At 72.8% G+C, this 52723-nt stretch carries 44 protein-coding genes; 12 read left to right on the top strand and 32 right to left on the bottom strand.

Annotated features, from left to right (window positions below; translation table 11 throughout):
• Positions 1-266: 266 nt before the first annotated feature.
• The 3 genes from ACZ6NC_RS22700 to ACZ6NC_RS22690 form a co-directional block, all read right to left on the bottom strand.
• Entirely contained in the window at positions 267-1070 is an 804-nt protein-coding gene (locus tag ACZ6NC_RS22700; protein WP_465735473.1) for a DUF3710 domain-containing protein, read from the bottom strand.
• A 69-nt stretch (positions 1071-1139) separates the two neighbouring features.
• Positions 1140-1607 (bottom strand): dUTP diphosphatase, encoded by a 468-nt coding sequence (gene dut / locus ACZ6NC_RS22695; protein WP_465735471.1) that lies wholly within the window; start codon positions 1605-1607, stop codon positions 1140-1142.
• Entirely contained in the window at positions 1604-2176 is a 573-nt protein-coding gene (locus ACZ6NC_RS22690) for a PaaI family thioesterase (protein WP_465735490.1), read from the bottom strand. The genes dut and ACZ6NC_RS22690 overlap by 4 nt, the downstream gene beginning before the upstream one ends.
• 177 nt (positions 2177-2353) lie before the next feature.
• Between ACZ6NC_RS22690 and ACZ6NC_RS22685 the strand changes: the two genes are divergently transcribed.
• Entirely contained in the window at positions 2354-2803 is a 450-nt protein-coding gene (locus tag ACZ6NC_RS22685; protein WP_465735469.1) for a DUF3093 domain-containing protein, read from the top strand.
• A gap of 280 nt (positions 2804-3083) precedes the next feature.
• On the opposite strand, the gene ACZ6NC_RS22680 is transcribed toward ACZ6NC_RS22685, so the two are convergent.
• The 4 genes from ACZ6NC_RS22680 to ACZ6NC_RS22665 form a co-directional block, all read right to left on the bottom strand.
• Positions 3084-3383 (bottom strand): DUF4193 domain-containing protein, encoded by a 300-nt coding sequence (locus tag ACZ6NC_RS22680; protein WP_148642658.1) that lies wholly within the window; start codon positions 3381-3383, stop codon positions 3084-3086.
• A 540-nt stretch (positions 3384-3923) separates the two neighbouring features.
• On the bottom strand, positions 3924-4907 hold the full coding sequence (locus ACZ6NC_RS22675) for an acyl-ACP desaturase (protein ID WP_465735467.1): 984 nt from the start codon (positions 4905-4907) through the stop codon (positions 3924-3926).
• 255 nt (positions 4908-5162) lie between these two features.
• Positions 5163-6464, bottom strand: a complete 1302-nt coding sequence (locus ACZ6NC_RS22670) for a sensor histidine kinase (RefSeq protein ID WP_465735465.1) — start codon at positions 6462-6464, stop codon at positions 5163-5165.
• 65 nt (positions 6465-6529) lie between these two features.
• Positions 6530-7183 carry a response regulator transcription factor gene (locus tag ACZ6NC_RS22665; protein WP_148642660.1) on the bottom strand — a complete coding sequence of 218 codons (654 nt, stop codon included), beginning with the start codon at positions 7181-7183 and terminating at the stop codon, positions 6530-6532.
• Positions 7184-7637: 454 nt separating this feature from the next.
• On the opposite strand from ACZ6NC_RS22665, the gene ACZ6NC_RS22660 reads away from it, so the two are divergent.
• Positions 7638-7823, top strand: coding sequence for a hypothetical protein (locus tag ACZ6NC_RS22660; protein WP_030301315.1), 186 nt, complete (start codon positions 7638-7640; stop codon positions 7821-7823).
• A gap of 185 nt (positions 7824-8008) precedes the next feature.
• On the opposite strand, the gene ACZ6NC_RS22655 is transcribed toward ACZ6NC_RS22660, so the two are convergent.
• Positions 8009-8812, bottom strand: coding sequence for an inositol monophosphatase family protein (locus ACZ6NC_RS22655; protein ID WP_465735463.1), 804 nt, complete (start codon positions 8810-8812; stop codon positions 8009-8011).
• 19 nt (positions 8813-8831) lie between these two features.
• On the bottom strand, positions 8832-9989 hold the full coding sequence (locus ACZ6NC_RS22650; RefSeq protein WP_465735461.1) for a ferrochelatase: 1158 nt from the start codon (positions 9987-9989) through the stop codon (positions 8832-8834).
• A 128-nt stretch (positions 9990-10117) separates the two neighbouring features.
• Between ACZ6NC_RS22650 and ACZ6NC_RS22645 the strand changes: the two genes are divergently transcribed.
• Positions 10118-11374: an MFS transporter gene (locus tag ACZ6NC_RS22645; protein ID WP_465735459.1), complete on the top strand. Its 1257-nt coding sequence runs from the start codon at positions 10118-10120 to the stop codon at positions 11372-11374.
• 103 nt (positions 11375-11477) lie between these two features.
• Positions 11478-12800 carry a D-arabinono-1,4-lactone oxidase gene (locus ACZ6NC_RS22640; protein ID WP_465735457.1) on the top strand — a complete coding sequence of 441 codons (1323 nt, stop codon included), beginning with the start codon at positions 11478-11480 and terminating at the stop codon, positions 12798-12800.
• 97 nt (positions 12801-12897) lie between these two features.
• Here the strand turns inward: ACZ6NC_RS22640 and ACZ6NC_RS22635 are convergent, their stop codons facing one another.
• Positions 12898-13704, bottom strand: coding sequence for a hypothetical protein (locus ACZ6NC_RS22635; RefSeq protein WP_465735455.1), 807 nt, complete (start codon positions 13702-13704; stop codon positions 12898-12900).
• Between the two features lie 517 nt (positions 13705-14221).
• Between ACZ6NC_RS22635 and sepH the strand changes: the two genes are divergently transcribed.
• Complete coding sequence (gene sepH, locus ACZ6NC_RS22630) at positions 14222-15298, top strand: septation protein SepH (protein ID WP_465735453.1); 1077 nt, start codon at positions 14222-14224, stop codon at positions 15296-15298.
• A 148-nt stretch (positions 15299-15446) separates the two neighbouring features.
• Here sepH and ACZ6NC_RS22625 read toward each other — a convergent pair whose 3' ends face one another.
• The gene (locus ACZ6NC_RS22625) at positions 15447-16307 is read right to left on the bottom strand and encodes a sulfurtransferase (protein WP_465735451.1); all 861 of its coding nucleotides are present in this window, start codon (positions 16305-16307) and stop codon (positions 15447-15449) included.
• A 155-nt stretch (positions 16308-16462) separates the two neighbouring features.
• On the opposite strand from ACZ6NC_RS22625, the gene ACZ6NC_RS22620 reads away from it, so the two are divergent.
• The gene (locus ACZ6NC_RS22620) at positions 16463-17215 is read left to right on the top strand and encodes a VOC family protein (protein ID WP_465735449.1); all 753 of its coding nucleotides are present in this window, start codon (positions 16463-16465) and stop codon (positions 17213-17215) included.
• Between the two features lie 10 nt (positions 17216-17225).
• Here the strand turns inward: ACZ6NC_RS22620 and ACZ6NC_RS22615 are convergent, their stop codons facing one another.
• The 4 genes from ACZ6NC_RS22615 to ACZ6NC_RS22600 all read right to left on the bottom strand — a co-directional run bounded on the left by ACZ6NC_RS22615 (position 17226) and on the right by ACZ6NC_RS22600 (position 22706).
• Entirely contained in the window at positions 17226-17882 is a 657-nt protein-coding gene (locus tag ACZ6NC_RS22615; protein ID WP_209415384.1) for a thymidine kinase, read from the bottom strand.
• 53 nt (positions 17883-17935) lie between these two features.
• Positions 17936-19120 carry an alkaline phosphatase family protein gene (locus ACZ6NC_RS22610; RefSeq protein WP_465735447.1) on the bottom strand — a complete coding sequence of 395 codons (1185 nt, stop codon included), beginning with the start codon at positions 19118-19120 and terminating at the stop codon, positions 17936-17938.
• A 78-nt stretch (positions 19121-19198) separates the two neighbouring features.
• Positions 19199-19798 carry a DUF5998 family protein gene (locus tag ACZ6NC_RS22605; RefSeq protein WP_396323740.1) on the bottom strand — a complete coding sequence of 200 codons (600 nt, stop codon included), beginning with the start codon at positions 19796-19798 and terminating at the stop codon, positions 19199-19201.
• Positions 19799-19892: 94 nt separating this feature from the next.
• A complete protein-coding gene (locus ACZ6NC_RS22600) occupies positions 19893-22706 on the bottom strand; it encodes a bifunctional acetate--CoA ligase family protein/GNAT family N-acetyltransferase (protein WP_465735488.1) in 2814 nt (937 codons plus the stop codon).
• 428 nt (positions 22707-23134) lie between these two features.
• Between ACZ6NC_RS22600 and ACZ6NC_RS22595 the strand changes: the two genes are divergently transcribed.
• On the top strand, positions 23135-23416 hold the full coding sequence (locus tag ACZ6NC_RS22595) for an HPr family phosphocarrier protein (RefSeq protein WP_465735445.1): 282 nt from the start codon (positions 23135-23137) through the stop codon (positions 23414-23416).
• A 99-nt stretch (positions 23417-23515) separates the two neighbouring features.
• Here the strand turns inward: ACZ6NC_RS22595 and ACZ6NC_RS22590 are convergent, their stop codons facing one another.
• The 3 genes from ACZ6NC_RS22590 to ACZ6NC_RS22580 all read right to left on the bottom strand — a co-directional run bounded on the left by ACZ6NC_RS22590 (position 23516) and on the right by ACZ6NC_RS22580 (position 27801).
• Entirely contained in the window at positions 23516-24709 is a 1194-nt protein-coding gene (locus tag ACZ6NC_RS22590) for an RtcB family protein (RefSeq protein ID WP_465735443.1), read from the bottom strand.
• A 321-nt stretch (positions 24710-25030) separates the two neighbouring features.
• Positions 25031-26422: a M16 family metallopeptidase gene (locus ACZ6NC_RS22585; RefSeq protein ID WP_465735441.1), complete on the bottom strand. Its 1392-nt coding sequence runs from the start codon at positions 26420-26422 to the stop codon at positions 25031-25033.
• Positions 26419-27801: a M16 family metallopeptidase gene (locus tag ACZ6NC_RS22580; RefSeq protein ID WP_465735439.1), complete on the bottom strand. Its 1383-nt coding sequence runs from the start codon at positions 27799-27801 to the stop codon at positions 26419-26421. The genes ACZ6NC_RS22585 and ACZ6NC_RS22580 overlap by 4 nt, the downstream gene beginning before the upstream one ends.
• 223 nt (positions 27802-28024) lie before the next feature.
• On the opposite strand from ACZ6NC_RS22580, the gene ACZ6NC_RS22575 reads away from it, so the two are divergent.
• Together ACZ6NC_RS22575 and ACZ6NC_RS22570 are read left to right on the top strand one after the other, a co-directional pair.
• Positions 28025-30475 carry a DNA gyrase/topoisomerase IV subunit A gene (locus ACZ6NC_RS22575; protein ID WP_465735437.1) on the top strand — a complete coding sequence of 817 codons (2451 nt, stop codon included), beginning with the start codon at positions 28025-28027 and terminating at the stop codon, positions 30473-30475.
• Between the two features lie 88 nt (positions 30476-30563).
• Positions 30564-31466: a sucrase ferredoxin gene (locus ACZ6NC_RS22570; RefSeq protein WP_465735435.1), complete on the top strand. Its 903-nt coding sequence runs from the start codon at positions 30564-30566 to the stop codon at positions 31464-31466.
• Between the two features lie 45 nt (positions 31467-31511).
• Here ACZ6NC_RS22570 and ACZ6NC_RS22565 read toward each other — a convergent pair whose 3' ends face one another.
• From ACZ6NC_RS22565 to ACZ6NC_RS22555, 3 genes are read right to left on the bottom strand one after another with little or no spacing between them, the layout of a single operon-like run.
• Positions 31512-32588 (bottom strand): ABC transporter substrate-binding protein, encoded by a 1077-nt coding sequence (locus ACZ6NC_RS22565; protein WP_465735433.1) that lies wholly within the window; start codon positions 32586-32588, stop codon positions 31512-31514.
• Positions 32589-32638: 50 nt separating this feature from the next.
• Positions 32639-33529, bottom strand: a complete 891-nt coding sequence (locus ACZ6NC_RS22560; protein WP_465735431.1) for an ABC transporter permease — start codon at positions 33527-33529, stop codon at positions 32639-32641.
• Positions 33519-34382, bottom strand: coding sequence for an ABC transporter ATP-binding protein (locus tag ACZ6NC_RS22555; protein ID WP_465735429.1), 864 nt, complete (start codon positions 34380-34382; stop codon positions 33519-33521). The genes ACZ6NC_RS22560 and ACZ6NC_RS22555 overlap by 11 nt, the downstream gene beginning before the upstream one ends.
• Before the next feature lie 370 nt (positions 34383-34752).
• Between ACZ6NC_RS22555 and ACZ6NC_RS22550 the strand changes: the two genes are divergently transcribed.
• The gene (locus tag ACZ6NC_RS22550; RefSeq protein WP_465735427.1) at positions 34753-36429 is read left to right on the top strand and encodes an ATP-binding protein; all 1677 of its coding nucleotides are present in this window, start codon (positions 34753-34755) and stop codon (positions 36427-36429) included.
• Entirely contained in the window at positions 36429-37118 is a 690-nt protein-coding gene (locus ACZ6NC_RS22545; protein ID WP_465735425.1) for a response regulator, read from the top strand. Before ACZ6NC_RS22550 ends, ACZ6NC_RS22545 begins: the two co-directional genes overlap by 1 nt.
• Positions 37119-37200: 82 nt before the next feature.
• On the opposite strand, the gene ACZ6NC_RS22540 is transcribed toward ACZ6NC_RS22545, so the two are convergent.
• From ACZ6NC_RS22540 to ACZ6NC_RS22515, 6 genes are all read right to left on the bottom strand, one after another.
• Positions 37201-38910 carry a solute symporter family protein gene (locus tag ACZ6NC_RS22540; protein ID WP_465735423.1) on the bottom strand — a complete coding sequence of 570 codons (1710 nt, stop codon included), beginning with the start codon at positions 38908-38910 and terminating at the stop codon, positions 37201-37203.
• Positions 38907-39269, bottom strand: a complete 363-nt coding sequence (locus ACZ6NC_RS22535; RefSeq protein WP_465735421.1) for a DUF485 domain-containing protein — start codon at positions 39267-39269, stop codon at positions 38907-38909. Before ACZ6NC_RS22535 ends, ACZ6NC_RS22540 begins: the two co-directional genes overlap by 4 nt.
• A 394-nt stretch (positions 39270-39663) precedes the next feature.
• Complete coding sequence (locus tag ACZ6NC_RS22530) at positions 39664-40395, bottom strand: response regulator (RefSeq protein WP_465735419.1); 732 nt, start codon at positions 40393-40395, stop codon at positions 39664-39666.
• Positions 40365-41525 (bottom strand): sensor histidine kinase, encoded by a 1161-nt coding sequence (locus ACZ6NC_RS22525; protein WP_465735417.1) that lies wholly within the window; start codon positions 41523-41525, stop codon positions 40365-40367. The genes ACZ6NC_RS22530 and ACZ6NC_RS22525 overlap by 31 nt, the downstream gene beginning before the upstream one ends.
• Positions 41526-41556: 31 nt before the next feature.
• Positions 41557-42042 (bottom strand): DUF1453 domain-containing protein, encoded by a 486-nt coding sequence (locus tag ACZ6NC_RS22520; protein ID WP_465735415.1) that lies wholly within the window; start codon positions 42040-42042, stop codon positions 41557-41559.
• Positions 42043-42199: 157 nt separating this feature from the next.
• A complete protein-coding gene (locus ACZ6NC_RS22515; RefSeq protein ID WP_465735413.1) occupies positions 42200-44311 on the bottom strand; it encodes a DNA gyrase/topoisomerase IV subunit B in 2112 nt (703 codons plus the stop codon).
• Positions 44312-44905: 594 nt separating this feature from the next.
• Between ACZ6NC_RS22515 and ACZ6NC_RS22510 the strand changes: the two genes are divergently transcribed.
• Positions 44906-45139 (top strand): DUF7455 domain-containing protein, encoded by a 234-nt coding sequence (locus ACZ6NC_RS22510; RefSeq protein ID WP_396323758.1) that lies wholly within the window; start codon positions 44906-44908, stop codon positions 45137-45139.
• A 229-nt stretch (positions 45140-45368) separates the two neighbouring features.
• On the opposite strand, the gene ACZ6NC_RS22505 is transcribed toward ACZ6NC_RS22510, so the two are convergent.
• The 5 genes from ACZ6NC_RS22505 to ACZ6NC_RS22485 all read right to left on the bottom strand — a co-directional run bounded on the left by ACZ6NC_RS22505 (position 45369) and on the right by ACZ6NC_RS22485 (position 52556).
• Positions 45369-46175 (bottom strand): S1 family peptidase, encoded by an 807-nt coding sequence (locus ACZ6NC_RS22505; RefSeq protein ID WP_465735486.1) that lies wholly within the window; start codon positions 46173-46175, stop codon positions 45369-45371.
• A 432-nt stretch (positions 46176-46607) separates the two neighbouring features.
• Positions 46608-48251, bottom strand: a complete 1644-nt coding sequence (locus ACZ6NC_RS22500; protein WP_465735411.1) for an RNA polymerase sigma factor — start codon at positions 48249-48251, stop codon at positions 46608-46610.
• Between the two features lie 468 nt (positions 48252-48719).
• Positions 48720-49652, bottom strand: coding sequence for a FadR/GntR family transcriptional regulator (locus ACZ6NC_RS22495; protein ID WP_465735409.1), 933 nt, complete (start codon positions 49650-49652; stop codon positions 48720-48722).
• 153 nt (positions 49653-49805) lie between these two features.
• On the bottom strand, positions 49806-50723 hold the full coding sequence (locus tag ACZ6NC_RS22490) for a hypothetical protein (RefSeq protein ID WP_465735407.1): 918 nt from the start codon (positions 50721-50723) through the stop codon (positions 49806-49808).
• A gap of 3 nt (positions 50724-50726) precedes the next feature.
• Positions 50727-52556: an ABC transporter ATP-binding protein gene (locus ACZ6NC_RS22485; protein ID WP_465735405.1), complete on the bottom strand. Its 1830-nt coding sequence runs from the start codon at positions 52554-52556 to the stop codon at positions 50727-50729.
• Positions 52557-52723: the final 167 nt, after the last annotated feature.

The raw sequence follows: 52723 nt of genomic DNA, 5'->3' as shown, positions 1-52723 counted from the left end.
TTGACTTTTGGCACGCTGTTGAGTTCTCAAGGAACGGACACTTCCTTCGGACCGCCTTCCAGCGGGCCCTCCGGGCGCTTCGTTCTTTCGTGTTTGAAGCTTATCAGATGTTTTCCGCTCCGTTTTCCGGAGTTTCATTCATCAGACTTACTTTCCGCCGCCCCTCTCGGTGCGACTCCGGAACTGTACGGGGACCGCCCCGCCATATGCAAATCGCCCCCGCCCGGGCATCCGGGCGGGGGCGATCAGGAGAGCTGTCGGCCTGCTCAGCGGACCTCGGTGATCTCCGGGCCGCGGGCGAACGGGTCGAGCGCGGTGCCGCCGAAGCGGTTCTCGCCCTCACCGGCAGTGGCGGCCGCCCCGCCACCGTCGGCGACCATCTGCGCGTCCTCGGGGAGCTTCAGCACGATCGGGTCGCGGGGAGCCATCGGGCTCTCGCCGCGGACGACGACCGTCTGCTGGAAGACCTGCTCCAGGATTCCGGCCATCTCGGGCTGCACGGCGGCCTGGCCCGAGATCACGCCGCGGAGGAACCAGCGGGGCCCGTCGCAACCGACGAAGCGCACCAGCTGGACGCCCTGCGTGCCGTCCGGCAGCTGCACGGGGACCTGGGCGCGGAGGTGCCAGCCGAGCGGGCCCTCCTCCTCGTCCACGATGCCGCCCTGCGACGTGATGCCGTTGGCGATCTCCTCGCGGACCTCGCCCCAGATGCCCTCCGACTTGGGGGCCGCGAAGGCCTGGAGCTGGATGGCGCTGTTGCCGAGGACCAGCGTCGCGGCCACGATCGCGTCGCCGGCGACCTCGACGCGCAGTTCCATGCCCTCGACACCGGGGACCAGCAGGCCCCCGAGGTCTACTCGGCCCTCTTCCGGATTCTCCAGCTCGGAGTAGTCCCACGGACCGTCCGGCCGCGGGGCCGGCGGCAGCCCGACCCGGTCCGTCGGGTCCAGGTCGGTCTCGTTCTCGCTCTCGGCGGAACCTTCGACGTCATCGGCCGTCTCGTCGGCGCTGATGGCGTCGTCGGCGAGCTGCTCGACAGCGTCCTCGCTCTTCTGGCGACGACGGAACACGGTCACTGTCCTTCCCGGTCCAAGACCGATGCGAATACCTGCTCGGCTTCCTGCGAGGCCGCGGGCAGCCTAGACCGCGGCGTGGCCGCCGGTCGACCCGAACCCGCCCTCGGCCCGCGCCGACCCGGGCAGTTCGGCCACCTCGTGGAAGCGGGCCTTCTCGACCTGCTGGATGACCAGCTGGGCGATCCGGTCCCCTCGGCGGAAGCTGACGGGCTCGCGCGGGTCCAAGTTGACGACGATCACCTTGATCTCTCCACGGTACCCGGCATCGACCGTCCCTGGGGCGTTCACCAGAGCAACTCCGCAACGAGCTGCGAGCCCGGAGCGGGGGTGGACGAAGGCCGCGTAGCCGTCGGGCAGCGCGATGGCGATCCCGGTGGGCAGGACGGCCCGCTCGCCGGGGGCCAGCTCGGCGTCGACGGTGGTCCGCAGATCGGCACCGGCGTCGCCGGGCTGCGCGTACGCGGGCAGCGGCAGCTCGGCGTCGATTCGCGTGATCAGAACGTCGACGGGCGGACGGGGGGTCGTACTCACGGGTTCACCTCAAAGGCTCGGGCGCGCTTCATCAGATCCGGGTCGTCGAGGACCTTCTCGATGTCCTCGGGACGACCGTGCTTGGTGAAGTGTTCCAGCTTCACCTGGATGAAGAGTGCCTGCGCACGCACCGCGACCGGCCCGTCCGGCCCGCCGATCCGTGCCTCGGCGGCGCTGTAGATCTTGCGGCCGTGCACGCCGGTGATCCACGCCCGCACGTGCAGCACGGAGTCGACCGGCACCGGGGAGAGGAAGTCGGTCTCCAGCCGGCCGGTGACGGCGGGGGCGTGCAGCAGCCAGTTCAGCGCGCCGAGCGTCTCGTCCATCGCCGCGGTCAGCAGGCCGCCGTGGGCCAGGCCGGGGCCGCCCTGGTGGGCCGAGCGGACGGCGAACTCGGCGGTGACGTCGAGTCCCTCGCCGGCCACCGCGTCGATCCGCAGGCCGCCGGGGTGCTGCGGGCCGCAGCCGAAACAGTGCTCGTAGTGCGAGCCGAGCCGGGTGCCCGGGGCCGGGGCCTCGGGGGCGCGCGGCGGCAGCACGGCCTCCGGAGGCGGTGTGGTCGGCGACAGCGGCCTGCCGGGCACCGGCGAGGTGGTCGGTGCCAGCGACGTACTCGGCGCCGGCTGGGCGGACGGGGAGGCGGGGGCGATGGAACCGGTCACGGCGCCCAACCCTACCGACCGGTAGGCGTGGGGGGACCGGGGGTGCCGTCCCGGGCCGCCCGTCACGGCGACCACAATGGGGGCATGTACGACGAACGCCTCACCGTGCCGCGCTCCTGGTGGTTGCTCCCGGTCGCGATCGGACTCACGCTCGCGATGATCCTGCTGCGTCTCAGCGCGGTCGGCGCGCTGGTCGGGCTGGTGGTCGGCATCGCCGCCGGCGCGGCCGCGATCAGCAGCTACGGCTCCGCCCGGATCCGCGTGGTGCAGGGCTCGCTGGTCGCGGGCCCGGCCCGGATCCCCGTCGACGCCCTCGGCGCCGCGCACCCGCTCAGCCCCGCCGAGGCGGTGGCCTGGCGCGGGTCGAAGGCGGATCCGCGCGCTTTCATGCTGCTGCGCAGCTACGTCCCGACCGCCCTGCGCGTCGAGGTGAGCGACCCGGCCGACCCGACGCCGTACCTGTACCTGTCGACCCGCTCGCCGATGAAGCTGGCCGAGGCGCTCGACGAGGCGCGCCGCGGCGCCCGCGCCTGACGCGGACGCACGAACGCGCCCGGGCGTCCCCGGGAAACGGAGAGGGACGGTTCCGCGATGCGGGACCGTCCCTGTTGTCTCCGTGCTGCACGAGGTGCCGCCCGAGGTGCGGCACCGCGCGCGGCACGAGGTACTGCGCTGGACCTATCTGACTCCGTACTGCCGGTGCGGCCGCCTCGGCGGCCGCCGGAACTGCCGTCCGGCCCCGCTGCCCGGGGCCGGAAGGGGCGGTGTGCCGGTCTCGCTGGCTGCGAGTCCCGGACCATGGCCGCCCTCGTTCTCAGGCGCCGCAGTCCCGGCAGATCGGGTTGCCGTTCTTCTCGCTGTACAGCTGGCTGCGGTGGTGCACCAGGAAGCAGCTCATGCAGGTGAACTCGTCGGCCTGGCGCGGCAGCACCCGGACGGAAAGCTCCTCGTTCGAGAGGTCGGCGCCAGGAAGCTCCAGGCCCTCGGCCGCCTCGAACTCGTCGACGTCGACCGAGCTACCGGTCTTCTCGTTCCGCCGAGCCTTCAGTTCCTCGATGCTGTCCTCGTTGAGGTCGTCATCGGTCTTGCGTGGGGTGTCGTAGTCCGTTGCCATTTTTTTCGCTCTCCCCCTCCGGGTTTGTGCGGTGTGTGCGGTATCTCCAGCGCACGTAACGCATGGGGGGTCGGTCTTGTGCCCGACCCGAGGCGGAGATTTTGCCTTACTTCAAGCCCTGTTACTCAATCGACACTCAGCCAGGGGTCCGTTGGGGTGATCCGCTCGGGGACGGGGGGCCTCACGCTGGGCCATCACCGGCCCGCGATCGGGGCCGCCCGGCGGACACGGACAGTGATCGGCGACCGCGGGGGCGTCCGCCCACTCCCTTGCCCACCAGGGGCGTCCGCCAATCCACCGGGGCGAATCCGGCCGCCGATCCCCTCACGGACGGCGACCGGGGCGCCGTTCACCATGATCACGCTCCGGGGTCGGCCCGACCCGCGGAGCGACACGGTGTGACCTTGCTCACGTTCCGAATCTTCCGGGGCAAACCACGGAAAATCCACCCAAGCGGAGCGGCCGGATCCACGACCCGCCGCGCTCGCGGTTCGTGTCCGGCCGCTACCTGACACCCGGCGGCGGCCGGGCAGCCGTCGGCTACTTGGCGGCCATCCGCGCGGCCCGGCGGGCCAGCAGTGCGGCCTGCCGCTCGTCGAACTTGGTCGCCTGCGCGTCCAGCCCGCCGAGGAAGACGCCGAGCTCGTCCTGGGCCTGCTGGCCGTCCGGACCGAGGCCGTCGATCTCCATCACCCGGAGGTGGCGCAGCACCGGCTGCAGCACGTCGTCGTGGTGGATCCGCAGGTTGTAGACGCCGCCGATGGCGATCTGGGCGGCGGCCCGCTCGAAGCCGGGGATGCCGTGGCCGGGCATCCGGAAGTCGGTGACCACGTCGGCGATGGCCCGCATGCTCTGGTCGGGGGCGATCTCCAGGGCGGCCTTCAGCAGGTTCCGGTAGAAGACCATGTGCAGGTTCTCGTCGTTGGCGATCTTCGCCAGCAGCTGGTCGCAGAGCGGGTCGCCGGCGTGGTGGCCGGTGTTGCGGTGCGAGATGCGGGTGGCGAGCTCCTGGAAGGCCACGTACGCGACCGAGTGCAGCATGCTGTGCGAGTTGTCGGACTCGAAGCCCTCCGACATGTGGCTCATCCGGGCCCGCTCCAGCTCGTTCGGGTCGACGGCCCGGGTGGCGAGCAGGAAGTCGCGGATGGCTATGCCGTGCCGGCCCTCCTCGGCCGTCCAGCGGTGCACCCAGGTGCCCCAGGCGCCCTCGCGGCCGAACATGGTGGCGATCTCGTGGTGGTAGCTGGGGAGGTTGTCCTCGGTCAGCAGGTTGACCACCAGCGAGACCCGGCCGAGCGGGGTCACCTGGGAGTGCTCCACCGACCAGGCCTCGCCGCCGAGCACGCCGTCGAAGTCGCGGCCCTGGCTCCACGGGATGAACTCGTGGGGCATCCAGTCCTTGGCGACCTTCAGGTGGCGGTTGAGCTCCTTCTCGACGACCTCTTCGAGGGCCATGATCAGCCGCGCGTCGGTCCAGGCGCTCGAACCGAGGGAGGCGGTGCGCTGCACGGGGGCGATGGTCATGGTCTTGCTCCTGAGGGGAACGGGCACGCGCGGGACGGGCGCGTTGGGCGGGCACGTCGGGGACGACGGTCGGGCTGCACCTACGGTTGCGTAGGTTACGTAACCGTAAGTTGCTCGGGCCGGAAATGACAAGCCGCCCCCGCCAGGCCTTATGTCGTCTTGACAGGCCTGACGGGGGCGGCTGGGGATGGTCGGCGCACGGAGCGCGGGGCGCCCGAACGGCGCAGCGGGCCGAGGACGGCCCTGGAAGGCGGCTCAGGCTCCCGGGATGCGCACCCGCATGGTGAGGCCACCACCGGCGCGCGGGGTGGCCTCGATGGTGCCTCCGTGCGCCCGGACCACCGAGCGGACGATGGAGAGGCCGAGTCCGACCCCCTTGTCGCTGCGGGTGCGGTCGGCGCCCTTGACCCGGCGGAACGGCTCGAAAATGTGTTCCAGCTCGTAACCGGGGACCACCGGGCCGGTGTTCGAGACCACCAGCTCGCCGCCGCCCGGCACCTCGGCGGTGGTGATCTCGACCCAGCCGCCGGCGGTGTTGTAGCGCACCGCGTTCTGCAGCAGGTTGAGCGCGAGCCGCTCCAGCAGGACACCGTTGCCGCCGACCACGGCCGGGGTGAGCGTGGCGCGCACCTCGACCTCGCGCCGGTCGGCCTCGGCCCGGGTCTGCTCCAGGGCCCGGGTCGCCACCTCGGAGAGCTCCACGCCGCGGCGGTCGGTCAGCTCGTTCTCGCTCCGGGCGAGCAGCAGCAGGCCCTCCACCAGCTGCTCGCTGCGCTCGTTGGTGGCCAGCAGGGTCTTGCCGAGCTGCTGGAGGTCGGGCGAGGCACCGGGGTCGGAGAGCTGGACCTCCAGCAGGGTGCGGTTGATCGCCAGCGGGGTGCGCAGCTCGTGCGAGGCGTTGGCGACGAAGCGGCGCTGGGAGTCGAAGGAGCGGTCGAGCCGGTCGAGCATGTCGTCGAAGGTGTCGGCGAGCTCCTTGAGCTCGTCGTCCGGGCCGTCCAGCTCGATCCGCCGGTGCAGGTCGGAGGAGGCCACCTCGCGGGCGGTGCGGGTGATCCGCCCGAGCGGGCGCAGCACCCGGCCGGCCATCGCGTAGCCGGCGACGAAGGCGATCACGGCGAGGCAGACCAGCACCGTGAGGGACTTGCGGAGCAGGGTGTTGAGGGCCGAGTTTGAAGCGACGTCGTGCCGGGCCGCGAGGTACTGGTTGAATCCCTCGGAGGTCATCAGCTGCCCGTTGACCCGGATCCCGTTCGACCCGAAGTCGAAGGTCGGCGGCTGGACGTCGTGCAGCGCCTGCCGGACGAAGAAGTACATCAGGAGCAGCAGCACCACGCCCGCCATCAGGAACATCCCGCCGTACAGCAGGGTGAGCCGCATCCGGATGGTCGGGCGGAACGGCAGCCAGGCGAGCATGCCGTCGCCGGGGACGTAGCTGTCCTGCGACGCCTGGTTCAGCCGGGGCGCGCGGGGCGGTTGCACGGGCTTGGGCGGCACGGCGCGCGGGCCGCCGGCGGGCGCGCCGGAGGGCCCGCCGGCCGGGGGCGGGGTGGTCATCGGTGTTCCTCTCGGAGCGTCCGCCGGAAGCGGGCGCGGCAGGCCGGCCGCGGGGGCCGGAGGGGTCAGATCCGGTAGCCGGAGCCGGGGACGGTGACGATCACCGGCGGGTCGCCGAGCTTGCGGCGCAGCGTCATGACGGTGACCCGCACGACGTTGGTGAACGGGTCGGTGTGCTCGTCCCAGGCCTTCTCCAGCAGCTGTTCGGCGGAGACGACGGCGCCGCCGGCCCGCATCAGCACCTCCAGGACGGCGAACTCCTTGGGGGCGAGCTGGACGGGGCGCCCGTCGCGGATCACCTCGCGGCGGCCGGGGTCGAGCGAGATGCCCGCGCGCTCCAGCACGGGCGGCAGCGGGACGGTCGCCCGGCGGCCCAGCGCCCTTACCCGGGCGACGAGTTCGCTGAAGGCGAACGGCTTCGGAAGGTAGTCGTCGGCGCCGATCTCCAGACCCTCGACCCGGTCGCTGATGTCACCGGAGGCGGTCAGCATGATCACCCTGGTGGCCAGCCCCTGGTCGACCACGCTGCGGCACACGTCGTCACCGTGGACCAGCGGCAGGTCGCGGTCGAGCACCACGACGTCGTAGTCGTTGACCGCGATGCGCTGGAGCGCGGCCTCCCCGTCGTACACCACGTCGACGGCCATCGCCTCGCGGCGCAGGCCGGTAGCGACGGCCTCGGCGAGCAGCTGCTCGTCCTCGACGACGAGAACCCGCACGGTCGTTGTCCCTTCTCCAGGCCGGCCCCGGAAGCGGACGCACGGCTCCGACGGTGCCTCCATCCTGCCTGGTCCGGCGGTAAAGCAGCGATAAGCTGCCCCGGGGGCACGGGCGCCCCGGCGGCCCGATCACGAGGGAGGGCGCGGTTCGTACCGGGAACACTCCGGTTGGACTGTGACACAGGCAACTTTCTCGCCCCGGGAGGTTTCTCCCGCCCGGGGGCGGGGAGGACAGGTGCACACCCGCGATCTGGCTGTTTGGCCGATCGCACCCACCCGCCGTGCGTTCATCCGCGCCGGCCCTGGGGCTGGGGCGTCACCGGGAGCGGCCGAGGGCCGTCTCCGCGCCCGACCGGAGATCTCGACCCGCCGGATCGGACGCTTCCGCTGGCCACCATCACCCCGGGGCGGGGGACGCACGAACGTGCACGTCCGACACAGTAAGGGGGCCCGTATGGACGCCTTCACCGCCGGAATCCTGCAGCGCATAGCCAACGCCGAGCAGGACCTGCACCGCGCGATCGAGGCCGGGGACGAATTCCTGGCCGAGGTGGAGCAGTCCGAGCTGGACGATCTCCGCCGGCTCGCCGCCGAACACGGCGTGGACACGGTGCTGGAGCGCCACCGCACCGCCGCCTGATCCACCCGACCCGACCGACCCGACGCCGGCTTCCGGCACCAGCGGCCCTGTGGGGGCCGTGCGAAACCTGCGAAACCTGCGAAACCCAAGCCCTGGCATCCCCCGTATGCCAGGGCTCTTCCTTGTCCGGTCCCCTGCCCGCCCGCGCTGCTCCCGCCCGCCGGCAGGGGCCCCTAGGGCAAGCCCTAGTCCGCCCAGGCGCGCAGCCTCGCCAGCTGCTCCTGGAGCGGCTCGTACACGCCGGGCGCGGCGGCGACGGTCAGCTCGCCGTCCGGGCCCTGGCCCGGACGGCCGCCGACCAGCGCGCCGGCCTCGGCGGCGATCAGGCAGCCCGCGGCCCGGTCCCAGGGGGCGAGCCCGCGCTCGTAGTAGCCGTCCAGCCGGCCGGCCGCGACGTCGCAGAGGTCCACCGCTGCGGCCCCGCCCCGGCGGACGTCACGGACCTCCGGCATCAGCCCGAGCAGCACCTCGGCCTGCCGGATCCGCACCTGCTGCACGTAGTTGAAGCCGGTGGCGATCAGTGCCTGCCCCCACGGCGGGGCCGGGCGGGCGGAGAGCGGCCGGCCGTCCAGGTGGGCGCCACGGCCGAGCACGGCGTGGAACAGCTCGCCGCGGGCCGGCGCGTACACCACGCCGACGACCGCCTCGCCGTCCAGCTCGGCGGCCACGCTGACGGCCCAGGAGGGCAGCCCGTACAGGTAGTTGACGGTGCCGTCGAGCGGGTCGACGACCCAGCGGACCCCGCTGGTGCCGGGCCGGTCGGCGCCCTCCTCGCCGAGGTAGCCGTCGGCCGGGCGGCGGGCGCCGATCAGCTCCAGGACCAGCTTCTCGGAGGCGAGGTCCATCTCGGTGACGACGTCGACCGGGCTGCTCTTGGTGCCCGCCACGCCCAGGTCGGCGGGCCGGCCGTCGCGCAGCAGCGCGCCCGCCCGCCGGGCGGCGTCCAGGGCGACGTCGAGCAGTTCGTCGAGCAGTTCGGGGCTGGGCACGGGCTCTCCTCGGAGGGGGTCAGCGCTCGGCGGCGGCCGGGCGCGGGGCGCGCGGGTTGGGACAGCAGGCCACCGCGCAGACGTCGTGGCCGGGGCCGAGCGCGCCCAGGGAGCAGCGGGTCACGGCCTCGCCGCGCTCGGTGGCGGCCCGCTCCAGGACGAGTTCGCGGACGGCGGCGGTGAACCGGGGGTCGGCGCCGACGGTGGCGGCGCGGGCGACCGGCAGGCCGAGTTCGGCGGCCTTGGCCACCGCCTCGGTGTCCAGGTCGTACTTGACCTCCATGTGGTCGGAGACGAAGCCGATCGGGACCATCACCACGGCCGGCGCGCCGTCGGCGTGCTGGGCCTCCAGGTGGTCGCAGACGTCGGGTTCCAGCCACGGGATGTGCGGGGCGCCGCTGCGGCTCTGGAAGACCAGCTCCCAGGGCCGGTCCGCGACGCCGGTGCGCTCGGCGACGGCGGCGACGACCAGCCGGGCCACGTCCAGGTGCTGGGCGACGTACGCGCCGCCGGGCCGGCCGCGGGCCGGGTCGTCCGGGGCACCGGAGGTCTCGGCCATGGTGTCCGGGATGGAGTGGGTGGTGAACGCCAGCCGGGCGCCGGCCCGGACGTCCTCGGGCAGCCGGTCCAGCGCGGCCACGGTGGCGTCGATCATCGGCCCGACGAAGCCGGGGTGGTTGTAGAAGTGCCGCAGCTTGTCCACCCGCAGGGCGGGCTGCCCCTCCTCGGCCAGCTGCGCGAGCGCGTCCGCGAGGTTCTCCCGGTACTGGCGGCATCCCGAGTACCCGGCGTAGGCGCTGGTGGCCAGGACGGCGACGCGGCGGTGCCCGTCGGCGGCGATCTCGCGCAGGGTGTCGACCAGGTAGGGCGCCCAGTTCCGGTTGCCCCAGTAGACCGGGAGGCCGAGGCCGTGGTCGGCGAAGTCCTTGCGCAGCGCGGCCAGCAGCTCGCGGTTCTGCTCGTTGATGGGGCTCACGCCGCCGAACATGAAGTAGTGCTTGCCCACCTCCTTGAGCCGCTCCTTCGGGATGCCCCGGCCGCGGGTGACGTTCTCCAGGAAGGGGACGACGTCCTCGGGGGCCTCGGGCCCGCCGAAGGAGAGCAGCAGCAGGGCGTCGTACGGCTGGGCCGCGATCGGAGCGGCGCCGGAGGGTGAGGGATTGCGCACGTCGGACATGCGACCGATCCTGCCATTGAGGGGCCGGACCACGTCGGCTGGGCCGCACCGGGCGTCCGGAAAATACTGTTTGCCAACGTACGTAAGCTGTCTTGGCCAGCCTCGTTCCTTACCCCTGCGGAGCCATCGTGCTGTCCAGCTACCGCCAGATCTTCGCCGCCCCCGGCAGTCTGGCCTTCTCCTCCACCGGCTTCATATCCCGGCTGCCGATCTCCATGACCGGTATCGGCATCGTGACCATGCTCTCCCAGCTGAGAGGGTCGTTCGGGGTCGCGGGCCTGGTGTCGGCGACCCTGGCGGTCTCCGCCGCGGTGCTGGGGCCGCAGGTCTCCCGGCTGGTGGACCGACACGGGCAGCGCCGCATCGTGCTGCCGGCCATGGCGATCACCGTCGTCGCCGCCGTGGGGCTGCTGCTCTGCGCCCGGTTCAAGGCCCCCGACTGGACGCTCTTCGTCTTCGCCGCCGGCATGGGCGTCATGCCGAGCACCGGCGCGATGGTCCGCGCCCGCTGGGCCCACCTCTACCGGGACGAGGCGCCCAAGCTGCACACCGCGTACTCCTTCGAGGCCGTGGTCGACGAGGTCTGCTTCATCGTCGGCCCGATCCTCTCCATCGGCCTGGCCACCTCCGTCTTCCCCGAGGCCGGGGTGCTGCTCGCCGGGCTCTTCCTCGCCGTCGGCGTGGTGCTGTTCGCCGGGCAGCGCTCCACCGAGCCCCCCGTCCACCCGGCCGCCCGGCACACCGGCAGCTCGGTGATCCTCAACCGCGGGCTGCAGGTGCTGATCCTCACCTTCGTCGCCACCGGGGCGATCTTCGGCTCGGTGGAGGTCGTCACCGTCGCCTATTCCAAGGCCCAGGGGCACGAGGCCGTCTCCAGCGTGATCCTGGCGCTCTGGGCGCTCGGCTCCTGCCTGGCCGGCGTGGTGTTCGGCACCCTGAAGCTCACCGGGTCGATGGCCGGCCGCTTCTTCGGCGGCGTCCTCTTCATGGCGCTCAGCATGGCGCCGCTGCTGCTGGTCGCCGAGTCGGTGCACGGGGTCGGCGGGCTGGTCGCGGTCGGCGCCGCGCTGCTGGTCGCCGGCATCGCCATCTCCCCCACCCTGATCACCGCGATGGCCTTGGTCGAGCGGCTCGTCCCGGCCGCCCAGCTCACCGAGGGCATGACCTGGACGACCACCGGGCTGGCCCTCGGCGTCGCGCTCGGCTCCTCCGCCGCCGGCTGGGTGGTCGACGCGGCCGGGGCCGCCGCCGGCTACTGGGTGCCGCTGACCGCCGGGGCGTTCGGCGTGGTCACCGCGCTGGCCGGACTCGGCCGTCTGAAGGCCGGGCTGGCGTCCGCCGAGGCCGCCCAGCCCGCCGGACAGACCGTAGACCTCGAACGGTGAACTGACTACTCTCCTCCCTACTCGCGGGCCTACCCGCGGGTAGGGCGGCGGCGCCGCCCCGGAGCGAGCCGACACCGTTCGGCCACGGAGCAGGAGGCACCGCATGCCCCAGGCCAGTACCGCACCCCGCACCCGCTGGACCAACTGGGCCGGCAACCAGAGCGCCCACCCGGCCAAGGTGGTCACGCCCGGCACGGTGGAGGAGCTGGCCAAGGAGATCCTGCGCGCCGCCGACCAGGGCCGCACCGTCAAGGCGGTCGGCTCCGGCCACTCCTTCACCTCGATCGCCTCCGCCGGGGACGGCGTCCTGGTCCGCCCGTACGCGTTGACGGCCGTCCGTGAGATCGACCGCGAGGCCGGCACCGTCACCGTCGAGGCCGGCCTGCCGCTGGCCCGGCTCAACCGGCTGCTCGCCGCCGCCGGACTCTCGCTCACCAACATGGGCGACATCGAGGTCCAGACCGTGGCCGGCGCCACCAGCACCGGCACCCACGGCACCGGCCGGGACTCCGGCTCGCTCGCCGCCCAGATCCGCGCCCTGGAGATCGTCCTCGCCGACGGCAGCGTCCGCCACTGCTCCCTCACCGAGAACCCCCGGCTCTTCGAGGGCGCCCGGCTCGGTCTCGGCGCCCTCGGCGTGATCACCGCGCTCACCCTCGCCGTCGAACCGGCCTTCCTGCTCACCGCGCACGAGCAGCCGATGCGCTTCGACGAGGTACTGGAGCGGCTCGACGACCTCACCGCCGTCAACGAGCACTTCGAGTTCTACTGGTTCCCGCACACCGACCGCTGCTCCACCAAGCGCAACAACCGCAGCCAGGGCCCGGCCGCCCCGCTGCCCCGGTTCAAGGAGTGGCTGGAGGACGACTTCCTCTCCAACACCGTCTGGGAGGGCGCCTGCCGGGTCGGCCGGCGGTTCCCCGGCACCGTGCCGGCCATCGCCTCGCTGGCCAGCCGCGCCTGGTCGGACCGCAGCTACACCGACACCGCGTACAAGGTGTTCACCAGCCCCCGCAAGGTCCGGTTCGTGGAGATGGAGTACGCGGTGCCGCGCGAGGAGGTCGCCGAGGTGCTGCGCGAGCTCCGGGCCATGATCGAGCGCTCCGACTGGAGGATCAGCTTCCCGGTCGAGGTGCGGTTCGCCCCCGCCGACGACCTCTGGCTCTCCACCGCCGGCGGCCGGGACACCGCCTACATCGCCGTCCACCTCTACCGGGGCACCGCCGAACAGGGCTACTTCACCGAGGTGGAGAAGCTGATGGCCGCCCACCGCGGCCGCCCGCACTGGGGCAAGCTGCACACCCGCGACGCCGGCTACCTCGCCGAGGTCTACCCGCACTTCGCCGACTTCACCGCGCTGCGGGACGAGCTCGACCCGCAGCGCCGGTTCGGCAACGACTACCTGCGGCGGGTGCTGGGGGCGTAGGGCTTGTCCGACGATTCCCGCCCAGCGCACGGAATTGTCGGAGACCCCTAAGGCTTGTCTGACAATTCGCGTCGCGGCGGGAATTGTCAGACAAGCCCTAGTTCGCCGGCTGCGCGGTGGGAGCGGCGGCCTGCGGGGAGACCGCGGCGGGGGCGCCGCTCGGAGCGGGCGGCTGCAGGGTCGGCCCGCCGGACGGGCCGGCGGCGCCGCCGCTCGGGGTCGCCGCACCGGACGCACCGGACGCACCGGCGGACGGTGTGGCGGAGGGTGTGGAGCTCTGGCCCGGCGACGGGGAGGCCGTGCCGCTGCCCCCGGCGCTCGGGCTCGCGCCCGGGGAGGCCGGCGCCGAGGCGCCGCCGTCCTTCCCGGCCGACGGGCTTGCGCCGCCCAGCGAGGTGCCACTGCCCGGCTCCCCCTTCACCGTGGCCGACACCGGCTGCCCGGTGGCCAGTTCGAAGGCGACGATCGGCGTCATCGCCAGGAGGAACACCAGCCCGGACACCGCCGCGTACGTCTTCCACGTCCACCGCCGACGCGCCCGGACCACCTGCGGCTCGTTCCACTCCGAGGAGACCGCCGGCACCGCCACCGGCGTGCCGGCGGCCGGCGCCTGGCGGAGCCCGTTCACCTCCGGCCCGGGACCGGTCCGGTCCACCGCGTCGCGCAGCTGTTCGCCGGTGCGCCGGAAGACGTGCTGGAACACCGCACCGCCGGTGGTCGCCCCGACGCTCACCACCGCCGCGCCCAGAATCGTGCCGTAGACGCCGAGTTCGGAGGCGAGCACCGCCCCCACCACGGCGGCGAGTGCACTGGCCGCGACCTGAGTCACACTCAGGTCAATTCGCCTGCGACCTTCCGCGCCGCCCTCCTCGGCGGCCTTCTCGGCGGCCTTCTGCTCCGGCATCAACATCCCTCGGTCCGTACGACTCTTCTTCGAACAAGTCACTCCATCTTGCCCAAAGAAGGACACAAGGGGCGAAAATGCGGTTCCGCGCGGGAGATATATGTGAAGATGATCACCGTCCACCGGCCGATCGTCTGCCATCGGAGGTGCGCGCTCTTGAGATTCCCGTGAATCGCGGGAGACTTGAGCGGCGAGCCGCCCCTTTGGATGCCACGAATGGAGTACTGTTCGTAAAGCCTGAGCCCTGGGTCGACTTGTCGACTGGCCATCAACTGGCAGATTGACAAAGAGCCACGGCACAGGCACGCACGGCGACGCCCGTCCCGGATCGTCGCGTTCACTGCGCGTGCGAGGACGGCCGGGACACCCAGACGCGACGTCAACAGGTGACGTGGCAAAAAGGCAACCGTGCCACAGCGGCGCGTCCGGGCCTAAGCCCGACACGCCGGGGAACTCAGCAAGGTTGTGGCCAGTCGCGAGCGGGCAGGCCACACTCAGTACGGGAGCAGCGACGCAGGTGACGTCGGCAGGCACCACCCGGGAGGTAACCGTGCCCGAACTGCGGGTTGTGGCCGTCAGCAACGACGGCACACGGCTGGTGCTCAAGGCTGCCGACAGCACGGAGTACACCCTCCCCATCGACGAGCGGCTGCGCGCCGCCATCCGGGGCGACCGTCCGCGCCTCGGCCAGATCGAGATCGAGGTGGAGAGCCACCTCCGCCCCCGCGACATCCAGGCGCGGATACGAGCCGGCGCCTCCGCCGAGGAGGTCGCGCAGGCCGCCGGTATCTCCGTCGACCGCGTCCGCCGCTTCGAGGGGCCGGTGCTCGCCGAGCGCGCCTTCATGGCCGAGCGGGCCCGCAAGACCGCCATCCGCCGGCACGGCGAGTCCACCGGACCGCAGCTGGGCGAGGCCGTCGCCGAGCGGCTCGCGCTGCGCGGCGCCGAGAAGGACACCGAGCGCTGGGACTCCTGGCGGCGCGACGACGGCACGTGGGAGGTCATCCTTTCCTACCGGGCCGAGGGCGAGGGCCGCAGCGCGGCCTGGACGTACGACCCGCCGCGGCGCCTCGTCCAGCCCAACGACGACGAGGCCCGCGCGCTGATCGGCGAGAACGTCGAGCGCGAGGAGGAGTCGGTCTTCCCGTTCATCCCGCGGATCGCCCGGCTCCCCCAGGACCGGCCGCCGCGTCCGATGATCGACCGGCCCTCGGCGGACCGCATCATGTCGGCCCGCGAGGTGCGCGAGGGCCGCGAGGCCACCGCCGAGTCGCGCGACTCGCTGACCAGCCTGCTCGATGTCGTCCCCGCCTTCCGCGGTGACCTCGCCGTCGGCGCGCCGCCGCCGATCGAGCCGGTGCCCGCCGAGGTCGCCGAGGAGAGCGAGGAGCCGGCAGCCGCCGCCCCCGCGGTCGGCGCGGGCTCGGCGTACGCGGACATCCTGATGCCGCGGGCCGTCGCCCCGCACCGCGAGCGCCTGGTCGGGACGACCGACCGGCAGGCGGAGGCGGACGGTGTCCGGCCCGGACGCCGGGCCACCGTGCCGAGCTGGGACGAGATCGTCTTCGGCAGCCGGCGCAAGAAGCAGGAGTAGCCGTCACGTTCGGCGAAGGGGTGGGAGGCCGGCCGGCCTCCCACCCCTTCGCCGTGCCGCCGGCCGTACGACCGCGGCCCCGTGCGACCGGCGTCGCGCCGACGGCCTGGTACCACCGGCGTCGCGCGGCCGGCCTCGTGCGACCGGCTCAGCCCGGCTGGTCGGTGACCGCCACCGGGCGGCTCTCGTCGCTCGACCACTCGCTCCACGACCCCGGGTACAGCGTGGCCGGAAGGCCCGCCACCGCCAGCGCCAGGATCTGGTGCGCCGCCGTCACACCCGAACCGCAGTACACCGCGGTCCCCCGCTCACCCGCGCCCAGTGCCCGGAACCGCTCGGCGAGTTCGGCGGCCGGCCGGAACCGCCCGTCCGGGCCGACGTTCTCGGTGGTCGGCGCGGAGACCGCCCCCGGGATGTGCCCGGCGCGCGGGTCGATCGGCTCGGTCTCCCCGCGGTAGCGCTCCCCGGCCCGGGCGTCCAGCAGCAGCCCGGTCCGGGCCCAGGCCGCCGCGCCGTCCCCGTCCACCGTCGGCAACCGGCCCGGCACCGGCTTGAAGTCGCCCTCCTCCGGCACCGGAACCTCGACGGTCACCGGCAGCCCGGCCGCCTGCCAGGCGGCGAACCCGCCGTCCAGCACCCGCACGTCCGGATGGCCCGCCCAGCGCAGCAGCCACCAGGCCCGGGCCGCGGCCAGCGAGGTGGCGCCGTCGTACACCACCACCGGGCGGCCGGTGGAAACCCCGAAGCGGCGCAGCACGGCGCCCAACTCCTCGACGTCGGGCAGCGGGTGGCGGCCGCCTCGCCCGGGCGGACCGGCCGGGGCGGCGAGGTCGGTGTCCAGCTCGACGAAATGGGCGCCCGGCAGGTGGCCGGCCGTGTAGTCCTCGATCCCGGGCGGACCGCCGAGCTGCCAGCGCACGTCGAGCAGGACCGGCGGGAGCTCCGAGGCGAGCGCCTCCCGCAGGCCGGCCACCGAGACCAGCGGGGAGTCATCGTGAGAAGTCGTCATGGCGGTCATTCTTGCGCAGGGCCGCCAACTCGACGCTCTTTGTGCGGTCTTTGCCGGACTTTCCGCGCGGCCCGAGGGTTCGGCGCGCGCCAGGGTGGAACCATCACCCTCACGTGCGCAGCTCCGTGCGCCGTCCGCCCCGTGAGGAGGCCCGCATGCCCGCGGTGAAACTCCGGCTGGCCCAGGGCACGCCGTGCTGGGTCAGCCTGATGACCGACGACCTGGCCGGCGCCCGCGCCTTCTACGGCGAGCTGCTCGGCTGGACGTACACGCCGGGCCCCACCCAGCTCGGTGCCTACGTGCGGGCCGAGTCGGGGGGCGCCCCGGTCGCCGGTCTCGGCGTCTCCGTGGCGACGGGCTTCCCGGTCCAGTGGACGACCTACTTCGCGGTGGACAGCGCCGACCGGACGGCCCAGCTGGTGCGCGAGTGCGGCGGCACGGTGGCGGTCGGTCCGCTGCAGGCCGAGCGGGCCGGCCGGCTGGCAATCGCGGCGGACGTGTCCGGTGCGGTCTTCGGACTCTGGCAGGGCGAGGAGCACACCGGCCGGGAGGCGGGACCCGAGCCAGGGGGGCCGGCCTGGGCCGAGCTGCTCACCCCCGACGAGGAGGGTGCGGCGGTCTTCTACGGCGCAGTGCTGGGGCGACCGGTGGCCCCGGCCGACGGCGGGTCCGCGCTGCTGGTGGACGGCCGGCCGGTGGCCGGCATCCGGTCCGGAGCCGAGCTGCGCGGGCACGCGCCGCGCTGGCGGGTCCATTTCGCCGTCCGGGACGCGGTGTTGACGGCCCGTCGGGCGGTGGAGCTCGGCGGCCGGGTGCTGGTGGAGCCGCACGTGACCGGGCGCGGCCGGCTGGCGCGGCTGGCCGACCCGCAGGGCGGGCACTTCTCCGTACTGGAAACGGGCCTCTGACCGAGGCCCCTCAGGCCTGCTGTTCTTCGAAGGGCAGCACGTCCGGGGAGAGCACCGAGGCGCGGGCGGTCGCGGCGGTCAGCCGGCGGCGGTGGTGACGGCGGCAGAGCACCTCGTAGCCGACCTCGTCCTCGCGCACCGTGATGTCGCCGATCACGACCTGGGCGCCCTCGACCACCATCACGCCGCCCACCGTCCGGGCGTTGTGGGTGGCGCGCGCACCACACCAGCAGAGCGCCTCGACCTGGAGCACCTCGACCCGGTCTGCCAGCTCGATCAGCCGCTGGGAGCCGGGGAAGAGCCTGGTCCGGAAGTCGGTGGTGATGCCGAAGGTGAAGACGTCGATACCGAGTTCGTCGACCACCCGGGCCAGCTGGTCGACCTGCTCGGCGGCGAAGAACTGGGCCTCGTCGCAGATCAGATAGTCCACCCGGCCGCCGGCCGAGAGCCGGTGCACGACGTGGGCGTGGAAGTCGAAGTCGTCCGTGACCTCGACCGCCTCGGCCTGCAGGCCGAGCCGGCTGGAGATGGTGGCCGCGCCGGCACGGTCGTTGCGGGTGAGGATGATCCCCTGCCGGCCGCGGGCGGCGTGGTTGTGGTCCATCTGGAGCGCGAGCGTCGACTTCCCGCAGTCCATCGTGCCCGAGAAGAACACCAGTTCAGCCATGGGTGGAGCAGAGGCCTTTCAGAGAGGGGGAGTTCACGCGGAGCGGGGGGGGTTCACGCGCGGACTTCGAGCAGGGGCACGAACTGCTCGACCGGGGTCATCGAGCCATGCAGGCCGATCATCGCGGACTCGCCGGGCTCGTTGCGGGACGCGATCACGGCGATGTCGTCGCGGGCCGCGGCCACCACGTCGCCGATCCGGTGGTAGACCCGGTCGTCCACCGAGGGGCCGAACCAGCCGGCGGCGATCGCCTCGTCCCGGGTCGCCACCCACATCCGGTCGCCGAGCACCTCGCTCCAGACCGTGTACACGTCGGCGGCGGCCCCCGGCACGGCGTACACGTGCCGGGCCCGGCCCTCGCCGCCGAGCAGCGCGACGCCGGCGCCGAGCTCCCAGTCCTCGTCGAAGTCGACCCGGTCCTCGGGAGCGATGTCGATCATGCCGTGGTCGGCGGTGACGTACATCGCCGAACGCGGCGGCAGCTGCTGGGCCAGCCGCCGGGCCAGCCGGTCCACCGCGTCCAGCGTCATCCGCCACTCGTCGGAGTCCACCCCGAACCGGTGCCCGGCGCCGTCCAGCTCGCTGACGTAGGTGTAGACGAGGGCGCGGTCGTGCTCGGCCAGCCAGGCGGCGGCCTGGTCCATCCGCTCCTCGCCGGTGGTGCGGCCGAGGAAGGTGCCGCCGGAGAGCGCCACCCGGGTCAGCGGGGTCTGGGCGAACAGCGGCGAGGAGACCTGCGCGGTCGCCACCCCCGCGGCGTCGACCTGCTCGAACACCGTCGGGTACGGCTGCCAGAGCGCCGGATCGGTGTGCGGCTGCCAGCGCAACTGGTTCATCAGGTAGCCGGCGCCCGGCACCGCCACCGTGTAGCCGGCCAGGCCGTGCAGGCCCGGCGGGGTCCCGGTGCCCACCGAGGCCAGCGAGGTGGCGGTGGTGGACGGGAAGCCCGCGGTCAGCGGACGGCCGGTGCCGCCCAGCGAGCTGCCGGCCAGCGAGGACAGGAACGGCGCGTACTCGGGGTGGCGCAGCAGCAGCTCCCAGCCGAGGCCGTCGACCAGGAACACCACCACCCGGTCGGCGGGCGCGATCGGCAGCGTCGCGGTGAAACCGGGCACACCGAGGCCGGCCGCCACCGAGGGCAGCAGGTCGCAGAGCGAGCCGCTGCCGTACGGGGGCGCCGGGGCGGTGGCGGGGTCGAGGATCTCGAAGGCGTCGTGGCCGTCGGGGGCGAAGGACATGGCTGAGGGGCTGGCTTCCTGGCTTCGGTGGCGTCGTCGTGCGTCAGGTCTCGGCGCACGTCGTCGTGCGTCGCCGGCTCAGACCCGCGGGCTGTTGCTGATCGTCGCGTCGGAGAGCGCCCGGGCGAACACCAGCGCCTGGGCCACCGTCTCCGGACCGTCGCCGGCCTCGCTGACCCGCAGTGACAGATCGTCAGCGGTGGCGGAACCGGTGTAACCGTGATCCGCCTCGCAATTCGGGTCCGAGCAGCCGGCCGGCTCCAGGTCCAGCCGCTGCACCGCACCCCAGCCGATGGTCAGCACGACCTCGCGCGGCAGCGTGCCCGGGGTGTACGTCTCCGGGTTGGCGACCATCCGGCTCACCACGACCGAACCGATCCGGTCCAGCCGGACACTCTCGGTCGAGGTCGTCGCGTACGGCACCGCCGGGCCGGCGCCGTCGCCGGACTGCTCGTCGGTGTGGCTCACCACGAACCGGGTCGGGGTCAGCACCAGCACGGTCACATGCCGGCGGACCTCGTTGGCGTCGAAGGTGGTCTCCTGGTGGACCAGGTAGGAGCTGATCGGCTCGGGACCCACCGCGGACTCGACCGCCTCGGACACCAGGGCCGGGTAGTAGCCGCTGCGCTCGATCGCCGAGCGCAGGTCCTGAGTGGTGGTGGTACCGGTCTTCGCCATAACTCCATCCTGGCATGGTCCGCCGACGAAGCGGGCGGCGCGGCGCCGAGCTTCCGGACAACAGCGCCCCCGGACAGGGCGCAACCAAGGAAGGTTACAGCGTGCTCATGGCGCGCGGGCCCAGATCGCTGCGGACTGGCAGGGGTGCGATCCGCACTCGCGCCCCCAGGATCGCCAGCCCGTGCGGGGCGACGACCACGGGTTCGAGATCCACCGAGGCGACCTCCGGGAGGTCGTCCACCAGGCGGGAGACCCGCAGCAGCACCTCCTCCAGCGCGTCGGTGTCCACCGCCTCGGCACCGCGCCAGCCGAACAGCAGCGGCGCCGCCCGGACCTCCCGGATCAGCCCGGCCACGTCCTGGTCGGTGGCCGGGACCAGCCGGTGGGCAACATCACCGAGCAGTTCGGCGGGGGCGCCGGCCAGGCCGAAGGAGAGGATCGCGCCGACCGCCGGGTCCACGGCGGCGCCGATCACGGTGTCCACCCCGCGCGGAGCCAGCCGCTGGACCACCAGCTCGGCCTGGGCAGCCCCGCCGAGCAGCGCGTCCAGCTCGCGGTGGGCCCGGCGCAGCCCCGGCTCGCCGGTGAGGTCCAGCCGGACGCTGCCGAGGTCGGGACGGTGGCGCAGGTGCGGGGCGGTGGCCTTCAGCGCGACCGGGTAGCCGAGCGTCGCCGCCGCGCGGACTGCGCCCTCCTCGTCGTGCGCGGGCAGCGTCGGCGAGACGTCGATGCCGTAGCGGGCGAGCAGCGCCGTCGCGTCCGCGTCCGGCAGCGTGATCCGCGCGCCGCCCGGCTGGGTGCGGGCAGAGAAGGTGCGGCGCGTAGCGCCACGAACAAGGGTGGTGGTGGGCGCCGGGCGGGCAGTCCGGGTGTTGAGCGCCGCCTCGACCAGAGCCCGGGCGCCCGACTCGTCGATCCGGTCCAGTTCCGGGACGCGGGCCGTCTCCTCCGCCTCGGCCATCCGGTGCCGCCACTGCGCATAGTGGACGGCGTGCGCGAGGGCGCGGACGGCCCGCTCGGGCGCCGGGTAGGCGGGGATACCGCCCGGCCGCAGCCGGTTCGGCAGATCGGTCAGCGCCAGATGGGCGAGCACCAGCGGCTTGCCCAACTCCCGCGCCCGCTCACCCGCTTCGAGCAGCGCCGCGGCGATCTCCGGATCGTCGGAGCCCATCTCCGGATCGTCCGGGCCGGTCAGTCTGCCCCCCATGAACGCATGCGCCGAGGTGCCGATCGGCGGAATGGCGACGGCGATCACCGCGTCCACCGCCGGGTCGCCCAGCGCCACGTCCAGCGCGATCCGGAAGTTCTCGCCGGTGGCGGCGGTCGTCAGGTCCACCGGGGTCCGGGGGCGCAGCCCGGCACTCAGACAGGCGTCATGGGTGAGCAGGCCGAGCGAATCCGAATTGCCGACCACCGCCACCCGGTCCCCGGACGGCAGCGGCTGCAGGGCGAGCAGCTCCCCCGTGTCGTACAGCTCGGTGATCGTCTCCACCCGGGTGACGCCGGCCTGCTCGAACAGCGCGTCCACGGTGGCGTCGCGCAGCCCGGTCGCGGTCGCCGGGACGGCATGGCCCGGCGGCAGGCTGCCGGTGTGGCGGGCGCCCTTCACCACCACGATCGGCTTGGCGGCGGCCAGCCGGCGGGCGATCCGGGTGAACTTGCGGGGGTTGCCGAAGGACTCCAGGTAGAGCAGCACCACCTCGGTGGCCGGATCCTCCTCCCAGTACTGGAGGAAGTCGTTGCCGGAGACGTCCGAGCGGTTGCCGACCGAGGCGAAGGAGGAGACGCCCAGCCCCCGGCGGTGGGCCGCCTCCAGCAGGGCCACGCCGATCGCGCCGGACTGGCAGAAGATGCCGAAGCCGCCGCGCCTCGGCAGGACCGGCGCGAGCGAGGCGTTCAACGGGCGGTCGGCGTCGGTGTTGATCAGACCGAAGGCGTTCGGGCCGATCACCCGCATACCGGCCGCCCGAGCCTGGCGGACCAGGGCACGCTGACGGTCGCGACCCTCCGGCCCGGTCTCCGCATAACCGGCGGTGACCACCACCAGGCCCTGCACCCCGTGCGCACCGCACTCGGCGACGGCCGCGGGGACGGCGGCGGCCGGCACGGCGATCACCGCCAGATCCACCGGGCCCGGGATCTCCAGGATCGAACGGTGCACCGGGACACCGTCCAGCTCGCTGCCGGGCGGGGCGTTGCGGTTCACGGCGTAGACGCGGCGGTCGTCGTCCTCGTCCTTGCTGTCGAAGCCGCCGAGCAGATCGCGCAGGATCGCCCGGCCGACGGTCTGCGGGTTGCGCGAGACCCCGAGCACCGCGACCGAACGCGGAGTGAGCAGCCGTTGCACCGACCTCGCCTCCGCGCGGTGCTCGCGCGCCCGCATCACCGCGAGCGAGGCCGCGGTCGGCTCCAGATCGAACTCCAGGTGGACCACGCCGTCGGCGAAACTGCGGTGCTGGGTGTAGCCGGCGTCGGTGAAGACCTTCACCATCTTGCGGTTCTCCGGCAGCACCTCCGCCTGGAAACGGCGGATACCACGCTCCTGCGCCACCGCCGCGATGTGCTCCAGCAGCGCGGAGGCCACCCCGCGGCCCTGGTGCGCGTCCTGCACCAGGAACGCCACCTCCGCATCCGTACCGGTGTCCGACGGACGGCCGTCGGCGTCGATCCGGTCGTAGCGGACGGTGGCGATGAAACGGTCCCGGATCACCACGGCCAGGCCCACCCGGTTGACGAAGTCATGGTGGGTGAAGCGCCGGACGTCCTTGTCGGAGAGCCGCGGATAGGGCGCGAAGAAGCGGAAGTACTTGGACTGGTCCGACACCTGCTCGTAGAACTCCACCAACCGCCCGGCGTCCGCGGGCGTGATCGGCCGGATCCGGGCCGTGCCGCCGTCACGCAGCAGGATGTCGGCCTCCCAGTGCTGCGGGTAGTCCGGCCCGGCGTGCTCGGGGTGGTGCGCCGATGCCTGCTTGGGGCCCTGTTTCGGGCCCTGCTGCGCACCGTGCGTCGTGCCCTGCTTGGCGCCGTGCGTCGCGCCGTGCTGCGGGCTCAGCTCGGGGTGCGGTACCGCGGAGTCGTCCACATTCGTCAGGTTATCCGGCGGCGAGCCGAATGGCGCCGGGCGTGCGGCCACGGCAGGGTGAGCAGGACCGGAGAGAAGCCGGACAGGGCCGCTGGCCGGGGCTTATGCCCTCACTTATGCCCCCGAAAGAAACAATCACAACTCCTGAACGCGGCGGCTCGAAGGGGTCGCCTGCGTGCAACACTGGTCTAGACAACATGGCCGCCACCCCTAGCACGGCCGTGACCAGCTTCACCGGAAAGGCACGTCTCATGGCTGAGCGCCGCGTCACCATCGGTTGGGCCGAGGGCCTGCACGCCCGTCCCGCCGCCGTCTTCGTCAAGGCCGTCGCGGCCACCGGCGTGCCGATCACCATCGCCAAGCCCGACGGCAAGCCGGTCAACGCCGCTTCCCTGCTCGGCCTGCTCGGCCTCGGCGCCCAGGGCGGCGAAGAGGTCATCCTCGCCTCCGACGCCGAGGGCGCCGACGAGGCCCTCGACCGCCTCGCCAAGCTGGTCCAGGAGGGCCTCGACGAGCTGCCGGCCGCCGCCTGAGCACCGTCGCGAGAGGGGGCGCCGGTTCTCCGGCACCCCCTCTTCTGCATGATCGGCACACCGAGACGGCCCCGGACTCGTCCGGGGCCGTCCTCCGCGTCAGCCCTTGACGCAGACGACCTGCTTCAGGTGCGCCACGATCTCGACGAGGTCCTTCTGCTGCTCGATGACCTTCTCGATCGACTTGTACGCACCGGGAATCTCGTCCACGACTCCGCTGTCCTTGCGGCACTCCACGCCCTTGGTCTGCTCGACCAGATCACGCGTGGTGAACCGCTTCTTCGCGGCGTTCCGGCTCATCTTGCGGCCGGCGCCGTGCGAGGCCGAGTTGAACGCCGCCTCGTTGCCGAGGCCGCGGACGATGTACGAACCGGTGCCCATCGAGCCGGGGATGATCCCGTAGTCTCCGGAACCGGCCCTGATCGCACCCTTGCGGGTCACCAGTAGGTCGACACCGTCGTACTTCTCCTCCGCCACGTAGTTGTGGTGGCAACTGATCACCTCATCGAAGGCGACCTTCGCCTTGGCGAACTCACGGCGGACGACGTCCTGGAACAGTGCCATCATCACCGCACGGTTCTTCTTGGCGTACTCCTGTGCCCAGAAGAGGTCCTGACGGTAGGCACCCATCTGCGGGGTGTCCGCGATGAACACCGCCAGGTCGTGGTCGACCAGCCCCTGGTTGTGCGGCAGCGAGCGGGCGACACCCATGTGATGCTCCGCCAGCTCCTTGCCGATGTTCCGCGAGCCGGAGTGCAGCATCAGCCAGACAGTTCCAGTGTCATCAACGCACAGTTCGATAAAATGATTACCTCCACCGAGCGTTGCCATCTGCTGCATGGCCCGCTCGCGCCGCCACTTCACCTCCGGCGCCACTCCGTCGAAGCGCTCCCAGAAGTCGTCCCAGCCCGCCGTCGCGAAGCCGTGGAGCTTGCGCGGGTCGACCGGGTCGGTGTGGAGGCCGCGGCCGACCGGGATGGCCTGCTCGATCTTGGAGCGGAGGCGGGAGAGGTCGTCGGGGAGGTCCTTGGCGGTGAGGGACGTCTTCACGGCGCTCATTCCGCAGCCGATGTCCACACCGACCGCCGCCGGACAGACGGCGCCGCGCATCGCGATCACGGAGCCGACCGTCGCGCCCTTGCCCAGGTGGACGTCGGGCATCACGGCGAGGCCGTGCAACCAGGGCAGCGAGCTGATGTTGCGCAGCTGCTGCATGGCCTGGCCCTCGACGGTGGCCGGGTCGGTCCACATCCGGATCGGGACCCGGATACCGGGTACCTCGGTGTACGACATGGTTGAACGACCTCCAAAGGTCGGTTGGTTCAAGCCTAGGTGTGGTGCCGCGCGAAGAGTCCCGGTGCGGCTCGGGGAAGATCTGGGGTGCCGGCGCTCAGGCGGCCGGGGGGCGGGCCGGGGTACACGGGAGGGACGGTCGTGGGGAGCGCACTGTGGTCGGCTCGACCCGCATGGTGACCGCCTCCTTTCCGTATCCGTATCGGCTGCCGTGGGATATCTACCCACAGCGCGATCACGCCCTGCAAGGGATTTAACGACGGAGGGCCCGGCGGAGCTGAGTGCTCCACCAGGCCCTGCCCGTACGGGGGTTCAGTCGGTTCAGGAGCTGATCACGGTGACCTCGCCGATGCCGAGCTTGCGCACCGGTTCGGCGATCTCGGCGGCGTCGCCGACGAGGACGGTGACCAGGCGGTCCGGCGGGAAGGCGGCGACCACGGCCTCGGTGGCGGCGGCCGTCGGGAGCTCGGCGAGCTGCCGGTAGACCTCGGCCTGGTAGTCGTCGGGCAGGTGCTGCTCGACCTGGTCGGCCAGGGTGCCGGCGACCGAACCGGCGGTCTCGTACTTCAGCGGGGCGACGCCGACCAGGAATTGCACGGCCTCGTCGCGCTCGGCGTCGGTGAGGCCCTCGGCGGCGAGGGTGCGCAGGATGGTCCAGGTGTCGGCGAGCGCGGGGGCGGTGGAGGCGGTGTCCACCGAGCCGCTGATGGCGAGCAGCGCGCGCCCGCTGCCGTCGGCGGTGGAGCGCAGCGGCTGGGCGAAGGCCCGGACGCCGTAGGTGTAGCCCTTCTCCTCGCGCAGGACGCGGTCGAGGCGGGAGGTGAGGGTGCCGCCGAGGCAGTAGGTGCCGAGGATCTGGGCGGCCCAGGCGGGGTCGTGCCGGTCGGGCCCGATGCGGCCGATGAGCAGCTGGGTCTGGACGGAGCCGGGGCGGTCGACGATGACGACGCGGCCGGTGTCGTCGGCGGTGACCGGGGCGTGGGCGCTGGGGGCGGTGGTGTCGGCCGTCCAGGTGCCGAGGGTGGCTTCGAGCAGGGCGGGCAGGTCGGTGCCGGTGAGGTCGCCGACCACGACGACGGTGGTGGTGGCGGGCCGGACGTGGGCGTCGTAGAAGGCCTGGACGGCGGCCCGGTCGATGGACTTGACCGTGTCGGCGGTGCCGCCGCGGGCGCGGGAGAGGCGGTCGGCGCCGTCGAAGAGTTCGGCGTAGAGGGCCTTGGCGGCGCGGCGGGCGGGGTTGGCCTGCTCGTGGACGATCTCGTCGAGGCGGTTGGCGACGAGGCGCTCGATCTCGTCCTCGGGGAGGGCGGGGGCGCGCAGGGCGTCGGCGAGGAGGCTGAGGCCGCGCTGGAGCCGGCTGGCGGGGACTTCGAGGGAGACCCGGATGCAGGGGTGGTCGGCGTGGGCGTCGAGGGTGGCGCCGGCGCGCTCGAGTTCGGCGGCGAACTCTTCGGCGGTGAGGGTGTCGGTGCCTTCGTTGAGGGCGCGGGCGAGGATGCCGGCGATGCCGTCGAGGCCGTCGGGTTCGGCGGCGAGCGGGGCGTCGAGGAGGACGTCCACGGCGACGAGCTGCTGGCCGGGGCGGTGGCAGTGCAGGACGGTGATGCCGTTGCCGAGGGCGGCGCGCTCGGGGGCGGGGAAGGCCCACGGGCTGGGGGTGCCGGGCTGGGGCTGGGGGTGGAACGTCATGGCGGGGACGTAGTCGGTGCTCATGCGGCAGCGCCCTCCTCTTCGGTCGCGTCGGTGGCGGTCTGGTCGGCGTCGGTGCCGTCGGTGTCCTCGGCCGTGGTGGGCTCATAGACGAGGACGGCCCGGTTCTGGGGGTGGAGGCGGGCCTGGGCGATGGCCCGGACCTCCTCGGCGGTGACGTCGAGCACCTTGGGGAGGGCGCCGCCGAGCAGCTTGGGGTCGCCGAACAGGACGGCGTAGCGGCAGAGTTCGTCGGCCCGGCCGGCGACGGTGGTGAGCCGGTCGAGCCATTCGCGCTCGATCTGGGCCTGGGCGCGCTCGAGTTCGGCGGCGGTGGGGCCCTCGGCGGCGAAGCGGGCGAGCTCCTCGTCGACGGCGGTCTCGATCTGCTCGATGGTGGCGTCGCCGGAGGTCTTGACGTCGAGCCAGCCGAGGCTGGGGGCGCCGGCGAGGCGGAGCAGGCCGAAGCCGGCGGCGACGGCGGTGCGGTCGCGACGGACGAGCCGGTTGTAGAGCCGGCTGGATTCGCCGCTGCCGAGGATGGTGAGGGCGAGGTCGGCGGCGTCGGCCTCGCGGGTGCCATCGTGCGGGAGGCGGTAGGCGGCCATCAGGGCGCGGGAGGGGACGTCCTCGCGGATGGACTCGCGGAGTTCGCGGCCGATGGTGTCGGGGAGGGTGCCGTCGCGCGGGGGCTGCTTGCCGTCGTGGGCGGGGATGGTGCCGAAGTACTTCTCGACCCAGGCGATGGTCTGCTCGGGGTCGATGTCGCCGACGACGGAGAGGACGGCGTTGTTGGGCGCGTAGTAGGTGCGGAAGAACGCCTGGGCGTCCTCCAGCGTGGCGGCGTCCAGGTCGGCCATGGAGCCGATGGGGGTGTGGTGGTACGGGTGGCCGTCGGGGAAGGAGAGCGCGGTGAGCTTCTCGAAGGCGGTGCCGTAGGGGACGTTGTCGTAGCGCTGGCGGCGCTCGTTCTTGACGACGTCGCGCTGGTTCTCCATCGAGGTGTCGTCGAGGGCGGCGAGCAGGGAGCCCATCCGGTCGGCCTCCAGCCAGAGGGCGAGCTCCAGCTGGTGGGCGGGCATGGTCTCGAAGTAGTTGGTGCGCTCGAAGCTGGTGGTGCCGTTGAGGGAGCCGCCGGCGCCCTGGACGAGCTCGAAGTGGCCGTTGTTGGAGACGTTGGCCGAGCCCTGGAACATCAGGTGCTCGAACAGGTGGGCCAGCCCGGTGCGGCCCTTCACCTCGTGGCGGGAGCCCACGTCGTACCAGAGGCAGACGGCGGCGACCGGGGTGAGGTGGTCCTCGGAGAGGACGACGCGCAGGCCGTTGGCCAGGCGGTGCTCGGTGATGGCGATGGCGGCGCCATTTCCTCCGGTGGAGGCGGATGCGGGGGCCGGGTTGGCCATGCGCTCGGGTCCTTCCCGTCGTCGATGTCGGGGTTCGTGTGGCGTTCCCCATTGTGGTGCAACGCGTGGAGGGCGTGGATGTGTCCGCGCGGACGGGGCGTTCGCCAGGGGCGGAAGAGGGGCGCTGGGCGGCAGTGTCGGTGGAAGGGTCCACAATGGGGGCGCTGAGCCGTGATCCGAAGCAGACAGACGCATCAGACAGACGCAAGGGAGCCCCGCCGCGATGGCCCGCCGCAGTTCGCAGACCCCGCCGCCCGGAGATTTCGAGGAGCGGATCCTCGATGTCGACGTTGTGGACGAGATGCAGGGCTCCTTCCTGGAGTACGCCTACTCGGTGATCTACTCGCGCGCGCTGCCCGACGCGCGGGACGGTCTGAAGCCGGTGCACCGGCGGATCCTTTACCAGGCCAACGAGATGGGCCTGCGGCCGGAGCGCGGCCACGTGAAGTGCGCGCGCCTGGTCGGCGAGGTGATGGGCCGGCTGCACCCGCACGGTGACGCGTCGATCTACGACTCCGTGGTGCGCATGGCGCAGCCGTTCTCGATGCGGCTGCCGCTGATCGACGGGCACGGGAACTTCGGTTCGCTGGGCAACGACGACCCGCCGGCCGCGATGCGGTACACGGAGTCGCGGCTGACGGCGGCGTCGATGGCGATGGTGGAGTCGATCCACGAGGACACCGTCGATTTCGGCCCGAACTACGACGGCAGTGAGCAGGAGCCGCTGGCGCTGCCGGCGGCGTTCCCGAACCTGCTGGTGAACGGTGCGACGGGCATCGCGGTCGGTATGGCCACGAACATGCCGCCGCACAACCTGTCCGAGGTGGTGGCGGCGGCCCGGCACCTGATCAAGCATCCGAACGCGGACCTGGACACGCTGATGCGGTTCATTCCCGGTCCGGATCTTCCGACGGGTGGGCGGATCGTCGGCCTGTCGGGCATCCGGGACGCGTACGGGTCGGGCCGCGGCACCTTCAAGATCCGTGCCACCACGACGGTCGAGGCGGTCTCCGCCCGCCGCAAGGGCATCGTGGTCACCGAGCTGCCGTACAACGTCGGCCCGGAGAAGGTGATCTCGAAGATCAAGGACCTGGTCAACGCGAAGAAGCTGCAGGGCATCGCGGACGTCAAGGACCTCACCGACCGCGAGCACGGGCTTCGGCTGGTGATCGAGGTGAAGAACGGCTTCGTGCCGGAGGCGTTGCTGGAGCAGCTGTACAAGCTGACGCCGATGGAGGAGACCTTCGGCATCAACAACGTGGCGCTGGTGGACGGCCAGCCGCTGACGTTGGGGCTGAAGGAGCTGCTGGAGGTCTATGTCGACCACCGCTTCGAGGTGGTGCGCCGGCGCAGCGACTTCCGTCGCCGTAAGCGTCAGGAGCGGCTGCACCTGGTCGAGGGCCTGCTGGTGGCGCTGGTCGACATCGACGAGGTCATCGCGATCATCCGGTCGAGCGACAACGCGGCGCAGGCGAAGGAGCGCCTGATCGAGCGCTTCTCGCTGTCGGAGACGCAGACGGCGTACATCCTGGACACGCCGCTGCGCCGGCTGACCCGGTTCGACCGGGTGGAGCTGGAGGAGGAGCAGGCGAGGCTCAACTCGGAGATCGCCGAGCTGACGGAGATCCTGGAGTCGGACACGCGGCTGCGCAGTGTGGTGTCGGCGGAGCTGGCCGCGGTGGGCAAGCAGTTCGGCACGGAGCGGCGGACGGTGCTGCTGGAGGCGGGGGCGGTGCCGTCGGCGTCGCTGGCGGTGCCGTTGGAGGTGGCGGACGATCCGTGCCGGGTACTGCTCTCGTCGACGGGTCTGCTGGCGCGGACGGCGGACGGTGAGCCGTTCGAGCTGTCGGAGAAGCGGGCGAAGCACGATGTGATCGTGTCGGCGGTGCCGGCGACGGCGCGTGCGGACGTCGGTGTGGTGACGTCGGCGGGCCGGGTGCTGCGGCTGCCGGTGATCGATCTGCCGGCTCTGCCGCCGACGCCGTCGCCGACGCTGGCGGGCGGCGCCGCGGTGGGCGAGTTCCTGCGTCTGGAGGCGGGCGAGCGGGTGCTGGCGCTGACGACGCTGGACGAGTCCTCGCCGGGTCTGGCGCTGGGCACGGTGCAGGGTGTAGTCAAGCGGGTGGTGCCCGAGTGGCCCGCCAACAAGGACGAGTTCGAGGTGATCGCCCTGAAGGAGGGCGACGAGGTGATCGGTGCGGTCGAACTGCGCACCGGTGAGGAGGACTTGGTCTTCATCGCCTCGGACGCCCAGCTGCTGCGCTACCCGGCGGGCCAGGTCCGTCCGCAGGGCCGCCCGGCGGGCGGTATGGCCGGTATCAAGCTGTCGGACGGCGCCCGGGTGCTGTCGTTCACGGCGGTGGACCCGGCGGCGGACGCGGTGGTGGTCTCGGTGGCCGGCGCCTCGGGCACGTTGACCGGTGAGGAGCAGAGCTCCTGGAAGGTCACCCCGTTCGAGCAGTACCCGCGCAAGGGCCGTGCCACCGGCGGTGTCCGGTGCCAGCGCTTCCTGCGCGGTGAGGACGCCCTGGCCTTCGCCTGGGCCGGGCCCTCCCCCGCCCGCGCCGCCACCGCCAAGGGCGCCCCGGTCGACCTGCCCGACCGCGACCCCCGCCGTGACGGCTCGGGTATGCCGGTGACGACGCCGATCGCGGTGGTCGCCGGCCCGGCGTAGCGGCGCCGGGCGGGCGGCGGACGGACTCGCGGCGGGGCGCCTTTCGGTGTCCCGCCGCGGTCTTTTCAGTACGGGTAGCCTTACCTGCGTGAGCACTTGTGCGACGTTGTCGCGTGAACTGTCGGAGCCGTTGGCCGCCACGGCGGCGACCGCCACGACCTGGCTGCTGGTCGAGCAGAGCGGGCCGTGGGGGGCGAAGGCGCTCGGCGAGAGCCATCTGGACTCGGCGGTCGGGCGGGCGCTGGAGGCGGCCGCGGCGGGGACCGGGGTGCGGGTGGCGCTGATCCGGCGGCCCGGGCGGCATGCCGACTGCCTGCCGACGGCGCGGCACGAGGTGATCGTGGCGCACAGCGTGCCGGGCCGGGGCTGGGTACGGCGGGCCGAGGTGGCGGATCCGGCGGAGCTGCTGGGGCTGGACTTCGCGGCGCTGGGCGCCGGGGAGCACGGCGGCTTCGGCACGGACCACGTCGGCGGGCCGGTCGCCCTGGTGTGTACCAACGGCCGCCGGGACCGCTGCTGCGCGCTGCTCGGCCGGCCGCTGGCGGCCGAGCTGGCGGCGGCCGGGCACAGCGAGGTGTGGGAGGTGACGCACCTGGGCGGGCACCGTTTCTCCCCCACCATGCTGGTGCTGCCGTACGGCTACGCGTACGGGCGGCTCACAGCGGAGACCGCCAAGGAGGTGCTGGCGGCGACGGCGGCTGGGCACATGGTGCCGGACTGGGCGCGCGGCTGCTCCGGCTGGGACCGCCCGGGCCAGGCCGCCGACCACGCGGTGCGGCTGGCCACCGGCGAGACCCGGGCCGACGCTCTGACGCTGACGCAGCAGCCGTCCGGTGAAGGCCGCTGGCTGGTGACGGTGCGCCACGAGGACGGCCGCGCCTGGGAGGTCGAGGTGGCCGAGGGCGCGAGTGAACCGCCCCGCCCCGAGAGCTGTGGGAAGGCCGCGGGGACCCCGTCCCGGATGGATGTCGGGTCCGTCCGGGAACTGTGACGGCCCCGCGCCCGTGGGGGTGGGCGCGGGACCGTCGGCTCGGGTTCAGCCGGTGGCAGCCTTGCTGACGAACTCGGTGGTGTAGGTGCGGGCGAGGTCGATCGTGCCTTCCTTGCCCTTGACGTCGGGGTGGAAGGCGGCGAGGACGGCGAGGACCGTCTTGGGGCCGTCGGCGGGCATCACGCCGTCGGTGGTGAACATCGGCAGGGTCGCCTTGATCGCGGCCGCGTACTGTTCGCCGCCGCCCTGCGCGTAGTCGGCGGGCATCTTCGCGGCGATCTCCTCGGGGCTGTGGGTGGACATCCACTTGAGGGTCTTCACGAAGGCGTTGGCGAGCTTCTGGGCGGTGTCCTTGTTCTTCTCCACCCAGTCGGTGTTCATGTAGAGCGAGGACGAGGGGTAGAGCCCGCCGAGCGCGGCGCGCGAGCCCTCGGGGGTGCGCATGTCGTAGAGGATCTTGCCGAGGCCCTTGTCGAGGATGTTGGCGACGGTGGGGTCGGTGGTCATGCCGGCGTCGATGGAGCCCTGCTGGAGTGCGGCGATGAAGGTCTGGCCGGCGCCGACGGCGATCGGGCTGAAGTCGGCCACCGCAGTGCCGTTCTTGACGGCGAGGTACTTGGTGAGGAAGTCGGTGGAGGAGCCGATGCTGGTGACGCCGAGCTTCTTGCCCTTGAAGTCGGCGCCGGACCTGATGGCGTCGGCCTGCTTGGTGGAGACGATCTCGACCTCGCCGGGGGCCTGGGAGAACTGGACGACCGACTCGACGTTCTTGCCCTTGGCCTGGAGGTCGATGGTGTGGTCGTAGAAGCCGACCGCGCCCTGGACGTCACCGGCGAGCAGGGCGGTGGTGGCGTTGACGCCGGCCGGTTCGCTCATCAGCTCGACGTTGACGCCGGCCTCGGCGAAGAAGCCGAGGCGCTGGGTGAGCATGGCGGGCATGTAGATGACCTTGTCCAGGCCGCCGACCATGATCTTGACCTTGGGTCCGTCGACCTGCCGGCCGGCCGGGGCGGCGCCGTTGTGGGAGGTGGAGGCGGCGTCGTTGGCACAGGCGGTGAGCGGGAGGAGCAGGCCGGCGGCGAGGGCGGCTGCGACGACTCTGCTGGTCGGGTTCGGGCGCATGGGTGGGGGTGCCTCTCTACGGACGACGGGAGGGGAGGGAACGGGGGGGTTCAGCGGCCGTCGCCGGAGTCGGCGGGCTTCCAGCGGAAGAGTTTCTTCTCGGCGAAGGTCAGCAGCCCCTCGGTGAGCAGCGCGACGACGGCGAGGATGGTCATGGCGGCGTACACGCCGGCCGCGTTGAAGGTGCCCTGGGCGGCGGCGACGAGCAGGCCGAGGCCCTTGGTGGCGCCGATGTACTCGCCGACGATGGCGCCGATCAGCGCGAAGCCGAAGCTGACGTGCAGGCTGGTGAAGATCCAGGTGGTGGCGGCCGGGATGACCACCTGCAGGGTGACCTTGCGGTTGTTGGCGCCCAGGATGCGGGCGTTGGCGACGAGGTTGCGGTCCACCTCGCGGGCGCCCTGGAAGGCGTTGAAGAAGACCGGGAAGAACACCAGCACCACCGCGGAGGCCACCTTGGAGGCCGGGCCGAGGCCGAACCAGATCAGGAAGATCGGGGCCAGCACGATGCGCGGGATGGCGTTCAGCACCTTGATGTAGGGCCCGAACACGTCGGCCAGGAACCGGATCCGGCCGAGCGCGATGCCCAGCAGCACACCGCCGGTGACGCCGATCACCCAGCCGGTGAGGGCCTCGTAGAGGGTGTAGCCGATCTGTTCGCCGAGCGAGCCCTGGGCGGTGCCGTGGGTGATCCACTGCCAGATCTGCGCCCAGATCTTCGACGGCTGGGAGAAGTTGAACGGGTCGATGACCTCGGTGCGGGCGCACAGCTCCCAGAGCCCGAGGAAGGCGAGGAGCACCGCGACCCTGGCCCCGTACACCCGCAACTTCCGGCTCCGGGCGGCCCGTTCGCGGGCCTCGGTCCTGGTGGTGGGGGCGCCCCCCGGCTTGCCGGCAACGGCGGACGCGGTGGACGCGGTGGACGCGGTCTCAAGCGGCACGACCCGCTCCTCTCTCACGGGTGATGCGCACCTCTTCGCCGAGCGAGGCCCAGATCTCGCGGTACAGCTCGACGAACCTCGGCTCCAGCCGGACGGCCTCCACCGTGCGCGGGCGCGGCAGGTCGACGGTGAAGATCTCCTTGACGGTGGCCGGGCCGGCCGTCATCACCACGACCCGGTCGGCCAGCGCGATCGCCTCGTCCAGGTCGTGGGTGACGAAGACGACGGAGGCTGCGTTGCCAGAGGAACTGGCACCGGCCCACAGCTCCAGCAGCTGGTCGGACATCAGGGCGCGGGTCTGCACGTCCAGCGCCGAGAACGGCTCGTCCATCAGCAGGATCCTGGGCTCGTTGACGAAGGTCTGGGCGAGCGCGACGCGCTTGCGCATACCGCCGGAGAGCTGGTGCGGGTAGCGGTCCTCGAAGGCGCCGAGGCCGACCCGGGCCAGCCAGTCCCGGGCTCGTTCCCGGGCCTCGGCGGCCGGGACGCCACGGAAGCGCGGGCCGGCCGTCACGTTGGACAGGACGGTGCGCCAGGGGAAGACGGCGTCCTGCTGGAAGACGAAGCCGACCTGCGGGTTGATCCCGTCGACCGCCTCGCCGTACACCCGGACGTCGCCCTCGGTGGGCTCCTCCAGGCCGCTGACCAGGGTCAGCGTGGTGGACTTGCCGCAGCCGGTGGGGCCGACGACGGCAACGAACTCGCCCTGCGCCACCGTCAGGTCGAGATCGCGGACGGCGGTGTGCAGCGCGCCGGACGGGGTGCGGAAGCGCTTGGTCGCGCCGGCCAGCTCGATCGCCGGTACCGCCCGCGCCGTGGGGGTTGTGGGGGCTGCCGCCGGGGTTGTGCTCATGTGACCTCCCGGGTCTGTGCTTGCTCCGGGAGGCTAGGAGCGGCCGGGGCAGTGGCGGGAGGCTTCTCGGCGTACTGCGGGTTCTCCGCGTTGAGGGGTGTTCTGCTCGTTTTGCTTCCGCTACAACAGCGGGGACGCGGCTGACAGAAACACCTCGGAAACATAGGGTGTGCCGACCACCCGCCCCACAACCCGCCGACCGGCCGGAAAGCCCGCCCACCGGCCGGGCGCGGCCCAGGCCCCCAGACCACCCGCCCACCCGCAGGACCGCCCGCCCGTAGGACCGCCTGCCGGAAAGCCCGCCCGCCCGAATGTCCGGATGCCCGTAAGCCCGCCCGCCCGCCCGCAGGACCGCCGAGAGGAGGCCCGGATGAAGCACCCCCGTTGGCCCCGCCGGGTCTTCGCCCAGTTGCTGCTGAGCCAGACCGTGGTCACCGTCGGCGTCACCATCGTCACCGCCGGCCTGTTCCTGGCGCCGGTCAGCTCCGAGCTCGACCACGACGCGATGCAGCGCGCGCTGTCGATCGCCCAGGCCACCGCCAATGACGAGGTGATCGCCCGCGCCGCCGAGGCCCGCGACTCCGCGACCGCGCAGCGCAACGCCGAGCAGATCCGGCTGGCCACCGGCGCCAGCTTCGTCGTGGTCACCGACCTGGACGGGATCCGGCTCTCGCACACCGACCCGGACCGGATCGGCCAGCGGGTCTCCACCGACCCGGAGCCGGCGCTCAGCGGCCGCAGCGTCACCGCCATCCAGCAGGGCACGCTGGGGCGCACCGCACGCGGCAAGGTGCCGCTGCGGATCGCTGACGGGCGGATCGTCGGCGAGGTGTCGGTCGGGATCAGCGACGACTCGATCCGGCGGCGGCTGCTGAAGATGCTCACCGGGATCCTGCTCTGCGCGGGCGCCGGCCTGGCCGCGGGCACCGTCGCCACCCTCGCGCTGGCCCGCCGGCTGAAGCGGCGCACCCACAACATCGCGCTGGCCGACATCTCGGCGCTGCTGGTGGAACGCGAGGCGATGCTGCACAGCATCCGCGAGGGCATGGTGGCACTTGACGAGCGCGGCCGGATCCGGCTGGCCAACGACGAGGCGCTACGGCTGCTCGGCCTGCCCGACGGCTGCACCGGCCGGCCGATCGACGAGGTGCTGCCGCCCGGCCGGCTGGCCGACGTCCTGGCCGGCCGGATCGCCGGCACGGACCTGCCGGCCGTCCGGGACGACCGGGTCCTGGTGGTGAACCGGATGGCGACGGCCGAGGGCGGCGCCGTCGTGACGCTGCGCGACCGGACGGAGCTGGAGTCGCTGGTCCGCGAGCTGGACACCACCCGCAGCCTCACCGAGGCGCTGCGGGCGCAGGACCACGAGCACGCCAACCGGATGCACACCCTGCTGGGGCTGCTGGAGCTGGGCCGGCACGAGCAGGCGGTGGCGTTCATCTCCGAACAGTCGGGCTCGCACGCGGTGGTCGCGGCGCGGATCGCCGAGCAGGTGCAGGACCCGCACGTCGCCGCGCTGCTGGCCGGCAAGGCGGCGGTGGCGGGCGAGCGCGGCGTCCGGCTGGCGGTCGCCCCTGCCGCCCACCTGCCGGACGCGGTGGTCGACGCCCGGACGCTGGTCACCGTGCTCGGCAACCTGATCGACAACGCCGTGGACGCGCTGGCTCCGGGCGGCGGCGGCCGGGTGGAGGTGACACTGGCCGCGGCCGGTTCCACCCTGCTGGTCGAGGTCGCGGACAGCGGCCCGGGCGTGCCGGAGGAGCTGCGCGAGCGGGTCTTCGAGGAGGGGTGGAGCAGCAAGGACGCGCCCGCGCACCGGCCGCGCGGGCTGGGGCTGGCGATGGTGCGGCGCCTGGTCGGGCGGAGCGGCGGCCGGATCGTGCTCGACACCGGCCCGCTCGGCGGCGCCCGGTTCACCGTCGAGCTGCCCGAGGCGCTCCACGACGAGCCCGTGCACACCGAGGCCGTACACACCGACACCCTGCCCGCCGATGCCCGGCACCCCGCGGCCGGGACCCTGCCCACCGCACCGCTCGTGGAGGCGTGATGATCGACGTACTCGTGGTGGACGACGACTTCAGGGTCGCCGACGTGCACGCCGCGTACGTGGCCAAAGTGCCCGGGTTCCGGGTCACCGGCACCGCGCACTCGGCCGGCGAGGCGCTGGCCGCGCTGGAGCGCCGCCCGGTCGACCTGCTGCTGCTCGACCACCACCTGCCGGACGAGACCGGCCTCGCCCTGGTCCGCCGGCTCCGCGACCAGGACATCACCTGCGACGTGATGATGGTGACGGCCGCCCGGGACGTCTCCACCGTGCACGCGGCGATGCAGCACGGCGCCCTGCAGTACCTGGTCAAGCCGTTCACCTTCGCCGGGCTGCGGGAGAAGCTCGTCGCCTATGCGCAGCTGCGGCACGCGCTGGCCGGTACGGCCGCCCGCGAGGCCGGCCAGGACGAGGTGGACCGGCTGTTCGCGACCCTGCGCAGCGCGGCGGCCCCGGCGGCCGCCCTGCCCAAGGGCCACTCGGCGCCCACCACGGATCTGGTCCTCGGGGTGCTGCGCCGGGCTGGCCGGCCGCTCTCCGCCCAGGAGGTCGCGGACGCCACCGGGTTGAGTCGCTCCACCGCCCAGCGCTACCTCAAACAGCTGGAGCGCGACAGCCGGCTGCGGCTGACCCTGCGCTATGGCGACACCGGACGGCCCGAGCACCGCTACGTGCTGGCGGCCCGCGCCTGAGTGCCGTCGGCCCGCGCCCGGGCCCGAACACGCCGAACCCCGGCGGGTTCCAGGCCCGCCGGGGTTCGGAATGGGGCGCCGCTCAGGCCGCTCCGGCGCCGGTGAGGGAGCGGACCTCCAGCTCGGCGTAGCGGTCCGGGTCGGCCGGCTCGGGCGAGGTGATCGTGCCGATCCAGCCGGCCAGGAAGCCCAGCGGGATGGAGACGATGCCCGGGTTCTCCAGCGGGAACCAGTGGAAGTCCACCCCCGGGAAGAGCGCCATCTTGGTGCCGGAGACCACCGGCGAGAAGGTCACCAGCACCACCGCCGGGATCAGCCCGCCGTACACCGACCAGACCGCGCCGCGCGGGGTGAACCGCCGCCAGAACAGGCAGTACAGCAGCACCGGCAGGTTGGCCGAGGCGGCGACGGCGAAGGCCAGGCCGACCAGGAAGGCCACGTTCATCTGCTGGGCGAAGAGGCTGAGCGCGATCGCGACCGCCCCGATCCCCACCGCCGCGATCCGCGCGACGCCGACCTCCTGGCGTTCGGAGGCCTCGCCGCCGGCCCCGTCGCCGTCCGCCCGGCCGGCGCGGACCCGCCGTGAGGCCGGGACGGCGGCCCGTCGGCTCCGGCGGCGGCGCGGGCGGCCGCGCCAGGCGCCCGCCCAGATGTCGTGGGCGAAGGCCGCCGAGGAGGCGAGCGTCAGCCCGGCGACCACGGCGAGGATGGTGGCGAAGGCGATCGCCGAGATCAGCGCGAACAGCACCACCCCTCCGGTGGAGCCGTTGCCACCGCCGAGCACCAGGGCCAGCAGCGGGACTGCGGTGTTGCCGGCCGGGTTGGCGTGCCGGACCTCGGCCGAGCCGACCAGGGCGGTGGCGCCGAGGCCGAGCGCGATGGCCATCAGGTAGAAGCCGCCGACCAGTCCGATCGCCCACATCGTGGAGCGCCGGGCGGCCCGCGCGGTGGGCACGGTGTAGAAGCGGGAGAGGATGTGCGGGAGCCCGGCGGTGCCCAGTACCAGGGCCAGGCCGAGGCTGAAGAAGTCCAGCCGGCTGGTGAAGGTCTTGCCGTACTTGAGCCCGGGCTCCAGGTACCGCTGCCCCGCACCGCTGTGCTGGGCGGCCTGCCGCATCAGCTCGGCGACGTCCCCGTGGAAGCGCACCATCAGCAGCACGGTGAGCAGCACCGAGCCGGCGACCAGCAGGACGGCCTTGACGATCTGGATCCAGGTGGTGGCCCGCATCCCGCCGATCGTGACATAGACGATCATCAGACCGCCGACCGCGACGATGGTCCAGGTCCGGGCCTCGGAGCTGTTGGTGCCGAGCAGCAGGGCGACCAGGCTGCCCGCGCCGACCATCTGGGCGACCAGGTAGAACAGGGTGACGACGACGCTGGCGCCGCCGGCCGCCGCCCGGACCTTGCGCCGGCGCAGCCGCAGCGCGAGCACGTCGGCGAGGGTGTACCGGCCGGCGTTGCGGACCAGCTCGGCGACCAGCATCAGGACCACCAGCCAGGCGACCAGGAAGCCGATGCTGTAGAGCACGCCGTCGTAGCCGTACAGCGCGATCAGCCCGGCGACGCCGAGGAAGGAGGCGGCGGAGAGGTAGTCCCCGGAGAGCGCGAAGCCGTTCTGCAGCGGGGTGAAGTCCCGGCCGCCGGCGTAGAAGTCCTCGGCGGCGCTGCCCCGTCGGCCCACCCAGAGGGTGATGCCCAGGGTGACCAGGACGATGACGGCGAACAGCGCGATGGCCAGGTCGTGGTGGTCCCCGGTGGGGGCGACGGGGGGCGGGGTGGCGGTCCTCATCGCAGCTGGTCCTGGGTGTCCCAGCGGAGGCCCAGGGCGGCCCGGTCGCGCTTGGTGCGGGCGTTGCGGGCGTAGAGCCAGGTGAGCAGGAAGGTCGAGGCGAACTGCAGCAGCCCCAGCAGCCAGGCCACGTTGAGCGGTCCGGCGATCTGGCTGCGCATCACGCCGGGCGCACCGGCCTGGGCGGCGACGTACATCAGGTACCAGCCGAGGAAGGCGCCGCTGGTGGGGAAGACGAAATCGCGGTAGCTGCGCTTGATGTCCTGGAAGGCGTCGCTGGCCTGGACGGCGCGGTAGACCTCGGTGCTGGCGTCGACAACCGGCGGGGACGCGACGGGCGGGACCGGCTGCGGGGGCACCGCCTCACCGCGGGCCGGCCGGGCCGATGCCTGGACCGGTGGCGAGGCCGATGCCTGGACCGGCGTCGAAACCGGTGGCGACACCGGTGCCTGGACCGGTGCCTGGACCGGTGCCTGGACCGGTGCCTGGACCGGTGCCGGCCTCGGGGTCGGCGCCGGTCTCGGCGTCGGCGCCGGTCTCGGCCGGCCGGACTGGGGGGCGGCGGCGGGAGCGGCCCACCAGTCGAATCGCTGCCCCTGGCCGGGGCTGCTCGTCTGCGGCTGTGGCACTGCTGCTCCTGGGCCGAGGGGTGTGCTGACCGAACCATGATGGAGGCCTACAAACCCCGCAAACTCCCATTGCAGATACGTTCACTCGATGAGGTGATCGATGATCCGACAGACACTCATGCGACTACTGCTGCGTACCAGTGATTCCGTGTCGGAACGCGTATGCGACCGCCTGCGCCCGGTCCCGGACGGCGGTCTTGGCGAAGAGGTTGTTGATGTGGGTCTTCACCGTGGCCGGGCTGACGAACAGCCGCCGGGCGATCTCGGTGTTGGAGAGCCCCTCGGCGATCAGCGCCAGCACCTCGGCCTCGCGGGCGGTCAGCCCGTCCGGAAGCACGCCCGCGGACGCCGCCGGGGAGTCCGCGGCGCGCTCCGGATTACGTGCGGGGCCGGCCGTGGGGGCCGCGTCCGCCAGCCGCTCCAGCAGCCGCAGCTGCACCTGCGGTGAGAGCCCGGCCGCGCCCGAGCGGACGTCCGCAATGGCCCGGGCGATCTCCTCGCCGCCCGCGTCCTTGGTCAGGTAGCCGCGCGCCCCGGCCTGCAGTGCCGGGAACAGCGAATCGTCGTCGGCATAGGTGGTGAGCACCACCACCTCGGTCTCCGGGTGGGCGCTCCGGATCCGGCGGGTCGCCTCGACGCCGTCGCAGCGGGGCATCCGCAGATCCATCAGGACCACGTCGGGGTGGTGCCGCTCGACCAGGGCGACGGCCTCCTCGCCGTCGGCGGCGGCGCCGACCACCTCGATGCCCGGCAGCAGCCCGAGCAGCATGACGATGCCCTCGCGCACCACCGTCTGGTCGTCCGCGACCACCACTCGGATCGCGCTCACGCCGGCACCCGCAGCAGCACGCGCCATCCTCCCTCGTCCGGGCCCGCCAGCAGGGTGCCGCCGAGCAGTTCCGCGCGTTCGCGCATCCCCAGCAGACCGTACCCGCTGCCGCTGGCCGCCAGCTCGCCGGCCGGCTCGCCGCGCGCCGGGCGGGTGTTGCGCACCTCCAGCTCCACCGCCTCCGGCAGGTAGCGCAGTTCGACGGTGCAGCGTGTGCCGGGGGCGTGCTTGCGCACGTTGGTCAGCGCCTCCTGCGCCGTCCGCCGCACCGCGAGCCCCGCCTCCGCGGCCAGCGGGCGCGGCGTACCGGTGACCGTGAGACCGGCCCGCTCACGCCCCGTCAGCTCCACCAGGAACTCCCCGACCGGGGTGAACTCACCGCGCAGCACGGAGAGCGCCTGCCGGGTCTCGGCCAGGCCGTCCTGTGCCATCCGCCGGGCGGCCACCACCCGTTCGCGGACCTGCTCCCGGTCGGTGCCGGCGTCCAGCATCAGCCGCGCCGCCTCCAGGTGGACGAGCTGCGCGGAGAGGCTGTGGGCCAGTACGTCGTGGATCTCCCGGGCGATCCTGGCCCGTTCGGCGAGCGCCGCGCTCTCCGCCTCGGCGGCCCGGGCGGCCCGTTCCTGGGTGAGCAGCCGGCGGGCGGTGCCACGTGCCTCGGTGTCCAGCCGCAACAGGTAGCCGAGCACGCTGAGCCCCCCGATCGTGGCGCAGACGGCGAGCCAACTCTCCCAGCTGGCCGCCGCGTAGGAGCCGAACGCCACCACGGCCGTGACCAGCGCGGCGGCGATCGGCAGCCGGACCAGGGCGGCGACCGCGAGGCCGGCCCAGGTGAAGTCGGCCAGCACATAGGCCTGCCCCCACTCGGCGAGCCAGGCGGAGCCGATCAGGGTGGCGGCCAGGACGAAGGCGGGCCGTGCCCGCTGCTCCCGGCTGACCTTCAGGAATGCGAGCCACTGCGCCACGACGGCGACCATCCCGGCGCTGACCGCGACCACGCTCCAACCGGTGTACGCCCCCCGGGAGTACGTCCCCCAGACCAGCGTGACGAGCAGCACCGTGCGGCCCAGCACGGTGATGGTCCGCCGCGCCGGGCTCTCCGCGTCCCGCTCCAGCCCCTCCCGGGAGGGCCAGCGGGTCCAGCTCCACCCGGGCACGGGCACTCCTCCTGGCTCGACGGACCGGCGGTCAGCCGGTCATGGTGGCGCGGTACGAGGGCTCCAGGTTCCGCGCCCTCCAGTTCACCACGAGCGACCTGACCAGCAGCAGGACCGCCAGGCCGAGCAGCAGCGCGCTGCCGCTCTGGCGGACGTGCAGCGCCGAGCCGATCCCGAACAGGCCGAGCCGGATGGCGATCATGCCGGTCCAGGCCGCCACCGTGGCCTTGGTTCCCTGCGCCCAGAGCGCGCCGTCCTTGCCGTGCCAGAGCCGGACGGTCCAGCCCCAGACGCAGCCCATCGCGAGCACCACCAGCAGCGAGGTGACGAGCAGTGCGACGGCCGGGGCCTGGTGTGCGTGGTCGACCAGCTGTGGGTCGCGCAGCGCGAGCACGGCGAGGATCAGCGGCGCGAGCCAGAAACGGCGCTCGGTGTCCAGGCGTTGGGCACGCATCTGGCGCTGGACCACCAGGACCATCACCGCGATGATCACGAGGATGTTGACGAGGCCGCTCATCGGTCTCTCCGTTCCGGCGGAAGGGGCTGGGCTGACCTCTCCGACGCTACGGATCCGGCGCCGTCCGGTGATCGGAGCCGGGGTGGACCGGGGGTGGACCGGGCAACGCGAAGGCCCTCCACCCACGGGTGGAGGGCCCTGGCGCGGAACGGGCTGCTCAGGCGTCGATGCGCGAGCGGTCCAGGGTGGCCGCCGAGTCCACGATGAACTCCTTGCGCGGGGCGACGTCGTTGCCCATCAGCAGGTCGAAGATCTTCTCGGCCTGTTCGAGATCGCCCAGGTTGATCCGGCGCAGCGTGCGGTGGCGCGGGTCCATGGTGGTCTCGGCCAGCTGGTCGGCGTCCATCTCGCCGAGACCCTTGTACCGCTGCACCGGGTCCTTCCAGCGCAGGCCCTTGCGCTGGAAGTCCAGCACGGTGGAGCGCAGCTCGGCGTCGGAGTAGGTGTAGTGGTACTTCTCCTGGCCGCGCTTGGGGTTGGTGAGCTCGATGCGGTGCAGTGGCGGCACGGCGGCGAAGATCCGGCCCTGTTCGACCATGGGCCGCATGTAGCGCTGGAAGAGCGTCAGCAGCAGGATGCGGATGTGCGAGCCGTCGACGTCGGCGTCGGCCATGAAGATGACGCGGCCGTAGCGGGCCTGGTCGATGTCGAAGGTGCGGCCCGAACCGGCCCCTATCACCTGGATGATCGAGGCGCATTCGGCGTTCTTGAGCATGTCGCTCACGGACGCCTTCTGCACGTTGAGGATCTTGCCGCGGATCGGCAGCAGGGCCTGGAACTCGGAGTTGCGGGCCAGCTTGGCGGTGCCGAGCGCCGAGTCGCCCTCGACGATGAAGAGTTCGGTGCGGTCGACGTCGTCGCTGCGGCAGTCGGCGAGCTTGGCCGGCAGCGAGCTGGTCTCCAGCGCGGTCTTCCGGCGCTGGGCCTCCTTGTGCTGGCGGGCGGCGACCCGGGTGCGGGCCGCGGCGACGACCTTCTCCAGCACCGCCCGGGCCTGGACCTTCTCGTCCTTCTTGCCGGAGGTCAGGAAGGCCTTGAGCTCCTTGGCGACCACCGCGGCGACGATCCGGTTGGCCGCCGAGGTGCCCAGCACCTCCTTGGTCTGGCCCTCGAACTGCGGCTCGGCGAGCCGGACGGTGACCACCGCGGTGAGGCCCTCGGTGGCGTCGTCCTTGGTGATGTCGTCCTCGGCGACGCGCAGCAGCTTGCCGGCGCGGAGCGCCTCGTTCACGGTCTTGGCGAGCGAGCGCTCGAAGCCGGTGATGTGGGTGCCGCCCTTGGGGGTGGCGATGATGTTCACGAAGGAGCGCAGCGTGGTGTCGTAGCCGGCGCCCCAGCGCAGCGCGATGTCCACGCCGAGGTGGCGGGTGACCTCGGTGGGCGTCATGTGGCCGAGCTCGTCCAGGACGGGGACGGTCTCCTTGAAGGTGCCCTCGCCGCGCAGCCGCAGCACGTCGCAGACCGGCTTGTCGGGCGCGAGGAACTCGCAGAACTCGGCGATACCGCCGTCGTAGCGGAAGGTCGACTCGTCGACCTTGTCGCTCTCGGTCAGCCGCTCGTCACGGACGACGATGGTCAGGCCGGGGACGAGGAAGGCGGTCTGCCGGGCCCGGCTGTGCAGGTGCTCCAGCGAGAGCTTGGCGTCCTTGAGGAAGATCTGCCGGTCGGCCCAGTAGCGGATCCGGGTACCGGTGCGGGTCTTCGGGACCTTGCGGGCCTTGGTGAGGCCGTTGGCGGGCTCGAAGGGCGCGTCCGGGCTGGTCTCGGTGAAGATGCCGGGGGTGCCGCGGCGGAAGCTGATCGCGTGGGTGTGGCCGCCGCGGTCGACCTCGACGTCCAGGCGGGCGGAGAGCGCGTTGACGACGGAGGCGCCGACGCCGTGCAGACCGCCGGAGGCCGCGTACGAGCCGCCGCCGAACTTGCCGCCGGCGTGCAGCTTGGTCATCACGACCTCGACGCCGGAGAGGCCGGTCTTGGGCTCGACGTCCACCGGGATGCCGCGGCCGTTGTCGCGCACCTCCACCGAGGAGTCCTCGTGCAGGACGACGTCGATGCGGTCGCAGTAGCCGCCGAGCGCCTCGTCGACGGAGTTGTCGATGATCTCCCAGAGGCAGTGCATCAGGCCACGGCTGTCGGTCGAGCCGATGTACATGCCGGGGCGCTTGCGGACCGCCTCCAGGCCCTCCAGGACGAGCAGGTGCCGAGCGGTGTAGTTGGAACCGTCGTCGCCGGCCAGCAGTGCGGACGGCACGGTCGTTTCGGCACTCACGCGGCACTCTCCTCGGTGAAGTTCTGTCTCATCGGTCACATCCGACCCGGTCATGTCCGGCTCGGTCACATCCGACCCGGTCACATCCGGGGTGGCATCCGGCCGCAGCCGGACCGTCCGCCAGTGCAGCACACCGCACCGACAGCCGTTCCCCTGTGTGTGCACACCGCTCCGCCGAGTGCACAGCACGGCGGTCCGGTCCCGCGCAGCTTGTACGCGCTGCGCGAACAAGCGCCGCACCGGACGACGGCCGCCGGGGCGCCATCTCCTCCCGGTACCACCGGTCCTGGCGGATCGTGGGGCCGGGCGCAGGCTCCGGAACTGCCGTTATGCAGGCTACCGGGGCCCGGGACGGGGCTTATGCTCCAACCCAGCAGAGGATTATGCTACGCGGACCTCGCACCCGGTCCCGATCGGGCGTTCGAGCGAGAGGCGGATCCTGGGATTCGGTACGCATGAACCACCGGCCCCCGGGGCACGTCCTCATCAACACAGCAGAATCCTCAAAGAAGAAAAGCCACGAGCGGGAACGTTTTCGGCCTGGTTGGATGTTGACCCTGGTACGACAGCTCGTCGAGCTAGAGAAGAGGCGACGTGACTACTGTTCTGACACCTGCGAGCCCGCTCACCGCGGCTGACCGCTGCGACCGCTGCGGCGCCCAGGCTTACCTGCGCGTCGTACTCGCCAGCGGCGGAGAGCTGCTCTTCTGCGCCCACCACGGCCGGAAGTTCGAGCCCGAGCTCAAGAAGATCGCCGTGGAGATACAGGACGAGAGCGGCCGTCTCAGCGGCACCACCACGGCCACGGCCAGCGACGAAGAACGCTGAGCCCAGGCGCCACAGCAGCAATCAGCGACGAGCTGTGTCCGGCCGCGCACCGCGCGCGACCGGCGAGCCGGGCGACAGGTCCCCTTCCGGGGCCGGTCGCCCGGCTCTGCTGTTCTCGGTCCGTCGTTCCCGGGTACTTCCCGGCCCCGGTCAATCCCGTCTCCGGTGCTTCCCGTCTCCGGTGCTTCCTCCAGGCCGGCCGATGGCGCGTCAGAACGTGACGCCACCACTACAGCACGGAGTGCACCGCGTCCGAGACCGCGCCCACCCTGGTGTAGACGCCCGGGTGTGCCGCCTCCGCGCAGCCCGTTCCCCAGGAGACCAGCCCGGCCAGTCGGCCCGCGACGACCAGCGGACCGCCACTGTCCCCCTGGCACGCGTCCTTGCCGCCCTTCTCCTCCCCCGCGCAGACCATGCCGCGGGCGTCGAACCGCCCGTCCGACCCGCCCGGGTAGGCCTGCGCACAGGTCTGGTCCGGGATGATCGGCACACCCACGCTGCGCAGCGTGGGTGAGTAGTTCCCCGTCCCGGTGGTGTCCCCCCAGCCGTAGACCTGTGCCCTGGTGCCCGGCTGGTACGGCTCGGTCTCACCCTGGCCCACCAGGTCGATGACCGGCCGCGCGCCCTGCGACTCGGTGAGCGTGAGCACCGCCACATCGTTCATGTTGGCGGCGAAGGCGTAGTCGGGGTGGATCCAGACCGACTGGACCGGCACCTCGCGGCCGGCCGAGCCACGCAGATCGTCCCGGCCGACCACCACCTTGAGGCCCGGCCGGTCCACCCGCTGGCCCTTGGACTCGTCGTAGAAGCAGTGCGCCGCCGTCACCACCTTGGTCGGGGCGACCAGCGCACCGCCGCAGAACTGCCCGGAGCGGCCGTTGCCGAACTGCTGGCGGCTGGCGACCGCCACCATCCACGGGTGGTCGGCGGTACTCGCACCGGCCCCGCCGACGATCCGGCCCTGCGCCTGGGCGGGGGCGGCCGCCGGGCCGAGCGCGACCAGCGGCGCGGGCAGCGCAGCGAGCACGGCCAACACGGCGGCCCGGTGGCGGCGGCGCGCCGGCCGGGCGGCCGGGCGTGCCGGTGTCGGGGCGGCGGTCGGCAGATCCGCGCGGTCCGGATTGGGCAGCACCGTGTCTCCAGTTGGCTCGGCAGCAGGCAACCGGCACAGCGTAGGTGATCGACTACGCCCTGCGACCGCTTCTCGTGGTGCCGCCACCCGGACGAGCGACAACCGCCACCCGGACGCTGACGCACCCGGCCCCGGACGTGCGAAAAGGCCCCGCGGACGCGCGACGGGGCCCGATGCGGACACGGCGAGGCCGCACGGACGCGCGGACGCGGCCCGCCAGGCATGCGAAGAGGCCGCGCCAACATGCGGAAAAGGCCTCGCGGACATGCGAAGAGGCCCGGAGCGGTGTGCTCCGGGCCTCTTCCGCAGGGCTACCGCCCTACATGGTCCTGCCTGTCAGTCCAGGTAGTCGCGCAGCACCTGGGAGCGCGACGGGTGGCGCAGCTTCGACATGGTCTTGGACTCGATCTGGCGGATGCGCTCACGGGTGACCCCGTACACCTTGCCGATCTCGTCCAGCGTCTTCGGCTGACCGTCCGTCAGGCCGAAGCGCATCGAGACGACGCCCGCCTCGCGCTCGGACAGGGTGTCCAGCACCGAGTGCAGCTGCTCCTGGAGCAGGGTGAAGGAGACCGCGTCGGCCGGCACGACCGCCTCGGAGTCCTCGATCAGGTCACCGAACTCACTGTCGCCGTCCTCACCCAGCGGGGTGTGCAGCGAAATGGGCTCGCGGCCGTACTTCTGGACCTCGATGACCTTCTCCGGGGTCATGTCGAGCTCCTTGGCCAGCTCCTCCGGGGTGGGCTCGCGGCCCAGGTCCTGGAGCATCTGGCGCTGGACGCGGGCCAGCTTGTTGATGACCTCGACCATGTGCACCGGGATACGGATGGTGCGGGCCTGGTCGGCCATCGCGCGGGTGATCGCCTGGCGGATCCACCACGTGGCGTAGGTGGAGAACTTGTAGCCCTTGGTGTAGTCGAACTTCTCGACCGCGCGGATCAGACCGAGGTTGCCCTCCTGGATCAGGTCCAGGAAGAGCATGCCGCGGCCGGTGTAGCGCTTGGCCAGCGAGACGACCAGTCGGAGGTTGGCCTCCAGCAGGTGGTTCTTGGCGCGGCGGCCGTCCTCGGCGATGATCTCCAGCTCGCGCTTGAGCTTGGGAGCCAGCTTGTCGGCGGCCGAGAGCTTGTCCTCGGCGAACAGGCCGGCCTCGATGCGCTTGGCGAGCTCGACCTCCTGCTCGGCGTTGAGCAGCGGGACCTTGCCGATCTGCTTGAGGTAGTCCTTGACCGGGTCGGCGGTGGCACCGGCGACGGCGACCTGCTGGGCCGGGGCGTCGTCCTCGTCGTCGTCGGAGAGCACGAAGCCCTGCGACTCCTCCTCGGGCTCCGCCTCCTCGCCGGCCTTGTCGCCGGGGAGGGCGACGTCCTCGAGGAGCTCCTCCTCGCCGACGAGCTCCTCGTCGCCCTTGCCCGCCTTGGCGGACGCGGTCTTCTTGGCGGCGGTCTTCTTGGCCGGGGCGGCGGTCTTCTTGGCCGCGGCCTTCTTGGCCGGGGCCGCCTTCTTCGCCGCGACCGCCTTCACCTCGGCGGCGACGCTGGTCGCCCCCTCGGCGGTGATGTCGGCGGACACCGTGCTGACCGAGGCGGCGGCGGCCACGACGGCCGGAGCGGCGACGGGGGCACCGGGCGCGATCCGCACGGGCGGCTTGGTCGGGGCCGCCGGGGCAGCCGGGTTCCGGGTGGTGACCGCCTTGGTGGCGGTGCGCTTGGTGGGGCTCTTGGCCGCGACGCTCTTGCGCTTGGCGCCGGCCGGTTCGGCCGCGCTGACCATGAGATCCACCCCCTCCTCAATCAGCACCTGGTTGAGGCTGCGCATGACGTTCTTCCACTTGGTGACCGGGATCTGGTCCGCCTCGAACGCCTGGCGCACGTCGTCACCGGCGATCTGCCCCTGGGCCTTGCCCCGCTCGATGAGCGCCAGCAGAGCCGCGGACTCGGCGATCTCGGGGGGAAGTGAACGGGATGTGCTGGCCGACACGAACAACCTCTCGGACGATGAGTGGACTCGAACCCGTACCGGCCGCCCGAGCGGGCGGGGAAGGAAATCGCGCGTCAGGCACGCGGTGTCGATTCCGACCGACTCGGGCTTGAGGACTGGGTTTGCAGGACGGCAGCAGCGCCGCAGACCAACACAGCATTCTGACATGTTGGGGTATTCCGGAGCTGCTTCCGCTCTGGAGACATCGCTGCTACTCGTCAAGTGTTACGCATGGCCTTCGTGTCGCGGGTCACACCGCTCGGCGCCCGCGACCCGGGGCCGGCTTCCATCATCGCGCACTCGCGCCGAAGTCGGTTGGCATGGGCAGGACATATCAGCGTGGCGAGAGGCCCGGGGCCCGGACGGGCGGGTGGGCGGCCCGGCACGAAAGGGCCCTCCGACCGCGCCGTGGGGTGCAGCCGGAGGGCCATGGGTTCGCCGGGGTCGCTCGGTCGCAAGGTGGGCGGCTCAGTGCTCCCGAGGGGCCGGGACGGACGGCTCGATCTCCGGGTGGACGGTGAGCAGCGCCCGCATCGCGACCTCGCCCGCGGTGCCGTCACCGGTGCCGAGCGCGTCCACCAGCCGGGCGTGCAGGCTGACCGAGGCCTCCGAGGGGCGCTCGCAGGCCGTGGCCGGACCGCCGGACACCTGGAGCGCACCGGAGACGATCCCGGAGAGGTGCTCCAGCATCCGGTTGCCGGCCATCTGCAGGACGAGGGCGTGCAGCTCGGCGTCGGCCCGCGAGAACGTGGAGAGGTCGGCCTGGGCGGAGGCGTGGCCCATGATCTCGATCAGCTCGACCAGCCGCTGCTGGACGTCCTCCCGGCCGTGGCCGGCGGCGAGCCGGGCCGCCAGCGGCTCGATCGCCCAGCGGAGCTCGAACAGCTCCCGGCGCTGCTCGTCGCGCTGCGGGCCGAAGGCACGCCACTCGATGATGTCCGGGTCCAGCAGGTTCCAGTCGCCGACGGGACGGACCCGGGTGCCGACGTTCGGCCGGGCGCTGACCAGGCCCTTGGCCTCCAGCACGCGCAGCGACTCGCGGACCACGGTGCGGGAGACCTCGAACCGCTGGCCGATCTCCTCGGGGACGAGCGGGCGGTCGGCGCCGAGGTCACCCGAGACGATCATCTGACCGAGCTGCTGCACCAACTGGCCGTGCAGACCGCGGCCGCGGCTGCTGGTGGTCTTGCGGCCGACCCGGGCCAGGTCCGACTCGGCGCCCTCCCAACGGGGCGCCGGCGGGATCGGCCGGTCGGCGTACGAGAAGCGGTCCAGGTCGCCGGAGCCGGGGATGGCGCCTTCGGCGGAACGGGCGGGGGTCATGGTGGGGTGCGCAAGGGTACTCACAGGTCCTTTGTCGGCGATCGGCGGGCGCAGCTTGAGGATTCTCGTGAAAAGCACACGAAAGGGTGATCGACCGTGACTGGATAATTGACTTCTTATCAGGAAGAACCGCGCATTACGGTCACAGCTGGTCGATCTTGGCGGACCGTCAGTGACGGCCGGGCCCCGGCGGGGCTGTCCGCGAGAGCCGGGGCGGTGCCTTCAGGCGCCTCAGAGCGCGCGGCGACGGGCCTGGACCAGGAGCGTCGCGAGCAGCAGCACCAGGGCGGGCGCCGCCACCGCCGCCAGCAGCGCGGGATCGGTCAGTGCCGAACCGCCCGCCGCAACCCTGCGGTCCCCGCCGTACACCCATCCGTACGCCCACTCGATGCCGGACTGGAACGGCAGCAGCTCCGCCGCACGGGTCGGCCAGGCCGTCCCCGTCTGCCGCAGCAGCAACGCCACCCCGGACTCCAGCAGCGGCGGCAGCGCGCAGAGCAGCAGCACACCGGCGGCGGCACTGCGGGTCAGCGAGGCCGTGAGCACACCCGTCCAGCCCGCCACGACCACCAGCCCGACGAAGGCCAGCAGCGCCGCCGGTACGCCGTGGCCGACTCCGAGGGCCACCGGGGCGAGCAGGCCCGGGAGGTCGGCGAGCCCGGTCAGACCCGCCGAGGACAGCGCCCCCGACACCCCGTCCGAGAGCGCGGCCGGGTCCGACCAGGCGGCCACCGTCACCCCCGCCGGCAGGGCGAGGTTCACGGCCACCGCGTCGACCAGCAGGGTGGCCAGCGCCAGCAGCCCCGCGACCGGACCGATCACCACCAGCTTGGCCAGCAGCAGCCGCACCCGCCGCAGGTACGACACCTGCGAGGCCGGCAACCCCGGGTGCCGCACCTCGTGCCCGTAGGAGAGGGCGCCCAGCACCCCGGCACCGAGCGCCGCGAACGGCAGCGGGATCAGCGGGACGGTCGCCGTCAGCAGCCGGACGCCCGCCAGCCCGGACAACGAACCGGACAACGGGCCGGTCGGCGTCTGGGCGGCCAGCACGGCGGCCACGACGGCGTCGCAGAGCAGCACCGCGGCGAGAAGCAACCAGGTGGAGCGGAGGCCGCGCAGCCGGCGCAGCTCGTAGGCCAGGGCACGCACGGTTCACTCGCTCCGGTGGTCGGGGGTGTGGGAGGACGCGGGGGTGGAGGTCTGGGCAGGGTCGAGGCTGTGGGCGGGCTCGAAGCTCTGGGCGAGGTCGGAGCCGCAGGCGGGGGTGGAGCTCCAGCCGGGGGCGGAGCTGCGGGTGTGGTCAGAGATGTGGGTGGGGTCAGAGCTGTGGGTGGGATCAGAGCTGTGGGTGGGATCAGAGCTGCGGGTGGGGGCGGCTTCCGGGTCCAGGCGGCCGAGGCGGATGGTGTCGGCGGTCAGCAGGTCTCCGGCGGCGGCCTCCTCCGACCGGTCGCGGGGCGTGGTGGCGGCCTGACCAGCACCGCCGGGCCGGACCAGAGCGCTGAGGCCGTCCCGGAAGAGGCGGTCCACGGCGACGGTCGGGGAGGTCTCGGCGGGGTCGGCGGGGTCGGCGGGGTCGGCCGGATCGGCCGCGTCCGGGCCGGAGGGCGGAGCGGGCGGGGCCGGGCGGGCCGCTCTGGCGACCGCCGACAGCGCGGTCGCCGCAGAGGTGGAGGCGGCGGCCCCGGCGGCGGCAGGGGCGGGAGTGGAGGGGAGGGCGAGGGCGGGGAGTGCGACGCCCGCCGGCGTCCTCGTGGTGGACTGGGGCACGTGGGCCTGTCCGGCCCCGGCCGCCTCCGATGCCCGGGGCCGGACAGGCTCCGGCCTCGGCTCCTCGCTCACCGCAGGCATCGCCTGAGTGGCCGTTGCCTGGTCCGCCACCGGCTCGTCCGCCGACCGGCGGGCCTTCACCGGGCGCGTCCTGACCGGACGGTCCGGCACCGGTTCGGCCGACCTCCGACCGGCCGGGGCCTGAGCGGCCGGCATCTGACCGGCCTGCTCCCGCTCGCCCCGTGCCCGCTCGCCCAGCCCCTGCCCGGCCGGTGCAGGGCGGACGTGGAGGTGGCCGGAGCGGCCCGAGGCCACGGGCAGCGTGGCGCGGGGAGCCGGCTGCTCGACCACCCGGTCGGCGAGTTCGTGCAGCAGGATGCCGTGCTGGTAGGCGAGTTCGCCGATCTCGGTACGGCCGATCCCCGCCACCGCGAGGCCCGCCCCGCCGTCGCGGCGCACCTGCGCGCCCTGGCCGACCAGAAGATCGGCGAGCCGGGCCATCTGCGGCCCGCGCACGGCGACCTCCGGGCTGAGCCGGGTTCGGCGGAACTCCGCCTCCGGCTGGTCGGCCACCATCCGGCCCTGGTCGAGCGTGATCACCCGGTCGGCGAGCCGGGCGGCCTCCTGCGGGGTCCGGGTGGTCACCAGGACCGTCCCGCCCGCCACGCCGAACGAGCGCAGGAAGGAGTGGAACCACTCCACATTGCGCGGCGACAGGCCCTCGGTGGGCGCGTCGAGGACGAGGGTGCCGGGGTCTCCGAGCAGGGCGGTGGCGAGCGCCAGCCGGCGGTGCATGCCGGGCGAGAAGGTGCGCAGCCGCTGCTCGCAGACGCTGGCGAGCCGGGTCTGCTCCAACAGCTCGTCGGCCCGCCGGGCCGGCACTCCGACGGCCGCCGCCAGCATTCTGAGGTGGCTCCGGGCCTTCCGGCCGGGGTGCCCGGCAACGGCCCCCTCGGCTCCGCCCGGGCCGGGCAGCAGCACGCCGACCTCCCGCTCGGGGTGCCGCAGCCGGCGGTAGGTGCGGCCGTCGAAGAGCGTGACGCCCTGGCCGCGTTCGAGTTCGAGCATCAGCCGCAGCGCGGTGGACTTGCCCGCACCCTCGGAGCCGAGCAGCACCGTCACCGCTCCCGGACGGGCGTCGAAGGTCAGATCGAGCACCGCCGGCGGGCCGCCCCTGCGGTAGACCTTGGTCAGTCCGGTGATCTGGATCATCGCTGGCTGCTCCCATGCCCTCGGCCGACCTGCGTCCCTGCGCGACGCGGGGGGGGTGGCCCGCAGGAACGCGTAGAGAGAAGAGGGGGGGGGAACAGGGGTCGTAGGGATGCTGGGGGAGGGGGGGGGGGGGGTGGGGCAAGCCCCTACCACACAAGAGGAAGCGC

Source organism: Kitasatospora sp. NPDC041988 (genome assembly GCF_055588525.1).
This window is presented reverse-complemented; position numbering and strand designations above follow the sequence as displayed.

What these genes read in the sequence shown, in the direction of transcription:
- ACZ6NC_RS22610 (WP_465735447.1), bottom strand. Translation starts at nt 19,120, where the DNA reads ATGTCCTTCGCCCCCGACGGCCACGACGCCTTCGAGATCCTCGACCCC.
- ACZ6NC_RS22555 (WP_465735429.1), bottom strand. Translation starts at nt 34,382, where the DNA reads ATGAGCACAACCCCGGCGGCAGCCCCCACAACCCCCACGGCGCGGGCG.
- ACZ6NC_RS22670 (WP_465735465.1), bottom strand. Translation starts at nt 6,464, where the DNA reads ATGACCACCCCGCCCCCGGCCGGCGGGCCCTCCGGCGCGCCCGCCGGC.
- ACZ6NC_RS22580 (WP_465735439.1), bottom strand. Translation starts at nt 27,801, where the DNA reads ATGGCCAACCCGGCCCCCGCATCCGCCTCCACCGGAGGAAATGGCGCC.
- ACZ6NC_RS22640 (WP_465735457.1), top strand. Translation starts at nt 11,478, where the DNA reads ATGCCCCAGGCCAGTACCGCACCCCGCACCCGCTGGACCAACTGGGCC.
- ACZ6NC_RS22565 (WP_465735433.1), bottom strand. Translation starts at nt 32,588, where the DNA reads ATGCGCCCGAACCCGACCAGCAGAGTCGTCGCAGCCGCCCTCGCCGCC.
- ACZ6NC_RS22635 (WP_465735455.1), bottom strand. Translation starts at nt 13,704, where the DNA reads ATGCCGGAGCAGAAGGCCGCCGAGAAGGCCGCCGAGGAGGGCGGCGCG.
- ACZ6NC_RS22520 (WP_465735415.1), bottom strand. Translation starts at nt 42,042, where the DNA reads ATGAGCGGCCTCGTCAACATCCTCGTGATCATCGCGGTGATGGTCCTG.
- ACZ6NC_RS22605 (WP_396323740.1), bottom strand. Translation starts at nt 19,798, where the DNA reads ATGGCGAAGACCGGTACCACCACCACTCAGGACCTGCGCTCGGCGATC.
- ACZ6NC_RS22685 (WP_465735469.1), top strand. Translation starts at nt 2,354, where the DNA reads ATGTACGACGAACGCCTCACCGTGCCGCGCTCCTGGTGGTTGCTCCCG.
- ACZ6NC_RS22675 (WP_465735467.1), bottom strand. Translation starts at nt 4,907, where the DNA reads ATGACCATCGCCCCCGTGCAGCGCACCGCCTCCCTCGGTTCGAGCGCC.
- ACZ6NC_RS22575 (WP_465735437.1), top strand. Translation starts at nt 28,025, where the DNA reads ATGGCCCGCCGCAGTTCGCAGACCCCGCCGCCCGGAGATTTCGAGGAG.
- ACZ6NC_RS22595 (WP_465735445.1), top strand. Translation starts at nt 23,135, where the DNA reads ATGGCTGAGCGCCGCGTCACCATCGGTTGGGCCGAGGGCCTGCACGCC.
- ACZ6NC_RS22485 (WP_465735405.1), bottom strand. Translation starts at nt 52,556, where the DNA reads ATGATCCAGATCACCGGACTGACCAAGGTCTACCGCAGGGGCGGCCCG.
- ACZ6NC_RS22540 (WP_465735423.1), bottom strand. Translation starts at nt 38,910, where the DNA reads ATGAGGACCGCCACCCCGCCCCCCGTCGCCCCCACCGGGGACCACCAC.
- ACZ6NC_RS22530 (WP_465735419.1), bottom strand. Translation starts at nt 40,395, where the DNA reads ATGGCGCGTGCTGCTGCGGGTGCCGGCGTGAGCGCGATCCGAGTGGTG.
- ACZ6NC_RS22590 (WP_465735443.1), bottom strand. Translation starts at nt 24,709, where the DNA reads ATGTCGTACACCGAGGTACCCGGTATCCGGGTCCCGATCCGGATGTGG.
- ACZ6NC_RS22620 (WP_465735449.1), top strand. Translation starts at nt 16,463, where the DNA reads ATGCCCGCGGTGAAACTCCGGCTGGCCCAGGGCACGCCGTGCTGGGTC.
- ACZ6NC_RS22550 (WP_465735427.1), top strand. Translation starts at nt 34,753, where the DNA reads ATGAAGCACCCCCGTTGGCCCCGCCGGGTCTTCGCCCAGTTGCTGCTG.
- ACZ6NC_RS22660 (WP_030301315.1), top strand. Translation starts at nt 7,638, where the DNA reads ATGGACGCCTTCACCGCCGGAATCCTGCAGCGCATAGCCAACGCCGAG.
- ACZ6NC_RS22545 (WP_465735425.1), top strand. Translation starts at nt 36,429, where the DNA reads ATGATCGACGTACTCGTGGTGGACGACGACTTCAGGGTCGCCGACGTG.
- ACZ6NC_RS22650 (WP_465735461.1), bottom strand. Translation starts at nt 9,989, where the DNA reads ATGTCCGACGTGCGCAATCCCTCACCCTCCGGCGCCGCTCCGATCGCG.
- ACZ6NC_RS22615 (WP_209415384.1), bottom strand. Translation starts at nt 17,882, where the DNA reads ATGGCTGAACTGGTGTTCTTCTCGGGCACGATGGACTGCGGGAAGTCG.
- ACZ6NC_RS22625 (WP_465735451.1), bottom strand. Translation starts at nt 16,307, where the DNA reads ATGACGACTTCTCACGATGACTCCCCGCTGGTCTCGGTGGCCGGCCTG.
- ACZ6NC_RS22680 (WP_148642658.1), bottom strand. Translation starts at nt 3,383, where the DNA reads ATGGCAACGGACTACGACACCCCACGCAAGACCGATGACGACCTCAAC.
- ACZ6NC_RS22585 (WP_465735441.1), bottom strand. Translation starts at nt 26,422, where the DNA reads ATGAGCACCGACTACGTCCCCGCCATGACGTTCCACCCCCAGCCCCAG.